General features: G+C 71.7%; 48 protein-coding genes and 1 pseudogene (1 of these 49 cut by a window edge). 25 read left to right on the top strand and 24 right to left on the bottom strand.

The features are described 5' to 3' along the window. The 5 genes from HNR30_RS11500 to HNR30_RS11480 all read left to right on the top strand — a co-directional run. A protein-coding gene (locus HNR30_RS11500; protein WP_312894349.1) for a hypothetical protein crosses the window boundary here: on the top strand, positions 1-265 show its end. 785 nt of this gene lie to the left of the window's left edge; only the last 265 of its 1,050 coding nucleotides appear in the window; its start codon lies beyond the left edge, outside the window; its stop codon occupies positions 263-265. Further along, positions 262-1,698: a hypothetical protein gene (locus HNR30_RS11495; RefSeq protein WP_181609742.1), complete on the top strand. Its 1,437-nt coding sequence runs from the start codon at positions 262-264 to the stop codon at positions 1,696-1,698. Before HNR30_RS11500 ends, HNR30_RS11495 begins: the two co-directional genes overlap by 4 nt. Further along, positions 1,695-3,047 carry an AAA family ATPase gene (locus HNR30_RS11490; protein WP_246378021.1) on the top strand — a complete coding sequence of 451 codons (1,353 nt, stop codon included), beginning with the start codon at positions 1,695-1,697 and terminating at the stop codon, positions 3,045-3,047. Before HNR30_RS11495 ends, HNR30_RS11490 begins: the two co-directional genes overlap by 4 nt. 109 nt (positions 3,048-3,156) lie before the next feature. Continuing rightward, complete coding sequence (locus tag HNR30_RS11485; RefSeq protein ID WP_181609740.1) at positions 3,157-5,151, top strand: glycosyl hydrolase family 28-related protein; 1,995 nt, start codon at positions 3,157-3,159, stop codon at positions 5,149-5,151. A 10-nt stretch (positions 5,152-5,161) separates the two neighbouring features. Continuing rightward, positions 5,162-5,635, top strand: coding sequence for an MmcQ/YjbR family DNA-binding protein (locus tag HNR30_RS11480; protein WP_181609739.1), 474 nt, complete (start codon positions 5,162-5,164; stop codon positions 5,633-5,635). A 6-nt stretch (positions 5,636-5,641) separates the two neighbouring features. On the opposite strand, the gene HNR30_RS11475 is transcribed toward HNR30_RS11480, so the two are convergent. From HNR30_RS11475 to HNR30_RS11420, 12 genes are all read right to left on the bottom strand, one after another. Then, entirely contained in the window at positions 5,642-6,508 is an 867-nt protein-coding gene (locus tag HNR30_RS11475; RefSeq protein ID WP_181609738.1) for an exodeoxyribonuclease III, read from the bottom strand. Between the two features lie 117 nt (positions 6,509-6,625). Further along, complete coding sequence (gene araA / locus HNR30_RS11470) at positions 6,626-8,083, bottom strand: L-arabinose isomerase (protein WP_181609737.1); 1,458 nt, start codon at positions 8,081-8,083, stop codon at positions 6,626-6,628. Beyond that, a complete protein-coding gene (locus tag HNR30_RS11465; protein ID WP_181609736.1) occupies positions 8,080-8,727 on the bottom strand; it encodes an L-ribulose-5-phosphate 4-epimerase in 648 nt (215 codons plus the stop codon). The genes araA and HNR30_RS11465 overlap by 4 nt, the downstream gene beginning before the upstream one ends. Further along, complete coding sequence (gene araB, locus HNR30_RS11460) at positions 8,724-10,325, bottom strand: ribulokinase (protein ID WP_312894347.1); 1,602 nt, start codon at positions 10,323-10,325, stop codon at positions 8,724-8,726. Before araB ends, HNR30_RS11465 begins: the two co-directional genes overlap by 4 nt. A 41-nt stretch (positions 10,326-10,366) precedes the next feature. Beyond that, positions 10,367-11,353 (bottom strand): LacI family DNA-binding transcriptional regulator, encoded by a 987-nt coding sequence (locus HNR30_RS11455; RefSeq protein WP_181610026.1) that lies wholly within the window; start codon positions 11,351-11,353, stop codon positions 10,367-10,369. Positions 11,354-11,440: 87 nt separating this feature from the next. After that, entirely contained in the window at positions 11,441-12,445 is a 1,005-nt protein-coding gene (yjfF, locus tag HNR30_RS11450) for a galactofuranose ABC transporter, permease protein YjfF (RefSeq protein WP_181609734.1), read from the bottom strand. Further along, positions 12,442-13,455 carry an ABC transporter permease gene (locus HNR30_RS11445; protein WP_181609733.1) on the bottom strand — a complete coding sequence of 338 codons (1,014 nt, stop codon included), beginning with the start codon at positions 13,453-13,455 and terminating at the stop codon, positions 12,442-12,444. The genes yjfF and HNR30_RS11445 overlap by 4 nt, the downstream gene beginning before the upstream one ends. Further along, complete coding sequence (locus tag HNR30_RS11440; protein ID WP_312894345.1) at positions 13,452-14,975, bottom strand: sugar ABC transporter ATP-binding protein; 1,524 nt, start codon at positions 14,973-14,975, stop codon at positions 13,452-13,454. The genes HNR30_RS11445 and HNR30_RS11440 overlap by 4 nt, the downstream gene beginning before the upstream one ends. 153 nt (positions 14,976-15,128) lie before the next feature. Continuing rightward, on the bottom strand, positions 15,129-16,103 hold the full coding sequence (locus HNR30_RS11435) for an ABC transporter substrate-binding protein (RefSeq protein ID WP_181609732.1): 975 nt from the start codon (positions 16,101-16,103) through the stop codon (positions 15,129-15,131). 168 nt (positions 16,104-16,271) lie between these two features. Beyond that, positions 16,272-17,105 (bottom strand): DUF72 domain-containing protein, encoded by an 834-nt coding sequence (locus tag HNR30_RS11430; protein ID WP_181609731.1) that lies wholly within the window; start codon positions 17,103-17,105, stop codon positions 16,272-16,274. A gap of 26 nt (positions 17,106-17,131) precedes the next feature. After that, entirely contained in the window at positions 17,132-17,611 is a 480-nt protein-coding gene (locus HNR30_RS11425) for a carboxymuconolactone decarboxylase family protein (protein WP_181609730.1), read from the bottom strand. Next, entirely contained in the window at positions 17,608-18,672 is a 1,065-nt protein-coding gene (locus HNR30_RS11420; RefSeq protein ID WP_181609729.1) for an NAD(P)H-dependent amine dehydrogenase family protein, read from the bottom strand. Before HNR30_RS11420 ends, HNR30_RS11425 begins: the two co-directional genes overlap by 4 nt. A gap of 132 nt (positions 18,673-18,804) precedes the next feature. Here HNR30_RS11420 and HNR30_RS11415 point away from each other — a divergent pair, with 132 nt between their 5' ends. Next, on the top strand, positions 18,805-19,038 hold the full coding sequence (locus HNR30_RS11415; protein WP_312894342.1) for a S26 family signal peptidase: 234 nt from the start codon (positions 18,805-18,807) through the stop codon (positions 19,036-19,038). Positions 19,039-19,052: 14 nt separating this feature from the next. On the opposite strand, the pseudogene HNR30_RS11410 reads toward HNR30_RS11415, so the two are convergent. The 4 genes and pseudogenes from HNR30_RS11410 to HNR30_RS11395 all read right to left on the bottom strand — a co-directional run. Beyond that, positions 19,053-19,550, bottom strand: a pseudogene (locus tag HNR30_RS11410) (MauE/DoxX family redox-associated membrane protein); the annotation flags it as partial. Positions 19,551-19,720: 170 nt separating this feature from the next. Beyond that, complete coding sequence (locus HNR30_RS11405) at positions 19,721-20,509, bottom strand: carbohydrate ABC transporter permease (protein ID WP_181609727.1); 789 nt, start codon at positions 20,507-20,509, stop codon at positions 19,721-19,723. Continuing rightward, positions 20,506-21,459, bottom strand: a complete 954-nt coding sequence (locus HNR30_RS11400) for a carbohydrate ABC transporter permease (RefSeq protein ID WP_181609726.1) — start codon at positions 21,457-21,459, stop codon at positions 20,506-20,508. Before HNR30_RS11400 ends, HNR30_RS11405 begins: the two co-directional genes overlap by 4 nt. A gap of 77 nt (positions 21,460-21,536) precedes the next feature. Further along, complete coding sequence (locus tag HNR30_RS11395) at positions 21,537-22,805, bottom strand: ABC transporter substrate-binding protein (protein ID WP_312894340.1); 1,269 nt, start codon at positions 22,803-22,805, stop codon at positions 21,537-21,539. A gap of 222 nt (positions 22,806-23,027) precedes the next feature. Between HNR30_RS11395 and HNR30_RS11390 the strand changes: the two genes are divergently transcribed. The 3 genes from HNR30_RS11390 to kstD all read left to right on the top strand — a co-directional run bounded on the left by HNR30_RS11390 (position 23,028) and on the right by kstD (position 27,808). Continuing rightward, a complete protein-coding gene (locus HNR30_RS11390; RefSeq protein WP_181609724.1) occupies positions 23,028-24,044 on the top strand; it encodes a LacI family DNA-binding transcriptional regulator in 1,017 nt (338 codons plus the stop codon). 20 nt (positions 24,045-24,064) lie between these two features. Beyond that, positions 24,065-25,972 (top strand): glycoside hydrolase family 127 protein, encoded by a 1,908-nt coding sequence (locus HNR30_RS11385; protein ID WP_181609723.1) that lies wholly within the window; start codon positions 24,065-24,067, stop codon positions 25,970-25,972. Between the two features lie 99 nt (positions 25,973-26,071). After that, positions 26,072-27,808 carry a 3-oxosteroid 1-dehydrogenase gene (kstD, locus tag HNR30_RS11380; RefSeq protein WP_312894338.1) on the top strand — a complete coding sequence of 579 codons (1,737 nt, stop codon included), beginning with the start codon at positions 26,072-26,074 and terminating at the stop codon, positions 27,806-27,808. A 44-nt stretch (positions 27,809-27,852) separates the two neighbouring features. Here the strand turns inward: kstD and HNR30_RS11375 are convergent, their stop codons facing one another. Beyond that, the gene (locus tag HNR30_RS11375; RefSeq protein WP_181609722.1) at positions 27,853-28,212 is read right to left on the bottom strand and encodes a hypothetical protein; all 360 of its coding nucleotides are present in this window, start codon (positions 28,210-28,212) and stop codon (positions 27,853-27,855) included. 120 nt (positions 28,213-28,332) lie between these two features. On the opposite strand from HNR30_RS11375, the gene HNR30_RS11370 reads away from it, so the two are divergent. Next, positions 28,333-29,040 carry an FHA domain-containing protein gene (locus tag HNR30_RS11370; protein ID WP_181609721.1) on the top strand — a complete coding sequence of 236 codons (708 nt, stop codon included), beginning with the start codon at positions 28,333-28,335 and terminating at the stop codon, positions 29,038-29,040. On the opposite strand, the gene HNR30_RS11365 is transcribed toward HNR30_RS11370, so the two are convergent. Further along, on the bottom strand, positions 29,028-30,497 hold the full coding sequence (locus HNR30_RS11365) for a serine/threonine-protein kinase (protein ID WP_181609720.1): 1,470 nt from the start codon (positions 30,495-30,497) through the stop codon (positions 29,028-29,030). The genes HNR30_RS11370 and HNR30_RS11365 overlap by 13 nt on opposite strands. Before the next feature lie 118 nt (positions 30,498-30,615). Further along, entirely contained in the window at positions 30,616-31,005 is a 390-nt protein-coding gene (locus HNR30_RS11360; RefSeq protein WP_181609719.1) for a hypothetical protein, read from the bottom strand. A 72-nt stretch (positions 31,006-31,077) separates the two neighbouring features. Here HNR30_RS11360 and HNR30_RS11355 point away from each other — a divergent pair, with 72 nt between their 5' ends. From HNR30_RS11355 to HNR30_RS11345, 3 genes are read left to right on the top strand one after another with little or no spacing between them, the layout of a single operon-like run. Then, positions 31,078-31,593 (top strand): SigE family RNA polymerase sigma factor, encoded by a 516-nt coding sequence (locus HNR30_RS11355; RefSeq protein ID WP_220133410.1) that lies wholly within the window; start codon positions 31,078-31,080, stop codon positions 31,591-31,593. Then, entirely contained in the window at positions 31,590-32,546 is a 957-nt protein-coding gene (locus HNR30_RS11350; protein ID WP_181609717.1) for a hypothetical protein, read from the top strand. Before HNR30_RS11355 ends, HNR30_RS11350 begins: the two co-directional genes overlap by 4 nt. A gap of 53 nt (positions 32,547-32,599) precedes the next feature. After that, positions 32,600-33,985, top strand: a complete 1,386-nt coding sequence (locus HNR30_RS11345) for a glycoside hydrolase family 6 protein (protein ID WP_181609716.1) — start codon at positions 32,600-32,602, stop codon at positions 33,983-33,985. 237 nt (positions 33,986-34,222) lie between these two features. On the opposite strand, the gene HNR30_RS11340 is transcribed toward HNR30_RS11345, so the two are convergent. Then, the gene (locus tag HNR30_RS11340) at positions 34,223-35,719 is read right to left on the bottom strand and encodes a DUF4434 domain-containing protein (RefSeq protein ID WP_181609715.1); all 1,497 of its coding nucleotides are present in this window, start codon (positions 35,717-35,719) and stop codon (positions 34,223-34,225) included. Positions 35,720-35,790: 71 nt separating this feature from the next. Between HNR30_RS11340 and HNR30_RS11335 the strand changes: the two genes are divergently transcribed. After that, complete coding sequence (locus HNR30_RS11335) at positions 35,791-36,522, top strand: hypothetical protein (protein WP_181609714.1); 732 nt, start codon at positions 35,791-35,793, stop codon at positions 36,520-36,522. On the opposite strand, the gene aztA is transcribed toward HNR30_RS11335, so the two are convergent. Next, complete coding sequence (aztA, locus tag HNR30_RS11330) at positions 36,496-37,158, bottom strand: zinc ABC transporter ATP-binding protein AztA (protein ID WP_181609713.1); 663 nt, start codon at positions 37,156-37,158, stop codon at positions 36,496-36,498. The two genes, HNR30_RS11335 and aztA, sit on opposite strands and share 27 nt — an antisense overlap. 53 nt (positions 37,159-37,211) lie before the next feature. Between aztA and aztB the strand changes: the two genes are divergently transcribed. From aztB to aztD, 4 genes are read left to right on the top strand one after another with little or no spacing between them, the layout of a single operon-like run. Continuing rightward, entirely contained in the window at positions 37,212-38,036 is an 825-nt protein-coding gene (gene aztB / locus HNR30_RS11325) for a zinc ABC transporter permease AztB (RefSeq protein WP_181609712.1), read from the top strand. After that, entirely contained in the window at positions 38,033-39,208 is a 1,176-nt protein-coding gene (locus tag HNR30_RS11320; RefSeq protein ID WP_181609711.1) for a YncE family protein, read from the top strand. Before aztB ends, HNR30_RS11320 begins: the two co-directional genes overlap by 4 nt. Continuing rightward, entirely contained in the window at positions 39,205-40,089 is an 885-nt protein-coding gene (gene aztC / locus HNR30_RS11315) for a zinc ABC transporter substrate-binding protein AztC (RefSeq protein ID WP_181609710.1), read from the top strand. The genes HNR30_RS11320 and aztC overlap by 4 nt, the downstream gene beginning before the upstream one ends. Then, complete coding sequence (gene aztD / locus HNR30_RS11310; RefSeq protein WP_181609709.1) at positions 40,086-41,237, top strand: zinc metallochaperone AztD; 1,152 nt, start codon at positions 40,086-40,088, stop codon at positions 41,235-41,237. The genes aztC and aztD overlap by 4 nt, the downstream gene beginning before the upstream one ends. An 8-nt stretch (positions 41,238-41,245) precedes the next feature. On the opposite strand, the gene HNR30_RS11305 is transcribed toward aztD, so the two are convergent. Beyond that, positions 41,246-41,992: an alpha/beta hydrolase gene (locus HNR30_RS11305; protein ID WP_181609708.1), complete on the bottom strand. Its 747-nt coding sequence runs from the start codon at positions 41,990-41,992 to the stop codon at positions 41,246-41,248. An 83-nt stretch (positions 41,993-42,075) separates the two neighbouring features. Here HNR30_RS11305 and HNR30_RS11300 point away from each other — a divergent pair, with 83 nt between their 5' ends. Both HNR30_RS11300 and HNR30_RS11295 read left to right on the top strand, forming a co-directional pair. Further along, entirely contained in the window at positions 42,076-43,587 is a 1,512-nt protein-coding gene (locus HNR30_RS11300) for an alpha-N-arabinofuranosidase (protein ID WP_181609707.1), read from the top strand. A gap of 39 nt (positions 43,588-43,626) precedes the next feature. Continuing rightward, entirely contained in the window at positions 43,627-44,616 is a 990-nt protein-coding gene (locus HNR30_RS11295; protein ID WP_181609706.1) for a LacI family DNA-binding transcriptional regulator, read from the top strand. A gap of 31 nt (positions 44,617-44,647) precedes the next feature. Here HNR30_RS11295 and HNR30_RS11290 read toward each other — a convergent pair whose 3' ends face one another. Together HNR30_RS11290 and HNR30_RS11285 are read right to left on the bottom strand one after the other, a co-directional pair. Further along, positions 44,648-46,369, bottom strand: a complete 1,722-nt coding sequence (locus HNR30_RS11290) for an ABC transporter ATP-binding protein (RefSeq protein ID WP_181609705.1) — start codon at positions 46,367-46,369, stop codon at positions 44,648-44,650. 29 nt (positions 46,370-46,398) lie between these two features. After that, positions 46,399-48,096: a serine/threonine-protein kinase gene (locus tag HNR30_RS11285; RefSeq protein WP_181609704.1), complete on the bottom strand. Its 1,698-nt coding sequence runs from the start codon at positions 48,094-48,096 to the stop codon at positions 46,399-46,401. Between the two features lie 112 nt (positions 48,097-48,208). On the opposite strand from HNR30_RS11285, the gene HNR30_RS11280 reads away from it, so the two are divergent. The 5 genes from HNR30_RS11280 to HNR30_RS11260 all read left to right on the top strand — a co-directional run bounded on the left by HNR30_RS11280 (position 48,209) and on the right by HNR30_RS11260 (position 57,568). Then, positions 48,209-48,907 carry a TetR/AcrR family transcriptional regulator gene (locus HNR30_RS11280; protein ID WP_181609703.1) on the top strand — a complete coding sequence of 233 codons (699 nt, stop codon included), beginning with the start codon at positions 48,209-48,211 and terminating at the stop codon, positions 48,905-48,907. Beyond that, positions 48,907-51,672: an ABC transporter ATP-binding protein/permease gene (locus HNR30_RS11275; RefSeq protein ID WP_181609702.1), complete on the top strand. Its 2,766-nt coding sequence runs from the start codon at positions 48,907-48,909 to the stop codon at positions 51,670-51,672. The genes HNR30_RS11280 and HNR30_RS11275 overlap by 1 nt, the downstream gene beginning before the upstream one ends. Then, positions 51,669-53,432 carry an ABC transporter ATP-binding protein gene (locus HNR30_RS11270; RefSeq protein WP_181609701.1) on the top strand — a complete coding sequence of 588 codons (1,764 nt, stop codon included), beginning with the start codon at positions 51,669-51,671 and terminating at the stop codon, positions 53,430-53,432. Before HNR30_RS11275 ends, HNR30_RS11270 begins: the two co-directional genes overlap by 4 nt. 57 nt (positions 53,433-53,489) lie before the next feature. Then, positions 53,490-54,674 carry an alpha/beta hydrolase-fold protein gene (locus HNR30_RS11265; protein ID WP_312894332.1) on the top strand — a complete coding sequence of 395 codons (1,185 nt, stop codon included), beginning with the start codon at positions 53,490-53,492 and terminating at the stop codon, positions 54,672-54,674. Between the two features lie 104 nt (positions 54,675-54,778). Then, positions 54,779-57,568: a glycoside hydrolase family 9 protein gene (locus tag HNR30_RS11260; RefSeq protein WP_220133409.1), complete on the top strand. Its 2,790-nt coding sequence runs from the start codon at positions 54,779-54,781 to the stop codon at positions 57,566-57,568. The last annotated feature ends 103 nt before the right edge of the window (positions 57,569-57,671 follow it).

The raw sequence follows: 57,671 nt of genomic DNA, 5'->3' as shown, positions 1-57,671 counted from the left end.
CATCGCCTGCATCGGCGCACGCTACGCGCCCGAATGCATGGCGGCGTGCGAGCTGGCCTTCTTCTGCCGCCACGAGGCACACGGCAGCACCGACCGGCTGGGCCGCACCGTGCGCGACGAGGTGGGCGGCATCGCCGGGATCGAGGCCGTGCTCGCGCTCGCCGACGGCGGCGACCCCGCGGGGCACCCGGAGATCGCCGAGCTGCTCCGCTTCGCCAGGTCCGTGCGCGAGGAGATCCTGATCCCCGCGGGCGGCGACCGGTGAGCGTGCTGACCGCCCTGGCCAGGATCGAGGCGGTACGGCAGGGCCGCGCGCAGCGCGTGGCGACCGTGCGCCACGTGCACCTGGCCGAGCGCCCGATGGTCGTCATCCCGCTCGGCCTCGCCGGTGAGGCCAACGCGCCGCTGGGCGCGCTCGTCGGCGCCGACCGCGAGCATCCGGCGCTGCTGACCGTGCCGCAACCGCGCAACCGTGACCTGCGTTTCGCCTTCGCCGCGGAGCTGGCCGGGCTGCTGGTGCCGTATCTGGAGGGTTTCTCCGGCGCCACGGAGACGGTCGAGCCCAAACGCGGCGAGCCGTACGAACGCAGCCTGGACGCGCCGCAGCTGATCGTCCCCAACCGGCCGGGCGCGGCCTTCCTGAAGCTGCTGGGCCGCTCGACCCGCTTCCGCAGGACCGACGGGCCCTATCCGGTCGATCCGGGCGTGCCGTCGCTGGGCCGGTGGCTGACCTTCCTGGCCGACCGGTCGGAGCATCCCGGCTCGTGCCTGCTGCTGACCGCGACCGAGGCGCTGTCGCTGCACTGGGCGACCGGGCAGAGCTCACTGGAGGACGCCAACCTGGGCGCCCTGCTGGGCTGGATCACCGACGGGCCGCAGGCGGCGCTGCGTGCGGAGGACCCCGCCCACCTGCCGCCCGCCGGGCCCGCCACGGATCCCGGCTTCGACAACGCGGTGCTGGAGCCCCTCATCCGCGCGCACGACGAGGGCACCCCGGTCGAGGAGAAGATCGCCGACGCCCTGCTGACCCAGCTGGAGCCGACGTGGCGGCTGGTGTGGCAGGCCGTCGACCTGCTGCGCGAGCTGCCCGCCGGAGCGAGCGTGGCCTCCCGCTGGGAGGGCGACCGCGCCTCCTACACCGGCTTCGCCGCCTCCTTCGCCGAGTCCCACCCGCAGCCCCGCCGCGACAGCGCCGTCGCCGCCGCGGCCCGGCTCGACAAGCTGGAGCGCGCCCAGGCCGGCTACGAGGTGGCGCGAGCCTTCGACGACCCGCTGCTGATGGCCGAGCACCGGCTGAAAGGGCAGGCGTTCACCGGCGAGGTGGTGGGAGCCGAGCCGGGCAGGATCGTGCTCAGCGACAAGAACCGCAAGCTGCTGCGCCCGCTGGTGACGGTCTCGACCACCGACCCGGTACGGCTCGCGGCCGGCGACGAGGTCACCTGCGTCGAACGCCCCGAGCTGGGCGGCACCGTGCACACCCTCGACGGCGCCCTGATCACCGTCGAGATCTCCAAGGGCATGGGCACGCTCACCAAACCCGCGCCGCTTCCCGAGGGCAGGGTCGCCTTCACGACCCTGAAGAGGGACTTCCAGCAGCCCGCGACCTTCCCCGAGCGGGAGGAGACGCCCTGGACGCACGGCGGGCCGCCGCCCGAGTACGTGCCCGCCGAGGAGGACGCCGTGGAGGAATGGGCATGACGATCGTCGATGAGGTGCTCGCCGACCTGACGAGCCGCCGGCATCGCGGGGTGATCGTCGACTCGCCTCCCGGGGCCGGCAAGTCGACGCTCGTCGTCACCGCCGCCCGCCACCTGGCCGCGCTCGGCGAACGCCTGATGATCATCGCGCAGGTGAACGAGCAGGTCGACGACCTGATCGACCGCCTGTCGTCCAAGGAACCCACGCTCGCCATCGGCCGCCTGTCGGCCACCTCCTACAAGCCCAGCGAGCGGGTGCTGCGGCCCAACGTGACGATCGCCGGCAAGGTCGGCGAGCTGGGCGAGCCCGCGGTGACCATCGCCACCTCCGCCAAGTGGGCGACGCTGAGCGACGGGCGGTGGGACTGGGCGATCGTCGACGAGGCCTACCAGATGCGCTCCGACATGCTGCTGCGCGTGGCCGGGCGGTTCGAGCGGGCGCTGTTCGTGGGCGATCCCGGGCAGCTCGACCCGTTCTCGCCGGTGGAGGGCGAGCGGTGGACGGGGTTGTCGTGGGATCCGGTGCAGAGCGCGGTGTCGGTGCTGCGGCGGCACAACCCGGAGCTGCCGGTGCACCGGCTGCCGGTGTCGTGGCGGCTGCCCGCCTCGGCGGCGCCGGTCGTGTCCGACGCGTTCTACCCGTTCACCGGCTTCACCTCGGGAACCGGGTTCGGTGACCGGCGGCTCGAGTTCCCCGCCCTTGAGGCTGCCATGGGGTCCGCGACGGGCTCCGGCACGGGGTCCGCCAGCGGGTCCGCCACCGGGTCCGCGGTCGACCTCGCCATGGGGTCCGCCGTCGACCTCGCCATCGACGAGGCCGCGTCGTCGGGGTGGGCCCTGCTGGAGCTGCCCGCCCGTCACACCATGCGCACCGACGCCGAGGCCGTCGAGGCCATCGTCCGCCTCGTCGCCCGGCTGCTGGAGCGCGGCGGCACGACGCACGACGAGCACGGCTCCCGGCCGCTGACCGCCGACCGGGTCGCGGTCGGCGCCGCCCACCGCGACCAGGTCGCCGCCATCAGGGCGGCCGGTCTGCCCGCCGGGGTCACCGTCGACACCGCCAACCGGCTGCAGGGCCGCGAGTACGACGTGACGGTCGTCCTGCACCCCATGTCGGGCCGCCGCGACGTCACCGACTTCCACCTCGCCCCCGGACGGCTCTGCGTGCTGACCTCACGGCACCGCCACGCGTGCGTCGTCGTCGCCCGCGCCGGCATTCCCGACGTGCTCGACGCCCACCCGTCGACCGAGCCCGTGCACCTGGACGTGCCGGTCGCCTTCCCTGACGGCTGGGAGGCCAACCAGGCGCTGCTCGCCCATCTCGCCAAGCATCGGATCTCATGTCCATGACCGTTGATTGCAAATACATAGCAACCATCTGAAAAATACTGCGCATCTCTTGTGAGATGTCTGCGCGTCGCCTACTGTCGGCTCACCCCCCGACAGAAACGAGTGTGCGATGCGCGCTTTAGCGACAGTTCTGACGGCCGCGGCGGTCCTGGTGGCCGGAACTCCCCCGGCCGTCGCCCAGGCTCGGGCGCAGGCTCCGGTGGTGACCAGGGCGGCGCTCGACCCCGCTCTGGTGGCCGGGCGAGGCGCCGGCGTGGCCTTCGCCGAGCAGGAGGCGGAGAACGCCGCGACCAGCGGGACGGTCATCGGGCCGGACCGCACGGCCTACACGCTGCCGTCGGAGGCCTCGGGGCGGAAGGCGGTCAGGCTCGCGCCGGGCCAGCACGTCGAGTTCACGCTGCCGAGCGCGGCCAACGCGATCACCGTGCGCTACAGCATCCCCGACTCCCCCGGCGGCGGGGGCATCACCGCGCCGCTGGAGGTGAGCGTCAACGGGCGCGACAAGCGCATCATGACGCTGACCTCGCAGTACTCCTGGCTGTACAACCAGTACCCGTTCAGCAATGACCCCCAGGGCGACCTGCTGCACCCCGACTGGTGGGTGACCGAGTGTGCGTGCGTGCCCGCCGCGACCGACCCCAGGCCGGTCTTCGCCAAGCCGTTCCGTCCCTCGCACTTCTACGACGAGCAGCGGCTGCTGCTGGGCAGGAAGTACCAGGCCGGTGACCGGGTGCGGCTGACCGCGGCGGCGGGCGCCGAGTGGACGGTGATCGACCTGCTCGACAGCGAGCTCGTCGGCCTGCCGTACGTGAACCTGAAGGCGGCGAACGTGCTGCTGTTCGGGGCCGACCCGAGCGGGCGGCGCGAGTCGGCCGACGCCTTCGACAAGGCGATCGCCTTCGCCAAGCGCAAGGGGCTGAAGGTGTACGTCCCGCCGGGCGTCTACCAGGTCAACCGGCACATCGTCGTCGACGACGTGACCATCGAGGGCGCGGGCAACTGGTACACGATCATCAGGGGCAAGCAGGTCACCCTCGACGAGCCGCTGCCCGACGGTTCCGTGCACACCGGCGTCGGCTTCTACGGCAAGCCCGCCTCCGAGGGCGGCAGCCGCAACGTGCACCTGAAGGGCTTCGCGATCGAGGGCGACGTGCGCGAGCGCATCGACACCGACCAGGTCAACGGCATCGGCGGCGCGATGAGCGACTCCAGCGTCACCGGCCTGCACATCCGCCACACCAAGGTCGGCCTCTGGTTCGACGGGCCGATGTCGAAGGTCAGGATCAGCGGCAACATCATCGTCGACCAGATCGCCGACGCCCTGAACTTCCATACCGGCGTCACCGACTCGGTCGTGTCGAACAACTTCGTCCGCAACACCGGCGACGACGGCCTCGCGATGTGGTCGGAGAAGTCCGCCAACGCCCGCAACGTCTTCGACCGCAACACGATCCAGACGCCCGTGCTCGCCAACGGCATCGCGATCTACGGAGGAACGGACAACACGATCTCCAACAACCTCGTCGCCGACCCGATCCGTGAGGGCAGCGCCATCCAGGTCGGCTCCCGCTTCGGCGCCGAGCCCTTCACCGGCTCGATGTGGATCACGAACAACACGACCGTGCGCTCCGGCACCTTCGAGCTGAACTGGAAGATCGGGCTGGGCGCGATCTGGTTCTACGCGCTGGAGAAGAACATCGAGGCCGACATCCAGGTCGTGGGCAACCACTTCCTCGACAACACCTACAACGCGATCATGCTGGTCAGCGAGTGGTCGGTGAAGGACCTCTACTCGATCAGCAACGTGCACTTCAAGGACATCCGCGTCGACGGCACCGGCACGTCGGTCGTCAGCGCCCGTGTGAAGGGCTCGGCCACCTTCGAAAACGTCGACGCCCGCAACGTCGGGGCGGTCGGGGTGAACAACTGCGGCTCGTTCAACTTCCCGCCGACCGGCTCGGAGTTCTCCCTGAACGACCGGGGCGGCAACGACGGCGGATGGCTGGCGCCGTGGATGCTGCCCAACACCATCACCTGCGACGACCGCCCGCCCGTGGTCGCCCCGCCGGCGCCGTCCCCGTGGATTGTCGGAGGCGGCTCCTAAGCTGAGTGGCATGGTCGCCACGTGGACGGACGCCGACGTCTCCCGCGTGCACGCGCGGCTTCTCGACCTCGTCTCCGGGCTTCCGGGGGTCGAGGTCGAGGAGTCGTTCGGGCACGTCTCCCTCATGGCCGGGCGGCGCAGGATCGCCTGGTTGCTGCTCGACCACCACGGTGACGGGCGGCTGGCGCTGGTGGTGAAGGCGCCGCCCGGGGAGCTGGAGACGCTGATGGCCGGCGACGGGGAGAGGTATTTCCGCCCCGCGTACGTCAGGCATTGGGTGGGGGTGGAGATGCACGCCGTCACGCCCGACTGGGCGGAGGTCGGGGCGCTGCTGGAGCAGGCGTGGCGCATGGTGGCGGGTAAGCGCGCGGTGGCCGCCTACGACGCGGCCAAGGGCGAGACCGAGCGCAAGGGTGAGACCGAGCGCGAGACCGAGGACGGAGGCGAGGGCGCAGGCGAGGGCGCAGGCGGAGGCGCCGTCTGACGGTCGTCAGTCCGGAGACTGGGGCAGTTTCACCGTGCCGCGGCGCTTCGAGGGTGCGGAGGGCGGGGGGACGACGGGGCCGATGTCGCCGTCAGGGGCCTCGTCGAGGTCGACGATCACCGGGGCGTGGTCGCTGGGCCCCGTGCCCTTGCGTGCCTGGCGGTCGACCCACGCCGCGCGCACCCGCTCGGCGACGGGCGTGGAGGCGAGCACCAGGTCGATGCGCATGCCGAGGTCCTTGTGGAACATGCCCGCCCGATAGTCCCAGTAGGTGAAGATCCGGTTGTCGGGCCACCTGTCGCGGACGACGTCGTGCAGCCCGAGCGCCTGCAGGTCGGCGAGGGCGGCGCGTTCGGGGGCGGTGACGTGCGTCGAGCCCACGTAGGCCGCGGGGTCGAAGACGTCGGCGTCGGCGGGGGCGATGTTGACGTCGCCGCACACCATCGCCTCCCTCGGCCCCGTCTTGACCACCTCACGCAGCGCCGCCAGCCAGGCGAGCTTGTAGTGGTAATGGTCGGAGCCGGGCGTGCGGCCGTTGGGCACGTAGACCGAGTGCACGCGCACCCCGCCGCAGGTGGCGGCGACGACTCTGGCCTCCTGATGAGGGAAGCCCGGCCCGCCGGGCAGGCCGGTGACGACGTCGTCGAGGCCGACGCGCGACAGCACGGCCACGCCGTTCCACTGCGGCTGGCCGTGCGCGGCGATCTCGTAGCCGCGGGCGGCCAGCTCGCCGCCGAGCAGCTCGGTGAAGGCCGCGTCGGAGAGTTTGGTCTCCTGCAGGCAGACGACGTCGGGCTTGCGCTGGTCGAGCCACGGCAGCAGGCGTGGCACGCGCTGCTTGACGGAGTTGACGTTCCAGGTCGCTACACGCACCTGTCCCACGATAGACCGCGGGGGTGACAGGGAGATGTGGCGGCGCTCCAGAACCTGGTGGCCGTACGGCGGGCGGCTCCCTCTCCTCCGGGCGGCGGGAGAAGAGGGAGGATGACCTCAGAACCCCTGGGCGAGGCGGTAGTAGGCCTGGTTCCAGCGCAGCTCCTTGGCGAACTGGCGCGGCGTGGTGTCGCGGTCGATGACGACGAGTTCGACGCCGAGCATGTCGGCCAGGTCCGTCAGTTCCTCGGCGCCCACGGAGGTCGAGAGCACGGTGTGGTGCGGGGCTCCGGCGGTGAGCCAGGCCTCGGCGGAGGTACGCAGGTCGGGGCGGGGGCGCCAGATCGCTCGGGCGACGGGCAGGTTCGGCAGCGGCCGCAGCGGCGCCACCAGATCGACCTCGTTGGCCACCAGCCGGAACCGGTCGCCCAGATCGGCCAGCCCGACCACCACGCCAGGACCCTGGGCGGCGTCGAAGACCAGACGGACCGGGTCCTCACGGTTGCCGATGCCCAGCGGGTGGATCTCGCACGACGGAGTGCCGGCCGCGATCGACGGGCAGACCTCCAGCATGTGCGCGCCCAGGATCAGCTGCTCGCCGGGCACCAGATGGTAGGTGTAGTCCTCCATGAAGCTGGTCGCGCCGCCCGGGGCCATCGCCTTGAGGGTGCGCACCAGGACCGAGGTCTTCCAGTCGCCCTCGCCACCGAAGCCGTAACCGTCGGCCATCAGCCGCTGCACGGCCAGGCCCGGCAACTGGCGCAGACCGCCGAGGTCCTCGAAGTTGGTGGTGAACGCCTTGAACCCGCCTGATTCGAGGAAGCCGCGCAGGCCGATCTCGATACGGGCGGCGTAGCGCAGCGACTCGCGCCGGTCGCCGAGCAGCTCCGGGGCCACCCGGTAGAGCTCTGCGTACTCCTTGACCAGCGCCGAGACGTCCGCGTCCGCCACGGCGTCGACGGCTTCGACCAGGTCGTTGACGCCGTAGGTGTTGACCGAGACCCCGAACCGCAGCTGCGCCTCGACCTTGTCGCCCTCGGTGACGGCCACGTCGCGCATGTTGTCGCCGAAGCGGGCGAGTTTCAGAGTTCTGAGCTCGTTGAAGCCTCTGGCCGCCGCGACCCAGGCGTTGACGCGTTCCGCGACGGCGGGGTCGCTGACGTGTCCGGCGACCGTCTTACGCGCCACCCCCAACCGCGTCTGAATGAACCCGAACTCACGATCACCATGCGCGGCCTGGTTCAAATTCATGAAATCCATGTCGATCGACGCCCACGGCAACTCGACATTGGCCTGCGTATGCAGATGCAGCAACGGCTTACGCAACGCATCCAACCCCGCGATCCACATCTTCGCCGGCGAGAAGGTGTGCATCCACGCGATCACCCCCGTACACGCGTCATCGGCGTTGGCCTCCAGCATCACCCGCCGGATCGCCGCCGCATCCGTCAGCACCGGCCTCCACTCCACCGCCACCGGTAGCGCAGAGGCGATCGCCTGCGACTGCTCAGCCACCTGCGCGAGAGTCTCCTCGCCATACAGATGCTGGCTGCCGGTCAGGAACCAGATGCTCATCGGGGGCTCCTTTGTCCATACACGTTCTGGTAACGGTCATACAGCCGGTCGACATCGGCCCGCGCGATCGGCACCGGCTCACCCAGCTGACGGGAGATGTGCACGGTGCGGGCCACGTCCTCACACATCACCGCCGCCTTCACCGCCGCCCGCGGAGTGGCGCCGATGGTGAACACGCCGTGATTCCTCATCAACACCGCAGGCGAACGATGACCCTTCAGCGTGGCCACGATGCCCTGCCCGATCGAGTCGTCACCGATCAACGCGAACGGCCCCACCGGGATCTCCCCGCCGAACTCATCGGCCATCGCGGTCAGCACACACGGAATCGCCTCATCCCGGGCCGCCCACGCCGAAGCGTAGGTGGAATGGGTGTGCACCACCCCACCCACCTGCGGCATGTGCCGGTAAACGTAGGCGTGCGCGGCGGTGTCACTGGACGGGGCATGCTCACCCTCCACCAGGTTGCCGTCCAAGTCGCAGACGACCATCGCCTCCGGGGTGAGCTCGTCGTAGGACACCCCGGACGGCTTGATCACGAACAGGTCCTCGCCCGGAATCCGGCCCGACACATTCCCCGCCGTCCACGCCACCAGATGGTTACGCACCAGCTCGGCGTGCAAGTCACAGACGATCTTCCTCATGCGCGGTCCCTCAACGCCCGCAACCCGTGCAACACCCTGCCATCGGCGAAGGTGTCATGCAGCTCGCGGTAGACGGCATACAACTGGTCATAGGCATCCGCCCGCTCCGCATCCGGCTCGTAAGCCTTCTCGACCCGCTTGCCCATCGCCTTGGAGGCCTGCTGAATGTCCGGATACGCCCCCGCCGCCACCGCGGCGTGAATCGCCGAACCCAGCGCCGGGCCCTGATCGGAACCGATCACCGACAACGGACGACGCAGCACATCGGCGTAGATCTGCATCAAGAACGCGTTCTTCAACAACCCGCCGGCCACGATGAACTCCTCCACCGCCACCCCGGCCGCCTCGAACGCCTCCACGATCACCCGAGCACCGAACGCGGTCGCCTCGACCAACGCCCGATACACCTCCTCCGGCCGGGTCGCCAGCGTCTGACCCACGATCACCCCGGACAGGTGATGGTCGACCAGCACCGAACGGTTACCGTTGTGCCAGTCCAGCGCCACCAGCCCGTGCTCACCCACCCGCTGCCCAGCCGCCAGTTCGGTCAGCTCCTCGTGGGTACGGCCGACCTGCTCAACCCACCAGCCGAAGATGTCACCCACCCCCGACTGGCCCGCCTCATAACCCCACAGGCCCGGCACGATCCCATCGGCCACCACCCCGCACATGCCCGGCACCTCGGCCAGCCGATCCGACGGCATCACATGACAGGTCGACGTCCCCATGATCGCCACCATCTGCCCCGGCCGCACCGCATCGGCCGCCGCCGAGGTCACATGCGCATCCACATTGCCGACCGCGACCGCGATCCCCTCCGGCAGCCCCGTCCACGCCGCCGCCCGAGCACTCAGCCGCCCGGCCAGCCCGCCCAGCGGCGCGAGCGGCGCGGTGGCCAGCTTGTCCACGAACCCCTCGAAACCGGGGTTGAGCGCCGCCAGGAACTCCCGCGACGGGTAGCGGCCGTCCTGAAAGATCTCCTTGTAACCGGCGGTGCACACATTGCGTGACTCCACCCCCGTCAGCTGCCAGACGATCCAGTCGGCCGCCTCGATCCACCGCTCAGCCCTGCCATACAGCTCAGGATCCTCTTCGAGCAGCTGCAGGCCCTTGGCGAACGCCCACTCCGCCGAGATCTTCCCGCCATAGCGCGGCAACCACGCCTCACCCCGGGCAGCGGCCAGCGCGTTGATCCGGTCGGCATGCGCCTGAGCGGCGTGATGCTTCCACAACTTCGGCCACGCGTGCGGCCGATCCGGCTCGGCGACACACAACGGCTCACCCTCGGCGGTCGTGGGCAAGATGGTGCACGCGGTGAAATCGGTGCCGATCCCGATCACGGAGGCCGGATCCACGCCCGCGGCGGCGATCGCCTCCGGCACGGCGGTCTTGAGCACCTCGATCCAGTCGTGGGGCGACTGCAACGCCCAGTCAGGTCCGAGCCGTACGCCGGAGCCGGGCAGGTGCTCCTCGATCACCGCGTCGCCGTACTCGTGCACGGCGCTCGCGAGCTCCGCGCCGTCGGCGGCGCGGACTACGACGGCGCGGCCGGACAGCGTGCCGAAGTCGACGCCGATGACATGGCTGTTAGCGTTCACATCCTGCTCCAACTCTCACTCTCGTCCGAGGTGTCTCACGGTCAGCGCGCGGGTGACGTGCTGGATCTGACGACGAAGCCCGGCCGTACGACCAGCCGCTCGTAGGTGCCGGGGCCGCTGGAGTCGATCTGGCGCAGCAGCACGTCGATGCAGTGGCGGCCGACGATGTCGAAGTCCTGCCTGACGGTGGTCAGCGGCGGCGAGAAGAACGCCGACTCGGGGATGTCGTCGAAGCCGACCAGGCTGATCCGCTCGGGGACCTTGACGCCTTCCTCCGTGAAGGCCCGCAGCGCGCCGAGCGCCATCTGATCGTTGGCGACGAAGACCGCCGTCACCTCGTCCATGCCCGCCAGGCGCTTGCCCGCCTCGTAGCCGGCGCGCGGGCTCCAGTCGCCGGGCAGCGGCTCGGGCACCTGGCGGCCGGCCGCCTCCAGGGCGCTGCGCCAGCCTTCGAGCCGGCCCTCGGCCTCCAGCCAGTCGGGCGGTCCCGCGATGTGCCAGACGGTCTCGTGACCCAGGTCGAGGAGGTGCTGGGTGGCGAGCCTGGCGCCCTCGATCTGGTCGATGCAGACGACCGAGACGTTGGCCCGGTGGGTGCCCTCGACCGCGACGGCGGGCAGGCCCTGCGGCAGCTTCTCCAGCGCGCGGGCGGCCGAGCGTTGCGGGGCGACGACGATGACGCCGTCGACGCCCTGCTCGGTGAGGTAGTCGATGGCGTCGCGCACGTTGGCGGCGTCGAGCGACTTCAGGCTGACGATGCTGATGAAGTAGCCCGCCGTGCGGGCGGCCTGCTCGATGCCGTAGATGGTGCTGGCCGGGCCGTACAGGGTGGTGTCGAAGCTGACGACGCCGAGGGTGCGCGAGCGGTTGGTGACCAGCGCGCGGGCCACCAGGTTGCGCCGGTAGCCGAGCTGGTCGATCGCCTCGAGCACCCTGGCCTTGGTGTCGGAGCGCACGTTGGGATGGTCGTTCAGGACGCGCGAGACCGTCTGGTGGGACACCCCCGCGAGCCTGGCGACGTCGGACATCACCGGCGGGCGGCGCCTGTCAGTCGATCCCACGGATGTTCCTTTCGCTGGACTGCCCCAATTCTGCCGCAGAAAGGATGCGCTCGGTCATGGCGAGCGCCGGGGGCGGCGCATGGAGAAGACCCGCTGCAGCAGGATGAAGACGAACAGCAGCAGACCGATGAAGATCTTCGTCCACCAGGAGCTCAGCGTTCCCTCGAAGCTGATGATGGTCTGGATGAGATGGAGCACCAGCACGCCGAGCACGGTGCCGATGAGCAGTCCCGACCCTCCGGTCAGCAGGGTGCCGCCGATGACGACGGCGGCGATCGCGTCGAGTTCCATGCCCACCGCGTGCAGGCCGTACCCGGACAGCATGTAGAACGACAGCAGGACCCCGCCCAGCGCCGAGCAGAACCCGCTGATCGTGTAGACCGCGATCTTGGTCCGGCCTACGGACAGGCCCATGAGCAGCGCCGACTGCTCGCTGCCGCCGACCGCGTAGACGCTGCGCCCGAGCCGCGTGTAGTGCAGGACGTAGGCTCCGACGGCCACCACGGCCAGGGCGATCAGCACGCTCGGCGAGATCCACAGTCCGGCGAACAGGTCGATCTGCGTCTGGGCGAAGGCGGTGAAGGTCGGGTCGTCGATCTTGATGGAGTCGGTGCCGATCGTGTAGCACAGGCCGCGGGCCAGGAACATGCCGGCGAGGGTGACGATGAACGGCTGGATCTCGAAGACGTGGATGATGAAGCCCATCACCGCGCCGAGCGTCGCGCCGATCAGCAGGACCAGGGGCACCACCACGTACGGCGGCCAGCCGGGGCCGGCCATCAGGCTCGCCGCGATCATCGTCGACAGCGCCACCACCGAGCCGACCGACAGGTCGATGCCGCCGGTAAGGATGACGAAGGTCATGCCGACCGCGACGACCAGGAGGAAGGCGTTGTCGATGAAGGCGTTCAGGATGATCTGGCCGCTGAAGAATCCCTCGTAGCGCAGCCCGCCGGCGACGAACATGGCCAGGAACAGCCCGAACGTCACCAGGACCGGCACGTAGCGCGGGTTGGTGAGGGTGGCCGCGGTGGCCTTGGGCAAGGTGGCGATGCTCATGCCGACACCCGCACCTTCTCCCCCGGCACCGGGCCGGGCGCTGGGGGCCGTCTGCGGCGGCCGAGGACCTTGGCCCGGAAGGCCGGCGACTGGATCAGGCAGACCACGGTGACCACGAGCGCCTTGAACAGCAGCGTCGTCTCCGGTGGCACACCGATGGAGTAGATGGTGGTCGTGAGCGTCTGGATGATCAGCGCCCCCAGGATCGTGCCGCCGAGCGAGAACCGCCCGCCCAGCAGCGAGGTCCCGCCGATGACGACCGCGAGGATGGCGTCCAGCTCGATCCAGAGCCCGGCGTTGTTGCCGTCGGCGCTGGAGACGTTGGAGCTGATCATCAGGCCGGCCAGTCCCGCGCACAGCGCGGCGAAGGCGTAGACGACGATGATGATGCCCTTCGAGCGCACCCCGGCGAGCCTGCTGGCCTCGGCGTTGCCGCCGACCGCCTCGATGAGCAGGCCGAGCGCCAGCCGCCTGACGAGGAAGGCGGTGACCGCCAGCACCGCCAGGACCAGCAGGATCCCGAACGGCACGGCGAGCAGGTAGCCGCCGCCGATGAGCTTGTAGGCGGGGTTGACGATCGTGATGATCTGCCCGTCGGTGATGAGCTGGGCCAGGCCGCGCCCGGCGACCATGAGGATGAGGGTGGCGATGATCGGCTGGATGCCGACGGTCGCGACCAGGAAGCCGTTCCAGGCTCCGAGCAGCACCGACAGGCCGAGGGCGAGGGCGACCGCCCAGGCGACGCCGGCGTCCTGGCTGATCTGCAGGCACGCCAGCGCGCCCGAGATGGCCACGACCGAGCCGACCGACAGGTCGATGCCGCCGGTGGCGATGACGAGGGTCATGCCGAGCGAGACCAGCATGAGCGGGGCGCCGAAGCGCAGGATGTCGATCAGGCTGCCGTACAGGTGGCCGTCGCGCATCTGGATCGACAGGAAGTTCGGGGTGAAGACCACGTTCACCAGGAGCAGCAGCGCCAGGATCACCAGCGGCCAGAGCAGGCGCCTCATCGCGCGCCTCCCCGGGCGATCGTCTCCATGAGCGCCTCCGTGGTCAGCTCGTCGTCGTTGGGCAGGACCGCCACCAGCCGCCGGTCGCGCAGCACGCCCACCTTGTGGCTGAGCCGCAGCACCTCTTCGAGCTCGGCGGAGATGAACAGCACCGCGACCCCGCCGTCGGACAGCTCGACGACGAGCCGCTGGATCTCGGCCTTGGCCCCGACGTCGATGCCGCGCGTGGGCTCGTCGAGGATGAGCAGCCGGGGTTCGAGGATGAGCCACCGGGCCAGCAGGACCTTCTGCTGGTTGCCGCCCGACAGGTTGCGCACGGGAATCTCGGGATGGGCCGGGCTGATCTTCAGCGCGGCGATGTACTTGGCGACGAGCTTGTCCTGCTGCTCTCTCGGCACGGGCCTGGTCCAGCCGCGGGTGGCCTGCAGCGCCAGGATGATGTTCTCGCGCACGGTGAGCTCGGGGACCAGGCCGTCGCGTTTGCGGTCCTCCGACAGGAACGCGATCTTCCGTTGCATCGCGGCGCGCGGCGAGCGCAGCGCCGCGGGTTCGCCGCCGTAGACGACCTGGCCGCCGGTCGCGTGGTCGGCGCCGAACAACAACCGCGCCGCCTCCGTACGGCCGGAGCCGAGCAGCCCGGCCAGCCCCACCACCTCGCCTTCGTGGATGGTGAGGGTGAACGGCTCGACGGCCCCGGCTCGGCCCAGCGCCTGCGCCTGCACCAGGGGCTCGTCGAAGGCCCTGGCCTCGCCGTGGAGCTTTTCGAGGTCGGCCAGCACCTGGCCGATCATCTTGGCGACCAGCTCGACCTGCGGCAGCTCGCGGGTCAGGTACTCACCCACGAGCCGGCCGTTGCGCAGGATCGTCATCCGGTCGGCGATCTCGTAGATCTGGTCGAGGAAGTGCGAGACGAACAGGATCGCGATGCCCTGCGCCTTCAGGGCGCGCATCACGTCGAACAGCTGCTCCACCTCCCCCGCGTCGAGGCTGGAGGTGGGCTCGTCCAGGATCAGCACGCGCGCCTCGATGTCGACCGCGCGGGCGATGGCGACCATCTGCTGCACGGCCAGCGAGTGGCTCGACAGCGGCGTCGACACGTCCAGGTCGATGCCGAGCCCGGCCAGTAGTTCGCTCGCCCTGGCGCGCATGCGTTTCCAGTCGATGCGGCCCCTGCGGCGCGGCTCGCGGCCGATGAAGATGTTCTCGGCCACCGACAGGTTCGTGCAGAGGTTGACCTCCTGGTAGACCGTGCTGATCCCGGCCTGCTGGGCGGCCAGGGGGCTGGAGAAGGCCACCTGCTGCCCGGACAGCTCGATCGTGCCCGCGTCGATCTCGTACACCCCGGTCAGGACCTTGATCAGGGTGGATTTGCCGGCGCCGTTCTCTCCCATCAGGGCGTGCACCTCGCCGGGCAGCAGCCGGAAGTCGACGCCGTCGAGCGCCACCACTCCGGGGAACTGCTTGCCGATGCCCCGCATCAGCAGGATCGGCCCCGTCAAGGACTCCGTCTTGCCACTCACCGCATTCCTCTTCTTCTTCCTCGATCCGCGTCGCGGCGCCCCACCCGCGCGCCGGCCGGCCGTCTCCCTGGACAGACGCCGGCCGGGCGCGGCGGGTGGGGGTGACCCATGCGTGCCGTACGGACCACGGGGGTCCGTGTACGGCGGGGCGGATCAGTACTGGCGGGTGGACAGGACTTCCTTGGCCTGCTCCTGCGTGAAGGTGGTCTCCTCGGTGACGACGCGCGGCGGCACCTGCTCACCCTTGAGCACCTTCTTGGCGAGGTCCATCAGCTGCGGGCCGAGCAGCGGCGAGCACTCGACGATGAAGTTGATCTTCCCGTCGGCGAGCGCCTGCATGCCGTCCTTCACCGCGTCGACGGTGATGATCTTGATGTCCTTGCCGGGCACCTTGCCCGCGCCCTCGATCGCCTCGATCGCGCCGAGCCCCATGTCGTCGTTGTGCGCGTAGAGCACGTCGATGTCGGGGTTAGACTTGAGGAAGGCCTCCATGACCTCCTTGCCCTTGGCGCGGGTGAAGTCACCGGTCTGCGTGGCGATGATCTTGAACTTGGGATCGGCGCCGACGACCTCGAGGAAGCCCGCCTTGCGGTCGTTGGCCGGGGCCGAGCCGGTGGTGCCCTGGAGCTCGACGATGTTGACCGGGTCGGTGGAGCTCTTATACTCCTCGACCAGCCACTGGCCGGCCTTCTTGCCCTCCTCGACGAAGTCGGATCCGAGGAAGGTCTTGTAGAGGGTGGTGTCCTTGGAGTCGACGGCCCGGTCGGTGAGGATGACCGGGATGTTGGCCCGCTTGGCCTCCTGGAGCACGGTGTCCCAGCCCGACTCCACGACCGGCGAGAAGGCGATGATGTCGACCTTCTGCTGGATGAAGGAGCGCAGGGCCTTGATCTGGTTCTCCTGCTTCTGCTGGGCGTCGGAGAACTTCAGGGTCACGCCGGCGTTCTTGGCGGAGTCCTGGACGGACTTGGTGTTGGCGGTGCGCCAGCCGCTTTCGGCGCCGACCTGGGAGAAGCCCATCGTGATGGTGTCATCGCCCGAGCTGGTGGCGCTGGTGGCGCCACCCCCGCTGCCACAGGAGGCCGTCAGGACGGCGGCGAGTACCAGTGCCGAGATCCTCTTTAACACGCGAGGAACTCCCTTCGTGTGTGAGCGCTAACAGACATCAGGCCGAAGCCTGGCATTGATCGGCTAGCTCTTTCTGGCTTGGGTCGACTGTGAGCGTTAACAACACATCACGTCAAGGTTTCCGCGCATCACGGTCCGGTCACGTGAGCGCCACCTGCCCGTTCGCGACTAGAACAGCGTGGGCGGCTCGACCTCGACCGGTTCCGGCAGCGGATCGAGTCCGGGCACGCGCGCCCGCACCTCGTCGTGGAAGCGGCGAGCCAGCGTGAGGGCCTGGGCGTTGTCGGGCGTGTGAATGAAGATCGTCGGCGTGCGGCCCTCGTTCAGCCACGCCACGGCGACCTCCACCCAGAACCGCCAGCCCTCGACGGTCAGTCCGGTGTCGTCGCGTCCGAGGTAGCGCACGATCGGCCGGTCGGTGAGAGCCGCGCTGCGGCGCGGCACACGCGGCTTCTTGGTCCACGCGTCGCGCTCGGCGTCGCTCGTCGGCGGCGACGCGAAGAGCGTGGTGGTGTCGAACGGCACCCACTCGGCGCCGTTCAGCGCCCGCGCCAGCCGCCGCTCCTCCCCCGCGTCGGCGAAGAAGGCCCGGTGGCGCACCTCGACGGCCGAGCGGTAGGCCCGGGGGACGCGGCGCAGGAACCTCTCCAGCACCGCGACGTCACCGGGCCCGAAGGAGCCGGGCAGTTGCACCCACAGCGCCTCGACCCGCTCGCCCAGGGGCTCGATCGCGTCGAGGAAGGTGCGCATCTCGACGTCGACGCCGGTCAGGCGCCGCTCGTGGGTGACGATCTTGGGCAGCTTGACCACGAAACGGAAGCCGGGATCCGTCTGGCCCGCCCAGGTCTCGACCGTGGCGCGGGAGGGGATGGCGTAGAACGTGGTGTTGCCCTCGACGGCGGTGCACCGGGAGGCGTAGGAGCGCAGCCGCTCGCCGGGCGGCAGCGTGTGCCCCGGCCAGGCCGCGTGCGTCCACATCGCGCATCCCACATGAAGCCGCATGAACGCCACGCTATCGGCACATCCGGCTAGCGGCGCGGCAGCATGCACATGGTGTCGAGGCCGAGGATGCGGTTGAGGCGGCCGAAGGCCAGCCACGAGCCCAGGCACATCGACAGCTCCACCACCTCCCGCTGGTCGTAGTGCGCGCCCATCCTGGCCCAGAACTCCTCGTCGAGCCCGTGATGGTCGAGCGCGTAGCGCTCGGCGAACTCGGCGGCCAGGCGCGTACGCTCGTCGAACAGCGTGGTGGTGCGCCACTCCGACACCGCGTCGAGGAAGCCCTCCTCGACCTTCTCGCCGTCGCGCTCGGTGCGCCAGTCGAGGCAGAAGACGCAGCCGTTGATCTGCGCGATGCGCAGCCTGGCCGCCTCGAACTCGCGCAGCCCCAGCGTGGTGTGCGCGTAGACGGCCAGCGAGAAACCGGCCGCGGCCGGGCCGATGCCGGGGACCATCTCGCCCCAGACGTACTCGATGGGGTCGCGGCCCTGCGGGATGTCGACGTTCACGAGAGCCTTCCGGGTCGCAGGGGCACGTCCAGGCCGTCGTAGAGGCCCGGTTCCGCTTCGATCAGCCACGCGATGGCGTGGACCAGCCTGCCGACGGCGGTCGCGTTGCCGCCCGCCGCGCAGTTGCCTTCCTCGTCCACCGCCTGGACGGAGACCTCGATGTGCGGGTCGCCCTCGATGATGACCCGGTGGGCGCCGTCCAGCCCGCCCGGCGGGCTGGGCCAGGAGGGCATGCACGAGGGATGGATGCGGGTGACGTGCTCGACGACGATCCTGGGCCGGCCGTCGACGATGCCCTGCACCTCGAAGCGCACGGCGCCCTGGGTCCCGGCCTCGAAGTCGCCCATGCGCTTGGTGCTGACCGTGGACTCCAGGGGCTGCCGGTCGACCGTCTCGCGGATCTCCTCGACCGACGCGCCCAGCGCTCGGGCGATCAGCCGTACCTGCCCTCCCCAGACCATGGAGGGGATGGTCGGCGCGAGCATCGGGGCGTCGTAGTCCAGGGGCTGGCCCATGCCGACCAGGTAGCGGACCGAGTCCTCCTGGTCGTAGGCGGTGTAGTCGAAGATCTCCTGGCAGCGCACGACGTCCACGGTGCTGCCCAGGCCGCTGATGAGGGCGGGCAGGACGTCGTTGCCCCAGCCGGGGTCGACGCCGGAGACGAACAGGGAGCCGCCGCCCTCGGCGATCGCGGTCAGGACCGTCTCGCGCATCTCGGGCGGGGCGTTGCGCTGGTCGTACAGGGCGTAGAGCGAGGGGGTGACGACCACCGCGCCGGCCCTGATCGCCCTGGTGACGTCGGCGAGCGCCTCGTCGGGACGGATGTCGCCGGAGGCGGCGTAGACGACCGCGCCGGGCCGCCGTTCGAGCGCCGCCCCGATGTCGGCAGTGGCGGCCACGCCGAGGTGGGTGCCGAGCCCCGCCAGGTCGCCGGCGTCCCTGCCGACCTTGGCGGGGTCGTGTACCAGGACCGCCGTCAGCTCCAGTTCCGGATGGGCCGCGACGGCGCGGATCGCCGCCCTGCCGACGTTGCCCGTGCCCCAGACCAGCGTCGAGATCATGTCTCGGAGCGTAGCAAGCGCTTGGTTGACACACAAGCGTGTACCGTTCCCCGCATGACCCCCTCTGTGGTCGCCCTCGCCGCCGCCGTGGCGCTCGCCGCGCTCTGGTAGGCCAGGCGTCAGTGGACCGTCGTGACGATCAGCGGGGAGAGCATGGCGCCGACGTACCTGCCGGGAGACCGGGTCCTGGTACACCGCCGTCGCCCCGGCAGGGTCGGGCGCGGCCAGGTGGTGGTCGTGCGTCATCCGGACCTCGAGCGGCTGGCGGTGTTCGGCGACGGCGTCAGGAGCGCCGACTCGCGCCACTGGGGTTACGTCTCGGCCGACCGGCTACTCGGCGTGGTGGCCCGCCGGATGAGCACCTGACAGGGCCGCCGCGCTCATCGACCCCTCGACCACGACGCCTCCCTCGTCGACGAGGTAGAAGCACGGGAGCGGAAGAGATCGGCGATGTCGACGAGGAAGATCAGGAGAACGGCGATCACGAGCGCCACCCCGGCGGCGAGCGCGACGCCCGCCGGATGCGCGGGTTCGTGCGCGTGCCGTACGGCCAGGCCCGCGGCGACCAGCGCGGCCAGGAGCGTGTTGCGGACCAGGTGCGCGGCGCCGAGCGGGACGGCGGAGGCGCCGAAGCACCGGCAGGGCGCCCGCACGGGACGGCGGAGTTCGACGAGGATGACGACGGAGAAGGCCGCCAGGCATCCGGCGGCGAGCACGTACCCGGCCAGGGCCGTGCCGGGGATCAGCAGCAGGACCGCGGCCGCGGCTTCGGCCGCCACGACCCCGGCGGCCGCCGCGACCGCGATCGGCGGGTCTCCCGCGAAAGGCAGGATCCGGCGAATCGATTCCGCGAATTCCCGAATACCGGCCGTTTTACCGAAAGCGGCCGCCGTAGCAGGAACCGCAGTGGGTGTAGGAGCAGTAACCTGCGCCGGGACAGCACCAGGCCGCTGCCTTCGCCTTGGGCAGGAACCGGTTCAGTAACCGGTCGCCCCACGTGTTCGGCATTCGCATTCCCGATCTCACCTCCATTCTCCGGGTTGACCGCTCATCCGCGCAGCGCCCCCGACATGAAGCCGCGCACGTAGTAGCGCTGCAGGATGAGGAAGAGCAGCAGGCATGGCAGCGCCATGAAGACGACGCCGGCCTGCATGGTCGGGTAGTCGACGGCGCCGAAGTTGTGCAGGCGCATGTTGACCACGGCGACCGGAAGGGTGAACCGGTCGTTGGAGCTGATCAGGATCAGCGGCGCCACGTAGTCGTTCCACGAGGCCAGGAAGGCGAACAGGCCGACCGTGACCAGGCCGGGCACCACCGCGGGCAGCAGGATCCTGAGCAGCACGCGCAGGCTCCCCGCCCCGTCGATCATGGCGGCCTCGTCCAGGGTGCGGGGCACGGACTCGAAGGCGTTGCGCATCATGAACACCGCGAACGGCAGCTGGAACATGATCATGACGAGCGCGAGGCCGACGAGCGAGTCCTGCAGGCCCAGCCAGCCCAGCAGCACGTACAGCGGGATCAGGATCGTGGGGTAGGGCACCATGAGGATGGCCAGCGTCAGCACGAACAGCACGCCCCTGCCCGGGAAGGGGAAACGCGCGAACGCGTAGCCGGCCAGGGTGGCCACGGTCAGCGTGCCCGCGACCGTCAGCACGACCAGGATCACGGTGTTCGTCACGTAGACGCCCAGGCCCTCGCCGTAGGTCGCCAGCCGCCGGTAGCTGTCGAGGCTGAAGGCGTCGCCCGGCCTGATCGACGACCAGCCGCTCCACAGCAGCGGGAAGACGAACAGCACCGCGAAGGCGGCCGCGGTGACGTAGTAGGCGGCCCTGTTCACTGTGTCCTCTTCCGGATGAAGGCCAGTTGCAGCGCGTTGAGCACGACCAGGGCGATGAGCACCAGCACCGACATGGCCGCCGCCGATCCCAGGTTGAACCGGACGAACGCCTCCCTGACGATGACCATCACCACGGAGGTCGTGCTGTTGCCCGGGCCTCCCCTGGTGAGGATGTAGAACTGCTCGAAGCCGAGCATCGAGCCGGTCACCATGAGGCAGAGCACCAGCGCGATGGTCGGGCGCATCAGCGGCAGGGTGATCCGGCGGAAGGCCTGGACGGCGGACGCGCCGTCGACCCTGGCCGCCTCGTAGATCTCCGTGGGGATCGTCTGCAGGCCGGTGAGCAGGATGAGCATGTTGAAGCCCGCCCACCGCCAGATGACGAGGGTGACGGTGGAGCCGAAGGCGACCTCGGGGTCTCCCGCCGTCCACGAGACCGGCTCGTCGATGAGGCCGACGGCGACGAGCATGTCGTTCAGCGGCCCGATCTGGTCGCTGAGCAGGCCGAAGAAGAGCAGGGTCGCCGTCGCCCAGCCGACCGCGGCGGGCAGGAAGAAGGCGCCGCGGAAGAGCCCCACGCCGGGCCGCCTGCGCTGGACCAGCAGGGCCAGGCCGAAGGAGATCGTGAAGAGCAGGACGGTCACCACGGCGGTGTACTTCAGGGTGAACACGACCGCGTCCAGGACGAGATCGTTGTCGGCGATGCGGGTGTAGTTGGCGGGCGCGTTGAACGTCGGCGCCGCCAGCAGGGGCCAGTTGTTCAGGGACATCCACACCACGAGGGCCAGCGGGACCACGAAGAACAGGCCCACGATGAGCGCGGCGGGGCTCGCGTAGGCCAGGCCGACCAGCCCGGACGAGCGCCGCCGCGGGCGGCGGGCGCGAGCGTGCGAGCGGTGCGTGGCCGCCGCCACGGGCGCCCGGTCACGGACTCGCTGCGAATTCGACATTCTTTCTCCAGCCGGCGACTGCACGGAGGGTGTCGGAAGCGGCGGGCCACCGCGAGGGGCGACCGGCCGCTTCCGTGCTACTGCTGGTTGAGCGACTGCGTGATGGGCTCGACGCCCGCGGGGAGCGCGCTGGCCGGACCGGCTCCGAACAGGGCGTCGCGGAGGGTCTTGGTCCAGGGGCTCTGGCCGTCGTTGTAGGACTCGTTGAACTTCAGGGCGTACGGCGTGCGCCCGATGGCCATGAGCTCGTTCATCGTCTGGACGCGCGGATCGGTGGCGGCGATGTCGGTGCGCGCCACCGTGGACTTGCTCTTGGCCTGCAGATCGGCCTGGACCTTGTCCGACAGGGTGAAGGCCAGGAAGTCCCAGGCGGCCTCGGCCTTCTCGCTGGTCGCGCTGATGCCGATGACGTCACCGCCGACGAAGGTCATCTTGCCGCCGTTGACGCCAGGGATGGGGGCGACGCCGACGTCGATGCCCTTCTCCTCCAGCAGCCCGAGCCACGCCGACGGTCCCGGTGCGATGGCGATGTTGCCCTTCTGCAGCGCGCCGAGCCAGGTCGTGCCGTTCTCGTCCTTGGAGGCGGGAGCGGCCACGCCGTCGGTGAAGAGCTTGCGGTAGGCGTCGAACACCGCGGTCATCTGGGGCGTGTTGATCGTGCTCTGGGTGCCCTCGGGGTTCATCACCTCGGCGCCGTCGGCCCAGACGGAGGGCCACAGCGTGAAGACGTTGCACCCGCCGCAGTTGCCGCCGAAGTAGGTGCCGTAGGTGTCGCCACCCAGCTTCTCGCGAACGGCGGTGGCCTGCTGGGCGAACTCGGCGAGGGTGGTGGGCGGCTTGTCGGGGTCGAGGCCGGCCTTGGTGTACAGGCCCTTGTTGACGAACATCACCGAGATGTCGACGGTGTGCGGCATCGCGAAGAGCTTGCCGTCCTGGGTGGCGGCCTTGACGTGCGCGGGGGCGACCTTGTCCTTGAACGGGAGCGTCGCGAAGCTGGCGCTGACATCCTGCCACAGGCCCTGCGAGATGTAGTTGGGCGCGAACACCACGTCCGAGGCGAACAGGTCGGGCAGGTTCTTGCCGCCCGCCGCGGTCGCGATCTTGGCCGGGTACTCCTCGTTCGGGTAGGCGGTCACCTCCACCTTGTTGTCATGGCCGGCGTTGTAGGCCTCCGCCAGCGCCTTGGTGTGCGACTCGGTGGCCGCTCTGGTCCACACGGTGATGGTGACCGGCTCCGGCTTGGCGGCAGGGGCCCCAGCAGATGACGCGGCAGGCTGGGCTGTCTCGCCGGACTGGCTGGAACCGCATGCCGTCGCCACCAGGGCAACGCACAGGAAAGCGAGCACGCCGCCAGTCCTGCGGCGTCGGGGCGATCGACTCTTCATGATCCTCTCCTCGCATCCCCCGATATGTCCCTAAAAGGTTTTCGGAAACGTAAACGCCCAGCGTCGGGGCTGTCAATGCCCCTCCACAGTTGCGTTTCCGCCTCGTGGCAGCTACGGTCTGCAAAAATGGACATCAGCAGATCAACGTAACAGTTGCGTTGCGACAGAAAGGTTTTCGGCACGATGAGCTCTGAGCGACCGAGGCGCCCGGCCACGATCTCCGACGTGGCCGCGCTCGCGGGCGTGTCGATCGCCACGGCGTCCAAGGCGCTCAACGGCCGCGACCAGGTGCGCCAGGAGACGAGGAACCGCGTGCTGCAGGCCGCCAAGGACCTCTCCTTCCAGCCCAACGCCCTGGCCAAGGGCCTGCTGTCGGGCCAGACCAGAACCGTCGGCCTGCTCACCAGTGACAGCGTCGGCCGTTTCGGGATCCCGGTGCTGCTCGGCGCGGAAGACGCCTTCGGCGCGGGCGAGATGGCCGTCCTGCTCTGCGACGCCCGCGGCGACGCCATCCGCGAGCAGCACCACCTGCGCACCCTGCTGTCGCGCCGCGTCGACGGACTCATCGTGGTCGGCCAGAGCACCGATCCGCGCCCCTCGATCAGCCGCGACCTGCCGATACCGGTCGTCTACGCGTACGCGCCCTCGGAGGACCCGCAGGACGTCTCGTTCGTCCCCGACGACGTGGAGGGCGCCCGCACCGCCGTCCAGCACCTGATCACCCTGGGCCGCCGGCGCGTCGCCCACATCACCGGCCCCGCCGACTACCAGGCCGCCAGGGACCGGGCGGCCGGGGTGCGATCCGCGCTGGAGGAGGCCGGGCTGGGGCTGTCAGGCGAGGTGCTGTACGGCAGCTGGTCGCAGCGCTGGGGCCGCCAGGCCACCGACATCGTGCTCCGCACCGACCCCGAGGTCGACGCGGTGGTGTGCGGCAGCGACCAGATCGCCGCGGGCTTCGTCGAGGCCGCCAGGGAACGCGGGCGACGGGTCCCCGACGACCTGGCCGTCGTCGGCTACGACAACTGGGAGGTTCTGTCCGCCGAGTCGCGGCCTCCGCTGACCACGATCGACATGAACCTCGAGGTGCTCGGACGCACGGCCGCCCAGCACCTGTTCGCCGCCATCGACGGCAGAGCCACGCCCGGCGTGCACCGCATGCCCTGCCGCCTGGTCATCCGCGAATCCACGCTGCCTTCGTGACCCCTTTACCAGGAGCCCCTGTGACCAGTCCCGTGCTGCCCTCCTCCGGCGTGCTCTCCCCGCTCTTCGTACGGCTGGAGCCCGGGTTCTGGGGTGACCGCGTCCGGCTCGACAACGAGGTGATCATCCCCCACTGCCTGGAGTGGATGGAGAAGGAGGGCTGGGTCGGCAACTTTCGTGGCGAGCTGCCCAGACGTGGACGGGAGTTCTCCGATTCGGAGATCTACAAGCTGCTGGAGGCCATGGCCTGGGCCGGCCATCCCGGATTCGAGGAACTGGCCGGATTCGTGGTGCGGGCCCAGGAGCCCGACGGCTACCTGAACACCCGGTGGTCGAAGGCCCGCTACACCGACCTGGAATGGGGGCACGAGCTCTACTGCTACGGGCACCTGCTCCAGGCGGGCGTGGCCAGGCTGCGCACCCACGGTCCCGACGAGTTCACCGAGGCGGTGCTGCGCGCGGCCGACCACGTGTGCGAGGTGTTCATGGAGGGCACCCGCACCGACGGCCACCCCTGCCTGGAGATGGCCCTGGTCGAGCTGTACCGCAGCACCGGCGCCGAGCGCTACCTGGAGCTGGCCCGGCGCCTGGTCGAGCGGCGCGGCCTGCCCGCCCTGGGCACGATCCACTTCGGCCCCGCCTACTTCCAGGACGACATCCCGGTACGGCGGGCGCGCGTGCTGCGCGGCCACGCCGTGCGGGCGCTCTACCTGGCGAGCGGCGCGGTGGACGTGGCGGTCGAGACGGGCGACGCCGACCTGCTGGCGACGGTCGAGGCGCAGTGGGAGCGCACCGTGGCCCGCCGCACCCACCTGACCGGCGGCATGGGATCGCGCCACGCCGACGAGGCCTTCGGCGACGACTTCGAACTGCCGCCCGACCGGGCCTACGCCGAGACTTGCGCCGGGATCGCCTCGATCATGCTCAGCCACCGGCTGCTGCTGGCCACCGGCCGGGCGCGTTACGCCGACCTGGCGGAGCGGACCATGTACAACGTGCTGGCCACGGCGGTCGCGCTCGACGGGCACTCGTTCTTCTACAGCAATCCGCTGCAGGTCAGGGTGGCCGCGCCCGCCGCCGACGGGATGGTCAGCCACGCGGCCGCCGCGAGCCTGCGCTCGGCGTGGTTCGACGTGTCGTGCTGCCCGAGCAACATCTCGCGCACGCTGGCGGCGCTGCCCGCCTACCTCGCCACCACCGACGCCGGCGGGGTGCGGGTGCACCACTACACGCCAGCCGAGATCCGGGGCGCGGGGATGGCGCTGCGGGTGGAGACCGGGTATCCGTGGTCGGGCGGCGTGCGGGTGCGGGTGCTGGAGGGCGGCGAGGGCGCCGTGTCGCTGCGGGTGCCCGCCTGGGCGGGGGGCGCGGGCTACAGCGTGCACCGCGCGGCCCCGGAAGCGGGCCCCCGATCGCACGCCGGGCCCGACGCCGGACCGCACGACGCCGGACCACACGACGCCGGATCGCGCCGCTCCGGGCCGCACGACGCTGCCGGTGGCGCGCGCGGCCTGGCCGGTGCCGGTTACCTCACCTTGCCGGGGCCGTGGCGGCCCGGCGACGAGATCAGCCTCGACCTTCCGATGGCGCCGCGCTGGACCCGCCCCGACCATCGTGCCGACGCCCTGCGCGGCACCGTCGCGGTCGAGCGCGGCCCCCTGGTGTACTGCGCCGAATCGCCTGGCGACCGGCCGCCCCTGGCCGAGATCGCCGTCCGCCAGGCACCACCGGCCGAGCACGAGGCCGGCGGCGTGGTCGAGCTGGAGGTCGAGGCGGAGCTGCTGACCTCGAAACCGGACGCCTGGCCGTACATGAGCTCACCCGCCTCGGCGCCGGGCGAGAGCACTCCCCTGCGCCTGATCCCCTACCACCGGTGGGGCAACCGCGGCCCGGCCACCATGCGGATCTGGTTGCCCGCCGCCGATTGACAGCCCCGATTGACAGCACTCCCAACCAAGCGCATGCTCAAGTGCGGCGCCAGGCGCGAGGTGCCTCCCCTGACTCAGCAGTCACCGGAAGGAGCCGTCGTGTCCGTGAAACGCACCCGCCGTGAGGTCCTGCGAGGCGCCGCCGGAGCCACAGCCCTGATCGCCACGGGCGGCCTCACCGCGGGCCGTGCCCACGCGAGCGTCGCCGAGTACGACGTGGTGGTGGCCGGCTCGGGCGCGGCGGGCATGACGGCGGCGCTGCGCGCGGCCAAGCTCGGCCTGTCGGCGGTCGTGGTCGAGAAGGCCGCGACGTTCGGCGGCTCGGCCGCACGCTCGGGAGCGGGCATCTGGATCCCCAACAACGAGGTGATCCTGCGGGCGGGCGTGCCGGACACGCCCGCCAAGGCCGCGCAGTACCTCGCCGCGGTCGTCGGCTCGGAGGTTCCCGCCTCGCGCCAGCAGGCCTTCCTGGCCGCGGGCCCCGCGATGATCAGCTTCGTGACGGCGAACAGCCCGCTGCGCTTCCGCTGGATGGAGGGCTACTCCGACTACTATCCCGAGCTCCCCGGCGGCATGCCGGGAGGCCGCTCGATCGAGCCCGACCTGCTCGACGGCAGGGTGCTGGGCGCAGAACTGGCCCGGCTCAACCCCGCCTACATCCCGGTGCCCGAGGGCACGGTGGTCTTCAGCGCCGACTACCGCTGGCTCAACCTGGCCCTGGTCAACGCCAGGGGTACGGCGGTGGCCGCCGAGGTCGTCACCCGCTGGGTGGCCGCCAGGGCACGCGGGGAGATCCCGCTGACGATGGGGCAGGCGCTGGCCGGCGGCCTGCGCGCCGGGCTTGCGGCAGCGGGCGTCCCCGTCCTGCTCAACACGCCTCTGACCGGGCTGCACTTCGAGAACGGCAGGGCGGCGGGAGTCGTGCTCGGCGACGGCACGCTGATGCGCGCCCGCCGCGGCGTGATCGTCGGCTCGGGCGGGTTCGAGCACAACCTGACGATGCGCACCGAATACCAGCGCCAGCCGATCGGCACCGACTGGACCGTGGGCGCCGACTCCAACACCGGCGACGGCATCAGGGCGGGACGGACGGCGGGCGCCGCCCTCGACCTCATGGACGACGCCTGGTGGGGCCCGGCCATCCCGCTGCCGGACGAGCCGTACTTCTGCCTGGCCGAGCGCACCCTGCCCGGCTGCATCCTGGTCAACGGCCAGGGCGTGCGCTACGTCAACGAGGCCGCCCCCTACAGCGACGTCGTGCACGTGATGTACGACCGCAACAGCACGGGCCCGCACATCCCGTCGTGGCTGATCGTCGACCAGAACTACCGCAACCGCTACCTGTTCAAGGACATCGCGCCCACGCTGCCCTTCCCCGACTCCTGGTACGCCTCTGGCGCGGTGCACAAGGCCTGGAGCATCGGAGAGCTGGCCTCCAGGATCGGCGTGCCGTCGTCGGCGCTGCGCCAGACGGTCACCCGCTTCAACGGCTTCGCGCTGGCGGGCAGGGACGCCGACTTCCACCGGGGCGACAGCGTCTACGACCGCTACTACGCCGATCCCGGGGTCAGGCCCAACCCGTGCCTGGCGCCGCTCTGGCTGCCGCCGTTCTACGCCTTCAAGATCGTGCCGGGCGACCTGGGGACGAAGGGCGGCATGCGGACCGACGCCAGGGCCCGCGTGCTGCGCCCGGACGGCACCGTGATCCCCGGCCTGTACGCGGCGGGCAACGCCAGCGGCGCGGTCATGGGGCGCAGCTACGCCGGCGCGGGCTCGACACTCGGGCCCGCGATGACGTTCGGCTACATCGCCGCGGGCGACCTGGCCGCGATGTAGGCCCCCGCGAGCCCCGGGCCGGCCCGGCCCGGGGCGCGTACACGCTACGGCTGCAGCGTGATGGAGTTGATCGGCGACAGGTCCTTGTCGATGTACCAGCCAGGCCCCATGTAGCCCTGGCAGCCGGTGCCGTTGTATCCGGTGCAGGTGCGGACCGTCGCCCCGTCGGTCTGGTTGTTGTAGACGCGGTGCACGCCGTACATGTCCCGCAGGTTGTGCGCCCCGTAGCTGTAGTAGAAGTGCGTCGGCCGGTCGCCGTTCCAGCCTGCCCCCGGGTAGATGCACACCGCGCCCGACGGGCACCCGTGACTGGCCGCCGCCGCCTGGGCGGCCGGTGCCGCGAACCCGGCGAGTCCCCCGATCGCGAGCGCCGCCACGGCCGCCGTCGTGAGAACCTTGCGCATTGTTGCCCCCTTCGGTGAGGTACTGCCTTGACGTGCTCAAGCTTGCGGCGGCGGGCACGGCAGCGGTACCTCGAACGTTCCAGGGACGCCCGGCGGGGTGCGCGGGGTAACGTGCGGGACATGGGATCCGTGATCGTCCAGGTGGAGGGCACCGGCCAGGTCTGGGACCTGGAGGCGGGCCGGCAGGTCGTGTTCGGCAGGGGCGCGGGCGTGGACATCGTGCTGCCGGTGCAGGCGGTCTCCCGCGCGGCCGGCGTGATCAGGGCGGTGCGCGACCACTGGACGTTGTCCAACCTCTCCAGGCGGGCGACCTACGTGGTGGAGAACCCCGAAGGGGGCGGCGAGTTCGTCAAGGTGGCGCCGGGGCGGGCCGAGGCGCCGATCCCGTTCGAGTTCGGCCGCATCTGCCTGCCGGGAGTCAAGGACGGGCCCGCGCTACTGGTCTTCGCGCCCGAGCACAGCTACAGCGAACTGCCCGCCGACGGCGGCGGCGGCTCGACCGTCGTCGCCTACTCGCTCGACACGACGGCCACCTACTTCCCGGTGCTGGTCGCGCTCTGCGAGCCCCGGCTACGCGACCCCGCCTCCGTGCTCATCCCCACCACCGCGCAGATCGCCGACCGGATCGGGCTCAGCGCCACCGCGGTCGCCTGGCACATCACCTACCTGGCGACCACGAAACTGCGGGTCAAGCGGCCGGCCGAGGAACAGGACGGACGGCAGGGCAAGGCCGACTGGCAGCGGGCCGCGCTCGTCTCGCTGGCGCTGCGCTTCGACCTCGTACGGCTGGAGCACCTCGAGGCGCTGCCGCCCGATCAGGGACGGTAGTCGGCCAGGTAGCGGGCGACCTTCGAGATGTAGCCGGTCAGCCGCTCGGGGATGCCCTTCTCCTCGATGAGGGTGTCGGCGCTGGTGCGGTAGACGGCGGCGAGCTTGAGCGACGGGTCGCCGGGGACCTGCTCGACCTGGCCGCCCCAGGCGCACATGAGGGCGCCCATCGCGGTGATCGCCCGGTCGGGGTCGAAGGCGACCTCCTTGGCGGCGCTCTCGTGCTGCTCCTCCGGCGGCAGGTAGGCCATCAGGACACGCGGGGTCCAGCGGGCGATGCCGTACTCGGTCATGGCGTCGTCGACGAGGGCGGGGTCGAAGCCGCTCTCGGCCTTCAGCATGGCGGCGACGAGGGCGGGCGACAGGCCCTCGACCTGGCACCAGGTGCCTGCGGTGACGATGGCCTGGTGGTACTGCCGGGGGATGTCGGTGCCGGCGCGCAGGTACGCGGTGGCGGGGTCGGGGGTGGCGGAGCGGGTGACGAGGATGATCGCGGCGGCGATCACGGCGAGCAGCACCGCGCCGGCCCCGCCGTACAGCCACACCCGCTTCCGGCCGGAGCCGCCCGCTCCGGCGACGGCCGCCCCCATGTCCTCGCCCACGTCCGCCGCGCCGGCCCCTCCCACCGGGCCCGCGCTTGCACGATCGCCGGTGATCGCGGCGGTCAAGGCCGCGGAGAAGGCGGGCGCCGACGGCCAGCGGCGCTCGCGCTCCTGCTCCAGCGCCCGCAGCACCACCTCGTCCGCCGCCCGCGGCAGCCCCGGGCGCAGGCGGCTGGGCGCGAGCCGCTCGTACTCGTCGGGCGCCTGCCCCGTCAGCATGTGAAAGGTGATCGCCCCCAGCCCGTAGACGTCCGTGCGCGCGTCGATGTCCTTGGCCTCGTGCCGCCGCTGCTCCGGCGACCGGTAGCCGGGAGTGCCCGCCGACACCGTGAACCCCGAACTCTCCGCCCACTCCTTGGCCAGCCCCAGGTCCGACACCAGGTACCGGTCGCTGCCGTCCCGTTCGTGGTGGACCAGGACGTTGGCGGGCTTGAGGTCGCGGTGCACCGCCATGACGCGGTGCAGCGCCTGCACCCCCTTGGCCACCTGGTCGACCACCTCGACGACCCGCTCGACCGGGAGCGGCGTGCCGTCGGCGAGCAGGTTCTGCAGGGTGCCGCCGTTGGCCAGGGTCATGGCGTAGTACGGCCGATCGGCGTCGAGGTCGGCGTCGACGACCTTCACCAGGTGGCGTGAGTCGGCCGTGCGCAGGATGCGGACCTCCTCGGCGAAGCGCCTGCGCAGGTCGTGGCGCTCGGCCACGTGCTCGGCCAGGACTTTGACCGCGACCAGGTCTTCGCGCCCGGCGCCACCCAGGGTGTCGCTCGCCTCGTAGACGGTGGCGAACGCCCCCGCTCCGAGCCTGCGCAGCAGGGCGAAGCGACCTGCTGACTCTCGTTCTTCACGGGAGGTCACGGCTGGGAGTATAGATCGCGCCGGTCGGCCCGGTCAGCGGGTTTCCGCCTCGTCGTCCTCCTTGGCGTCGTCCTGCTGGGAACGGTCCTCGAGCGTGAGCGCCGCGACGTTGTGTCCGTTAGGGCGTGTAGACCTGCTCGACCTTGACGATCTCGCCCTTGCGGAGCCAGACGTGGAAGCCGAGGTTCTTGGTGGAGGCGGGCTTGAGGTGGCCGTTCAGCCAGGAGTAGGAGACCCGCTTGAGGCGTGCCTGGCCGGCCAGGATGTTGACGTAGAGCTTGGCGCCGTCGGCCACCCGGTGGCGCTTCCACTTCCCCGTGCGCTTCCACTGCCAGGCTTCGTACTCCGGGTGCGGCCAGAGCTTGCCCTTGGCGAACCACAGCCGGCCCTGGCTGGAGGCGTGCAGGAAGCCGAAGACCTTGGTCGTGGCCGCGGCGTGGGCGGGCGCCTGGAGGAGCAGGGCCGAGCCGAGGACGAGCGTCATCAGTAACGCGAATCGAGCCTTCATACGACCAACCTAAACCGGATTTTTCATGACTTCCGCCCCATGCGTATCTCCGGTGCTAGGCTCTGGCACCCGATGGCCGCCGATCACCGTGCCCGCGAGGAGTTCCGGCTCTTCTTCGAACGGCACCACCGCGATCTGTCCCGCTTCGCGTACCTGCTGAGCGGAGACCCGGACGTCGCCGACGACCTGGCCGCCGACGCCTTCGCCGCCGCGTGGAGCCAGTGGGAGCGGGTGACGGCCACCGCCAGCCCTCTGGCGTACGTGCGCGGGATCGTCACCAACCTCGCCAACAACCGGCTGCGGCGCGTGATCAGGGAGCGGGTACGGCTCAGCGGCGCGGGGATGCTCGACCAGGCCGACGGCCCCGACGTTCCCGCCGTGGTCGACGTGCGCAGCGCCCTGCTGCGCCTGCCGGTGCGCAAGCGGGCGTGCGTGGTGTTGCGGTACGCCTTCGACCTGTCGGAGGAGGACACGGCGCAGGCTCTGGGCATCTCGGTGGGTACGGTCAAGAGCCAGACGTCGAAGGCTTCGGCGGAACTGGTGGCGATGTTGCGGCCGGCGCCGGTGGCGGAGGGGAGGCAGCCGTGAACGACGACGATCGCCGGCTGCGCGACGCCCTGCGCGAGGAGGCCGCCCGCCACGAGCCCCGGCGCGAGCGCATGCTGGTGCGGCTGGAGGCGGAGTTCGGCTCCTTCGAGACGGCCTCGCCTGAGGGGGCCGCGCGTTCCGGCGGCGCCGTCCGCGCGAACGGCCTCGGGCGTGGGGTGGGAGACGAGTCCGGTCATCGGCTCGGCGACGGGCCTGGCCGGGTGAACGGAGGTGGGCCTGGGCACGGGCTCGAAGGGCGACTCGGGCACAGGCTTGAAGGCGGGCCTGGTGATACGGGGGTCCGTGGGTCTGGCGCGGGTGGGGGGCGCGGGGCGCGGCGGTGGCGTGTGCTGGTGCTGCCCGCTGCGGCCGTGGCCGCCGTCGCGGCGGGTGCATGGTGGCTGACCGGGACGGGGCCCGACACCGGACCGCCCGCTGTGGCCGTACCTGGGACGAGCGCGAGCACCGCGGCCGCTTCGCCCGCCGCCGAGGGGCGGCCCGACCCGCGCAGCACCGCGCGGTCGGCGCAGGAGCAGGCCTCCCCCGCGCCGACCGCCCAGCCCAGCCCGACCCAGCGGGCAAGCGCCCCCGGGGTGAAGGCGCAGGCGCTGGTCGACCCGAACAGCAACCCCTACTGGGCCCAGAACAACCTGGTGCTGACCTTCGACAAGCAGGCCGCCGGGCTCGCGGTGACGATGCGCGTCAAGCGCACCCCAGGCGTGGCGCCGGCCGGCCTGTGGTCCTCCCTTCCCGGCGACGACTACACCTCGAGCGTGCGCGAGGAGCCGGGCGCCGTCGTCTACCGATGGGCGCTCAAGGACGGCCGGGCGGTGCGCCCCGGCACCTACACCTTCGCCGCGCAGTACAACCGCCGCCCGCAGCCGGAAGAAGGCCGGGCGGGCGACACCTACCTGGTCGTGGTGCCCGGGGGACGCCTCTCGGGACATCTCTAGAAATTTCTTGATTCGGGCGGCAACCTTTCCGCGTCCCCGGACCACACAGGTGCATGAGCTTGACAGCACGCGTCTCCCTGCTGGCGCTGGCGGCCGCCGTGGCCGTACCTCTGGCCACCTCCCAGGCCGCCGCGCACGCAGCCGAGTCGCCCTTCTACGTGGACCCGCAGACGCAGGCGGCCAGGTGGGTGGCGGCCAACGCCGGCGACCCGCGCGCGGCCGTGATCAAGAGCCGCATCGCCGCCGTGCCGCAGGCCCGCTGGTTCACCCAGCACAACCCCTCCGCCGTCCGGTCCCAGATCGACTCGTTCGCCGGTGACGCCGACGCCGCGGGCAAGATCCCGATCATCGTCCTGTACAACGTGCCGAACCGCGACTGCGGCGGCGCCAGCGGCGGCGGCGCGCCCAGCCATGCCGCCTACCGGCAGTGGATCGACGAGGTGGCCGCCGGCCTGCGGGGACGCCCCGCGACGATCATCCTGGAGCCGGACGTGCTCGCGCTGATGTCGAACTGCCAGAGCGCGGCGCAGCAGGCCGAGACCAAGCAGTCGATGGCCTACGCGGGCAGCAAGCTCAAGGCCGCCTCCGGCCAGGCGAAGGTCTATCTCGACGCCGCCCACTCCAACTGGCACGCGCCCGCCGAGATGGCGGCGCGCCTGAAGGACGCTGGCGTGGCCGGCCTCGACGGCATCTCGACCAACGTCTCCAACTACCGTTCGAGCGCCGACGAGATCGCCTACGCCAAGAAGGTCATCGCGGCGACCGGGGTGCCGGGGCTGAAGGCGGTCATCGACACCAGCCGCAACGGCAACGGGCCGCTCGGCAGCGAGTGGTGCGACCCGGCCGGCCGGGCGATCGGCACGCCCAGCACCGACCAGACGGGCGACGCGTCGATCGCGGCGTTCCTGTGGGTGAAGCTGCCGGGCGAGTCCGACGGGTGCATCGCGGGGGCCGGGCAGTTCGTGCCGCAGCGGGCCTACGACCTGGCGGTCGCGGCCGGTCCCGCGCCGACCCCGACGGGTACGGCCAAGCCGACCGTGAGCCCGACCGCCACCACCACGCCCAAGCCGACGGTGACGCCGACGAGCACGCCCAAGCCGACCGTGACTCCCACCGCCACCGCGACACCGGGCGCCAGGAGCTGCACGGCTCGCTACCGGGTCATGGACTCCTGGCAGGGCGGTTTCCGCGCCGACGTGACGATCACCAACACCTCCTCCACCGCCCTGTCCGACTGGGGCGTGCGGTGGGACTTCGCCAAGGGCGAGAAGGTGACCCAGCTGTGGAGCGCGGTCCACGTCGTGGACGGCGACACGGTCACGGCACGCAACACCGGATGGAACGGCACCGTCAAGGCGGGTGACACGGTCGCCTTCGGCTTCATCGGCTCGGTCTCCGGCACGGCGGGCGCTCCCGACCTGCTGTGCGTGGCCCGTTGATCGACGTGGCCCGTTGAGACGAGCTCGCCGGATGCGGGCCAGGTGTAGTCGGAGCGCGCTCACCAGAGCCCCTGCGCCTGCACCCGGCGAGCCCGCCGGTCGGCGGTCATCGGTCGGCACGTGGCCCGGTTAACGAGTGGCCGGGTTCACGAACGCACGACCGCGCATGACCGCCGACCGGTCGCCCGCGGCGGGATCATCCCTGACCGATGATCCCGCCGCAGGCCCGGTCGGGCGCTACAGCCGCTCGTCCCAGCGCAGCGAGAACGTGGCGTTGCCCGCGCTCACCCTGATCCACGGCCAGCGGGGGTCCACGTCGGCGGGGGCGAACGGCACCCAGGCCGCGCCGACGGCCTCGACGGTCGTGAACGGCCCGCCCGCGGCGCGGTAGGAGATCGTGATCCGGGCGCCGTCGAGGCGGTGGCCGCGCAGGGCCAGGCCGTCGCCCGAGCGGGCGGCGGAGTAGACGATCGGCTCGCTCCAGCGGGCGGCGATCTCCTCGCCGAGCGGTTGCCTGGAGTCCTCCGCGCAGGTCAGGTAGGGGTCCCAGGCGTAGGAGACGACCTTGGCGACCAGTCCCGCGGCGGCCGAGAGCTGGCGGTCCACCCGGTCCTTGACGGTGCGGCCGCGTTGCGGCTGGACCGGCCGCGTGCAGGCGCCCGACTGCGGTGACGGCTCGAAGACCTCCAGGTTCATCCAGAGTTCGACGCCGTCGAGCCGGGTGCGGGAGGCGGCGAGGAAGTAGTCGCGCGTGGAGCCGTGGTAGGCCTGCTCGTTCGTGCCGGGCCCGACGATCGGCTCCAGGTTCGGGTCGAGCGCGGCCGCGGCCTCGTCGGGGGTGAAGACGCCGACCTTGCCCGTGCCGCGGCTGTCCTGCGCGGCGATCACCATCGGCAGGCCGGAGCGGGTGGAGGCCAGGTCGCGCATGCCCTGGGCGACGAGCTTGGGCGCGTATCCACGCCCGCGCCGGGCGTCGAGATAGGGGCTGAGCAGCAGCGTGGCGCCCGGCATGGTCTGGGCGACCACCCGGTGCTGGGCCCGGTAGAGGTCGATGATCGGATCGTTGTCGTGGCGCTCACGCAGGGCCAGCTCGAACGTCTGGTAGAGGCCGGGCGGCGTGCCGTACCGGGCCTGGTAGTCCTTGAGGATCAGCTCGGTCAGCACGCTCAGGGGCCGCAGCGCCGACAGGTCGGGCAGCCACGGCTTGGCCGTGTCCTGCGGCGCGGCGGGCAGGCCGGAGTAGAGCTTCATCCCGAACGCGGCGGCCTCGCGCGCGAGGTGGCCGACGCCGTCGCCGAGCGACCGCACGACGATCAGGTCGTACCGGCCCGACTCGCACGTGCCCTCGACCGGGACGAACAGCAGGCGGGCGCCGTCCTCCACCCGGTCACGGCCGGGACAGGAGGTCAGGGCGGGGCCGAACTCCTCCTGCGCGTCGTAGGTGAAGACCCGCTCGACCTCGGGACCGGCCTGCGCGTGGGCGCCGGGCACGAGCCGGGGCCCGGAGACGATCACGGTGTCGGCGCCGAGCCGGTGCATGGCCTCGACGGTCCTTCTCGTACGGCATGCGTCCGGATCGGGCGTCACCCAGTAGCCGGAGATCGGATAGGGCGCCACGACGCGGGTGTCGCGCGGGGCGCACTCGGCTCTCGGCGGAGGTAACCGCTCGGCCGGAGCCTGCTGGCAGGCGGCGATGACCAGCATCGTGGTGATCACCGTGAGAAGTCGTCGCACACCCACCCCTTCGGGATGGATCCTACCCGGGGCTCGATCGCGTCGGCCGCGCGCCGCTAGGGTGGGCGCTCGTGCGTCCCCCTCGCCCTCTCGCCCTGATTTTGGCGGTCACCGCCCTCGCGCTCGTGTGGCCGGGTGCGGTGGTGACCATGGTGTCCCAGCCGTCGGACAACCCTCCCTTCGCGATCTTCGTCGCCTGCTTCTGGACGCTGGTCTGGTACTTCTGGCTGTTCCGGATCTGGGTGGGCGGTGTGATGGCGATCGGGCTGATGGTCAAGGCCGCGATCGCCATCCCGGCGGTCCTGCTGCTCGGCCAGGTCGCGCTGGTGGTCTGGTCGGGGTTCGCGGTGGGGCCCGCGCAGTGGGCGGCGACGGGGTGCGCGGTGCTGGCGCTGCTGTCGGGGCTGGCGCTGACGCGTCGCGAGGTGCGGCGCTTCAGCGAGGCGGCGGCGGAGGCTCCCGCCGCTCCGCCCGGCCTGCTGGGCGCTTCGCCCTCCGGGCAGGAGACGTCGTTGTTCGGGTGCGCGATGCTCGTGGTCGCGGTGGTGGCGCTCATCGTGGTCGGGGTGATCAGCAACCTCGCCGCCACCGAGGCGACCGGGGAGTACGCGCTGATGGTGGCGGTGGGCGTGGTGGTGGTGATCGGGATCGGCGGCTACCTGTGGCTGCGCTTCCGCGCCGCCCGCGCGGCCCGCGCCAGGACGGCCGCCATCCGGCTGGCGGCGGCACGCCAGGCCGCCCCGAGGTCGGCCCCGCCGAGCCCGGACGCCGGCCGGTCAGAGGCGGGCGGGGACGACGGCTGACGGGGGGCCTTCGGCGATCAGACGTCCCTCGGACAGCAGCAGGCAGTGGTCGGCGCGGGAGACCGCGTCCGGGTCGTGCGTGGCGTGCACGACGGTGACCCCGTGGGCGGCGATCTCGGCCATGAGCCCCTCCACCTCCCCCCGTGACGCCTCGTCCAGCCCTGTGACGGGCTCGTCGAGCAGGAGCACGCCGGGCTCCTGAGCGAGCCCCTGGGCGATGAGCGCACGCTGCCGCTGCCCGCCGGAGAGCGTGGCGAGCGGCAGCCCGGCCAGCCCCGTCAGGCCGAGCCTGGCCAGGCACTCCTCGACGACGTCCCGGTCCGCCGCGGTCAGCCGCCGCCACGGCCCGCGCCGTCCCCAGCGCCCCATCGCGACGGTCTCGCGCACGGTGATCGGCAGCGAGTCGGGCACGGCGCTGCGCTGGAGCACCAGTCCGGGCCGGTCGCCGCCGGGCAGTTCCACCGTGCCCGCCATCGGGGCGAGGACTCCGGCGAGCACGCCGAGCAGCGTCGACTTGCCCGACCCGTTGGGCCCCACGACGGCGGTGACGGCGCCGCCCGGCATCCGGGCGCTCACCCGGTGCAGGACGGCGCGTTTCCGGTATCCGGCGGTCAGTTCTCGCACCGTGACGGACATCGCACTCCCTTGAAGTGAAAATGACAATGATTTTCATTGTAGAGTGCTCTGCCATGGAACACGTGCTCGGCCCGTTCGAGGTCTCTTTCGTCCGGCAGGCGTTGTGGGCGGGCATCCTCGTCTCCCTGGTCTGCGCGCTCGCCGGAACCTGGGTGGTGGTGCGCGGCCTGGCCTTCCTGGGCGACGCGATGTCGCACGGCATGCTGCCGGGCGTGGCGCTCGCCTCCCTGACCGGCGGCAACCTGCTCGTCGGCGCGGCGCTCAGCGCGGGCGCGATGGCCCTGGGCGTGACGGCGCTCGGCAGGTCGGCGAGGATGTCGCAGGACACCGCCATCGGGCTGCTGTTCGCCGGCATGCTCGCGCTCGGCGTGATCATCGTCTCCCGCGCCAGGTCGTTCGCCGTCGACCTGACGGGGTTCCTGTTCGGCGACGTGCTCGCGGTGCGCGGGCAGGACCTGGTCACCCTGGCGGCGGCCGTGGCGGTCGCCGGGCTGGTGGCGCTCCTGGGCCACCGGGCGTTCGTGGCGCTGGCCTTCGACCCGCGCAAGGCGCACACCCTGGGGCTGCGTCCCCGGCTGGCGAACGGGCTGATGCTCGGCCTGGTGACGCTGGCGATCGTGGCGTCGTTCCACGTGGTCGGCACGCTGCTGGTCTTCGGGCTGCTGGTGGCCCCGCCCGCGGCGATGGTGTTGTGGGCGCGCCGCATCCCGATGATCATGCTGGGCTCGGCGGTCATCGGGAGCGTCTCCACGATGGCCGGGTTGCTGCTGTCATGGCATCTCGGCACGGCGGCGGGGGCGACGATCGCCGCCGTGGCCGTGGGCACCTTCTTCGCCTCGGCGCTGCTGGCCCGCCTGTGTCACGGGCGCGCGGCATGAGGGCGCTGGCCTGCCTGCCGGCGCGCGGCACGAGGGCGCTGGCCTGTCTGCTGGTCGTGCTCGGCCTGGCGGCGTGCGGCGCGCAGGATCCGCCGCCGCCCGCCGTCCCGCACGGGTACGTCGAGGGCGCGCAGGAGACCGCGGAGCCGCAGGCGCGGCTGGTGCTGGCCGACGACGCCACCGGCGAGGTCCACCTCCTGGACCTGGCCACCGGGCAGGTCGGCCCGCTGGGCTCGGTCTCCGGTCCCGTCGCGGTCACCGGCGACGGGCGCTTCGCCTTCGTCTCCTCCCCCACCGGGACCCACGTGTTCGACAGCGGCGGCTGGACCGTCGACCACGGCGACCACGTGCACTACTACAGGGCCGCGCCCCGCCACCTGGGGCAGATCCCGGGTACGGCTGTCGCGGCGGCCGGAGACGCGACGCTCACCGCGCTGTCCCTGTCCGGCGGCACCACCGTCATGCTCGACCGTTCGCGCCTCGCGCAGGGTGCCGTCGCCGGGCAGCCCGCTGACGGCCCCGCTGACGGCATGGTCGTGCCGTACGCGGAGCACCTGGTGGTGCCGGTGGCGGGCCGGGTGGAGGTGCGCGGCAGGGACGGCGCGGTCGTCACCAGGCTCGGCGAACCCTGCGACGGCCCGGCCGGTCAGGCCGTCACCCGGCGCGGGGCGGTCATCGGCTGCGAGGACGGCGCGCTCCTGGTCACGGCGTCGGGCGCCGGCTTCACCGCCACCAAGATCCGCTACCGGCCCGGCAGCGACGCGCCGCGCGCCACCGCCTTCTCCCACCGTCCGGGCGGCGACGCCCTCACCGCCCTCGCGGGCGAGCAGGGCGTGTGGCTCCTGGACACCGGCGCGCGCTCGTGGAAGCTGCTGCGCACCCCGCCCCCGATCGCCGTCAACACCGCGGGCGCCGGGTCGCCGGTGCTGGTCCTGGACTCCAGCGGTGTCCTGCACGGCTACGACCCCGGGACCGGCCGGCGCGTGGCCAGGACCGCCCTGCTCAGCGAGCCCCGTCCCGGCGCGACCATCCAGCTCGACGCCGCGCGCGCCTACGTCAACGACCCGGCGGCGCGTGCCGTCCACGAGATCGACTACGCCGACCGCCTGCGCACGGCCAGGACCTTCCGGCTGGGCTTCACCCCGGCCCACATGGTGGAGACAGGACGATGACGATCAGACTCACCCTGCTGGCCCTCCTGGCCGGGTTCCTGACCGCGTGCGGCGCGGGCCCGCGCGCCGAGGTCGTGGTCACCACGAACATCCTCGGCGACCTGACCCGCGCCGTGGTCGGCGACCAGGCCGAGGTCGAGGTCATCATGGGCCGCAACGCCGATCCGCACTCCTTCGGCGTCTCCGCGCAGCAGGCGGCGTCGATGGAGCGTGCGCGCCTCATCGTCTCCAACGGCCTGGGCCTGGAGGAGGGCGTGCTGCGCCACGTCGAGGCCGCGCGGGAGCGGGGCGTGGCCGTGCTGGCCGTCGGCGAGGGCGTCGGCCCGATCCGCTACCGCGACGGCGGGCTCGACCCGCACTTCTGGACCGACCCCGCCAGAGCGGCCAAGGCGGTCGACCTGATCGCCTCCGCCGTCATCGACGAGGTCGACGGCGTGGACCCGGCACGTGTCCTGGCCAACGCCGCCGCCTACCGCGCGCAGCTCGGCGAGCTCGACGCGTGGATGACCCGTCGGTTCGCCGCCCTGGAGCGACGCGCGCTGGTCACCAACCATCACGTCTTCGGCTACCTGGCGGAGCGCTACGACTTCGAGGTGATCGGCGCGGTGATCCCCAGCGGGACCACCCTCGCGTCGCCGAGCGCCTCGGATCTGAAGGAGCTGGCCGACGCGGTCCGCAGGGCAGGGGTGCCCGCGGTCTTCGCCGACTCCTCGCAGCCCGACCGCCTGGCGCGCGTGATGGCCGAGGAGGCGGGGCTGGACGTGACGATCGTCAGCCTCGACTCCGAGTCCCTCACCGACCGGGCGCCCACCTACGTGCAGATGATGCGCGCCAACACCACGGCCATCGTCGATGGCCTGTCAGAGAAAGTCAGAAAATGAGAACCAGACTCCCCCTCCTGATCTCCGCCGCCTTCCTCCTGGCCGCCTGCGGCAGCACCCAGCCGCAGGCCGGAGCGGCCCCGCCCGCACCGGTCACCGTCGAGGACCCCATCGTGACCACGTTCGACGGCGGCCTGCACGTCCTCGACGGCACCACGCTCAAGATCGCCCGCACGATCGCGCTGCCCGGCTTCAACCGGGTCAACCCGGCCGGTGACGCCAGGCACGTGCTGGTCTCCACCGCGACCGGTTTCCGCGTGCTCGACGCCGCCTCGGCGACCTTGAAGGCCGACGAGTTCAAGGGCGCCAAGCCGGGTCACGTCGTACGGCACGCGGGCCGTACCGTGCTCTTCTCGGACGGAACCGGCCAGGTCACCAGCTTCGACCCGGCGGCCCTGGCCGAGGGACTGCCGCAGGGCGAGACCTACACCGCGGCCGCACCGCACCACGGCGTGGCCATCGAGCTGGCCAACGGCGAGCTCGTCGTGACGGTGGGCACCGAGGAGTCGCGCACCGGCATCCTCGTGCTCGACCGGGCGCGCAAGGAGATCGCCCGCAGCGAGCAGTGCCCCGGCGTGCACGGCGAGGCGACCGCGCGCGGCGAGGCGGTGGTGATCGGCTGCGAGGACGGCGTGCTGCTCTACAAGGGCGGTACGATCACCAAGATCGCCAGTCCTGACCCGTACGGCCGCATCGGCAACCAGGCGGGCTCGGAGGGCTCGCCGATCGTGCTGGGCGACTACAAGAAGGACAAGGACGCCGAGCTGGAGCGGCCCGAGCGGTTCTCGCTGATCAACACCGAGACCGGGAAGCTGACCGTGGTGCCGGTCGGGCACAGCTACACCTTCCGCTCGCTGGGCCGCGGCCCCGGCGGCGAGGCGCTGATCCTGGGCACGGACGGCGCTCTGCACGTCTACGACGAGGAGAGCGGCAAGGAGCTGAGCTCGGTCAAGGTGATGGAGGCGTGGACCGAGCCGCTGGAGTGGCAGCAGCCCCGCCCGGCGCTGTTCGTGCGCGGAGGCACCGCCTACGTGTCGGAGCCCGCGGGCAGGAAGCTGCACGCGGTCGACCTGGCCACGGGCAAGGTCACCGCGTCGGTGGCGCTGCCCGAGGCCCCGAACGAGATCAGCGGCGTGAGCGGCCACTGACCCCCGGGTCATCCAAGGTGGCCGGCCAGGAAGGCCGCGCACCCGGCCGTCCAGCCGGCCACCCGCGGCTCCTGTTCCGCCAGGCCCAGGCCGTGGCGTCCGTGCGGGTAGACGTGCAGTTCGACGGGGACGCCGTGCCTGGCCAGGGCTGCGGCCAGGTGCAGCGAGTTCGACACCGGCACGGCGGCGTCGTCGGCGGTGTGCCACAGGAACATCGGCGGGGTGTGCGCGCTCACCCGCCGGTCCACCGAGAGCTCCCCGATCGGCTCCGCGTCACCGAGGAGGCTCCGCACCGAGCCTCGATGCGTGTCGGGAGAGTCGTCGAAACGCACCACCGGGTAGCACAGCACCGCCAGGTCGGGGCGCGCGGCGGCGGCGTCGACGTCGTCGTGCGGCCCTTCCGCGAGCATCGGGCCGCTCTCCGTCGACAGCAGCCCGGCCAGGTGCCCTCCGGCGGAGAAGCCCAGCACGCCCACCTTCGCAGCCGCCGTGTGGTGCCTGACCCAGCGCACCGCCCTGGCCGCGTCGAGCAGCGGCAGCGGGAAGCGGTGCGGGGCGACGCGGTAGCGGGCCACGTAGGCGGCGACGCCCAGGGTGTTCAGCCAGCGGGCGACCGGCTCGCCCTCGTGGTCGGCCAGGTGGGTGTAGCCGCCGCCGGGCAGCACCACGACCGCGGGGGCCGCCGGGTCGCCGACGGGATAGGCGGTGATCGTCGCACCTTCGGGGAGGGCAGGCCAGAGGGGTTCGCGCGTCATGGAGCGTCACGATATCTCTCTTGACAGAGCTTTGTGTATCGATAAAGTTGCGCTGCTTTATCGATACACAAGGAGGCTTCCCCATGAGTTCCGTCGCCGCCGTCCTCAACCTCGACGTCGAGGGCCCCCGCATCAGCCGCCACCTGTACGGCCACTTCGCCGAGCACCTGGGCCGCTGCATCTACGGCGGCTTCTACGTCGGCGAGGACAGCGACATCCCCAACGCCGGCGGGATCCGGCTGGACGTCGTGGAGGCCCTGCGCGCGCTGAACATCCCCAACCTGCGCTGGCCGGGCGGCTGCTTCGCCGACGAGTACCACTGGATGGACGGCATCGGCCCCAAGGAGCGCCGGCCCAAGATGGTCAACACCCACTGGGGCAACGTGGAGGAGAACAACCACTTCGGCACCCACGAGTTCATGGCGCTGTGCGAGCTGCTCGGCGCCGAGCCGTACATCAGCGGCAACGTCGGCTCCGGCACGGTCAAGGAGATGAGCGACTGGGTGGAGTACCTGACGCGCGACGGCGACTCGCCGATGGTACGGCTGCGCAAGGCCAACGGGCGCGAGGAGCCGTGGCGGGTGACGTACTGGGGGCTGGGCAACGAGGCGTGGGGCTGCGGCGGGAACATGAACGCCGGGCAGTACACCGCAGAGGCGCGCAAGTACGGCACCTACGCCCGCGACCACGGCGACAACCGGCTCTACCGCATCGCCGCGGGCGCCAACTCCGACGACTACACCTGGACCGAGACGCTCATGAAGTCGCTGGGCACGCTCGGGTGCGCCTACCGGCCGCAGCCGTACGTCCAGGCGCTGTCGCTGCACTACTACACGATCGCCGGGACCTGGCAGGACAAGGGCGACGCGACCGTGTTCGACACCGGCGACCACTACGCCACCATGGCCGCGGCGGCGCGCGTCGAGGAGCTGATCACCCGGCACTCCACCCTCATGGACTGCTACGACCCCGGCAGGACGGTCGGGCTGGTGCTCGACGAGTGGGGCACCTGGTGGAACGTCGAGCCCGGCACCAACCCCGGCTTCCTGTACCAGCAGAACACCATGCGCGACGCGCTCGTGGCGAGCCTGCACTTCGACGTCTTCCACCGCCACGCCGAGCGCCTGGTCATGGCGAACATCGCCCAGACCGTCAACGTGCTCCAGGCCATGATCCTGACCGACCCCGAGTCGGGCGCGCTCGTGCTCACCCCGACCTACCACGTGTTCGAGATGAACAAGGGGCACCAGGACGCCGCCTCGCTGCGCGTCGACACCCCCGGCGGCCTGCCCACGCGCGACGGGCTGGCGACCGTGTCGATGTCGGCCAGCCGCAAGGACGGCCGCGTGCTGGTGTCGTTGTCGAACCTGCACGCCGACCAGGACGCCGACGTCGAACTCGACCTGCGCGGCGGCGTCCTGGCCGATGTCACCGCCCGGATCCTCACGGCGGGCAAGCTCCAGGAGCACAACACCCCCGAGGCGCCCGAGGCGGTCGCGCCGCGCCCGCACACGCAGGTCACCGCGACGCCCGCCGGGCTGCGGGTGCACCTGCCCGCGCACTCCTTCGTCACCGTGGAAGGCCGCCTGGCCTAGTAGTCTGCTGACGGATCGGAGGGCGGGGACATGGTGACCATGAGTGACGTCGCCCGGCTGGCCGGGGTCTCCACGATGACGGTCTCCAACGTCGTCAACAACCGCCCCGGCGTCAGCGGCCCCGTCCGGACGCGCGTGCAGGAGGCCATCCGGCAGTCGGGCTACCGCGTCAACACCTCCGCCCGCACCCTGCGCTCCGGCCGCACCGGCGTCATCGGGCTGGCCGTGCCCGAGATCGGCCGCTCCTACTTCGGGCTGCTGGCCGCCCACGTGATCGAGCAGGCCGGACGGCTGGGCTTCCACGTGGCGGTCGAGCAGACCGGGGCTGCCGCCGACGGCGAGCTCGACGCGATCGCCCACTCGCACACCCTGCACTTCGACGGCCTCATCCTCAGCGCCGTCGGCCTCGACAGCCGCGACCGGCGGCTGGCCGAGGCCGACTACCCCATCGTCATGCTCGGCGAGCAGGACTACGGCGGGCGCCTCGACCACGTCGCCATGCCCAACGAGGAGGGCACGAGGGCGGCGACCGCCCACCTGATCGAGCGCGGCTGCCGGCGCGTCGCCGTCGTGACCGGCGGCGCGCTCGAAGGCGTGAACGTGGTGACCCGCCGGTACCAGGGCTACCTGGCGGCCCACGCCGACCGGGGGCTGACGCCCGACCCCGCGCTGCGCTTCGCGGTGACCGCCATGAGCCCGGAGGGAGGCAGGGACGCCGCCCACCGCCTCGCCGACAGCGGGCTCGCGATCGACGGCGTGGTGTGCGTGACCGACACCGTCGCGCAGGGAGTGCTGCGCGGGCTGGCCGACCGCGGGCTGCGGGTACCCGACGACATCCGGCTCGTCGGGTACGACGACATCCCCGAGGCCGCCATGATGGTGCCGTCGCTGTCGACGGTGGCGCCCGACCACCGGTGGATGGCCGCCACGGCGGTCGAGCTGGTGGTGGGGCGCATCCACGACGGCGGGCGGCCGGCGAGCGAGCACGTGGCGCCGTTCGAGCTCATGGCCAGGGAGTCGACCCGCTGAACCCGGCCGGGGCCGGGGGTCAGCGTGGGGGTCAGGCCAGGGCGGCGTAGACGCCGTCGCGGCTCATGAGCTCCTCGTGGGTGCCGATCTCCTCGATGCGGCCCTCGCGCATGACCACGATGCGGTCGGCGTTGCGGATCGTCGACAGGCGGTGGGCCACGACGAACACCGTACGGCCCCGCACCAGGCGGGCCAGCGCCTCCTGGATCAACCGCTCCGAGCGGGTGTCCAGCGCGGAGGTGGCCTCGTCGAGGATGAGCACACGGGGATCGCGGATGAGCGCGCGGGCGATGGCCAGGCGCTGCCGCTGGCCGCCCGACAACCGGGCGCCGCGCTCCCCCACCACCGTGTCGAGTCCCTCCGGCAGCCGCTCGATGAACTCCATGGCGTTGGCGTCACGCAGCGCCTGCCGTACGGCCTGCTCGCCCACGCCGGCCAGGCCGTAGGTGACGTTCTCCCGGATGCTGCCCTCGAACAGGATCGACTCCTGCGGCACCACCGAGACGAACCGGCGGTAGGTGCGCAGGTCCAGGGTCTCCATGTCGCGCCCGTCGAGCAGGATGCGGCCCGACGTGGGGCGCAGGAAGCCGATGACCAGGTTGAGGATCGTGGACTTGCCCGCCCCCGAGGGGCCGACCAGGGCGATCATCTCGCCCTGGCGCACGCGCAGGGAGAAGTCGCGGGCGCCGTAGGTGAAGCCGACGTCCTGGAACTCCACCTCGCCGCGGACCTCGGTCACCTCGGCCTTGCCGGCGTTGTGCTCCAGGTCGGGCGCCTGGAGCACCTCACCGATGGAGCGCACGGAGGCCAGCCCCTTGCTGATCACGGGGGTGAGGCTGAGCAGCGACGACAACGACGAGGTCAGGCCGCCGAAGAAGGTCGTCAGCATCACGACGTCACCGGCGGTGATCGGGATGACCCGGTAGTAGGCGACCAGGGCGGAGCCCGCCAGGAAGGCGACGCCGAGCGCCTGCAGCAGGATCCAGGCCAGCGCGCCGAACCTGCCGTTGGCCAGGTCCAGCTTGAGCCCCTTGCGCAGCACCCGGTCCAGGGTGCCGTCGACGCGGTGCAGGGCGTCGCGCTCCAGGCCGTGGGCGCGGGTGATGGGGATGAGCGTGGTCATCTCGCTGACCCTGCTCGACAGCCGCTCCACCTCGCGACGGAAGATCTCGTTGTCCTCGCGCAGGCGGTGACGCAGCCGCATGACCAGCCAGGCGGCGGCGGGCACGGCCACGAGGAAGACCGGCAGCGCCATCGGCACCCGCACGGCGATCACGATCAGCCCGCCCGCGAGCGTGCACAACGCCGCCAGGCCGGTGTCGGCGGTCTGCTGGGAGCTCTGCTCGACGTTCTCGACGTCGCGGATGACCTTGGTCTGCAGGACGGCCGCGCTGACCTTGGAGTGGTAGCCGATCGAGAGCTGCTGCATGCGGCGGCACAGATCCGAGCGCAGGCCGGTGCCGAGGCGGCGGATGGAACCGTGCACGGTGCGCACGTAGAGCAGGTGGAAGGGGTAGTTGAGGATCAGTACGGCCAGCAGGGCGATGACGCCTGACCACAACCAGGCCACGTTCCCGTGGTTGACCACCACGTCGATCACGATCGCGGTGACGAGCGGCAGCAGCCAGGTGGCGCTGTGCTTGACCAGGAAGGCCAGCACGCCGAGGGCGAGCTTGCCGCGATCGCGGGTGAAGAGGTAGGCGAGGGTCCGGACGGGGTGTTCACCGCGATAGCGATGATCAAGAGCGCTCATATCGCCTCAGATCATCTCTTATCCCGATTTCACGGGTGTTGCCGAGGGGGGTGCTCGGCCGCCCGCCTGACGAGCATGACGCCGAGCGCCACCAGCCACGCCGTGAGCGTCACCCGGGCGGCCACGGTCGCCAGCAGGCGCATCAGGCGGAACGTGTGGTCGGCGGCGCCCGGCATCATGTCGATCGCGTGGAAGGCGATCTCGACGGTGAGCAGCACGCCGCCCATGATGCCGAGCACCGCCGCGACCCTGCTCACGCGCACGGCCATGAAGGCGACCGCGACCAGCACGGGGCCGAGCAGGCCGGGCGGGAGCAGGCCGACCAGGATGGCGGGGAAGTCGTCCTCGAACCCCAGCACCAGGGCCCAGACGAGGAACAGCACGCCCAGCGGGGGCAGGATCCAGGTGGCGATGGTGGCGCCCTTGTGGTAACGCCAGAGGGCGGGGCCGGCGGCGGGGATGAGGAGGATGACCCCGGCCATGCAGGCGACGTTCCAGACCAGCCAGGTGTCGCGGTCGAAGGAGTGCTCGTAGAGGGAGATCCAGCGGAGGGTCTCGAAGGTGACGCCGGCCAGGGGGATCGTCACGAGCAGGAGGCAGATCAGGGCGGCCACCGCGCCTGCCACGCCGGGGGCGGCTTCCGGGCTCCGGAAGGCCTGCGCCGGGAGCTGCGGCCCGCCATGGCCCATGCCGCCGTGACCCGGGGAGCCGTGACCCGGGGAGCCGTGACCCGGGGAGCCGTGACCCGGGGAGCCGTGACCCGGCCCGCTGCGACCCGGGCCGCCGTGACCCGGGCCGCGCAGATCTGGGGCGCCGCGACCCGCGCCGCGCAGATCTGGGGCGCCATGACCCGCGCCGCGCAGATCTGGGGCGCCGTGACCTGGCGTGCCTCCTCCCAGGTCACCTGTCAGCAGCCGTGTCCCCTGGGGGCCGGCCACTCGCTCGGGGGCCTGGCCGGTCAGCCGGGCCAGCAGCACCTCGGCGCGCGGCCGGGCCGAGGGCTCCTTGGCCAGGCATGCCGCGATGAGCGGCCGCAACCCCTCGGGCACCCGCGACAGGTCCGGCTCCTGCTGCAGGATCGCCGCCATCAGCGCGGGCATCGTCTCGCCCTGGAAGGCCGGCTGCCCGGTCGCCGCGTAGATCATCGTGCTCGCCCAGCTGAACATGTCACACGCCGGCCCGACCACCCCGCCGAACTGCTCGGGCGCCATGAAGGCGGGCGTGCCCACGACGCTGCCCGTGGCGGTCTGCTCCAGCGCCCTGGCGATCCCGAAGTCGATCACCACGGGCCCTTCCTGCCCCATGATCACGTTGCTCGGCTTGAGATCCCGGTGAACGATCCCCGCGCGGTGGATCGCCGCCAGCGCGGTCAAGGTCGCCACCGCCAGCCGTTCGAGCCCGCTGCCCGACCTGGGCCCCTCCGCCTTGATCAGCTCGTCGAGCGAGGGCCCGGGAATGAACTCGCTGACGATGTACGGCCGCCCGTCGGCGACGCCCACGTCCAGGACGCGTGCCGTACTGAAGGGCGCGACCCGCCGCGCCGCCTCGGCCTCGCGCAGGAAGCGCCGGTGGGAGGCCTCGTCCTCGGCGTGCAGCATCTTGATCGCGACGCGCGACCCGCCGGCGTCCTCGGCCAGGTAGACCGAGCCCTGCCCGCCCCTGCCGAGCACGTTCTTCAGCTGGTAGTCGCCGAGCTGCCGGGGATCCGCCGTCACGAGTGGTTGCACGGCAAACGACCATAAAGGTCATTTAGGCGGTACGGCTACCGCAAAACGCACATTGACACCCTCTAAGTTATGGGGCATAACTATGGTTTGCCTAACCTAACTGGAGGCCGTGGTGGTGAAAACCGGCGGCAGGACCGCCTCGTTCACGCTCGACGACGTCGTCGCCGCAGGGGTGCGCATCGGCCTGGCCGACCTGTCGCTGCAGCGGGTCGCCGACGCGCTAGGTGTCACCCCCACCGCCCTCTACCGGCACGTGCCCAGCCGCGCCGCACTGGAAGGCCTGGTGGGCGAGGCGATCCTGGCCGGACTCACCCTCGTCGACGACCCCGGCGACTCCACCGAGGACCACCTGGTGAGCTTCGCCGCCCAGATGCGCGCCTTCACCCTCGCCCACCCGGGCACCGCCGCCTACCTGCAGCGGCTGTTCCCGCGCGGGCGCTCAGGCATCCGGCTGCTGGAGACGCAGATCACCACGCTGGGCCGCCGCGGCTACGACCCCGCCGCCGCGACCGCGCTCAGCTCGGCGATCGCCACCGTCACCCTCGGGATCACCGCCGCCGACGAAGCCCGTGCGGCACACGCCAGCGTCGACCCGGCCGGCGCCGAAGAGGCCACCCGCGACGCGCTCAGCGCCATGGCGGGCTCACCCCTCGTCCAGGCGGCCACCGCCGGCATCCCCGCGCACACCGCCGAGGACTACTTCCTGCTCCTGGTGCGCTCGACCGCGCGCGGCCTGGTGGCCCAGCTGCCGCCGGGACGCCCGGTCTCCGCGCTCATCGCCACGCTCACCGATCGACGAGAGGACCGCTGATGCCCGCCCGCGGATACGCCGGGGCGGTGATGAGGACCCTGGGGGCGCGCGAGCAGACGCTCACCGTCGTCTCCTTCCAGGACATCACCCCGCACTACCGGCGCATCACCTTCCACGCGCCGTCCCTCTTCGACGGCCAGCCCATCCACCCGGCCGCCTGGGTGCGGATCTGGGCGCCCGACCCCGACCGTCCGGGCCGCGAGCACCAGCGCGGGTACACGCTCCTGGATCCCGACCCGGTGCTGCGGCAGGTCAGCATGGAGTTCGTCTTGCACGAACCGGCCGGGCCCGCCTCCACGTGGGCCGGACGGGTGCGGGTGGGAGACACGCTGCAGATGACGCGGTGGGGGTCCAAGCACTTCGCCGCCCCCGACCCGGCGCCCGACGGATACCTGCTGGTGGGAGATGCGGCCTCGCTGCCGGGGATCAACTCCATCCTGGCCGCCGTACCGCCCACCACGCCCGTGGTGGTGCTGCTGGAACGGCATCATCCCGATGATGTCATCATCCCGATGACCTCCCACCCCCTCGCGACCATCACCTGGGTGCCCGAGGGCCCCGGTGCGCTGGCCGAGGCGATCGAGGACCGCGACTGGTCGAACTGGTTCGCCTGGGTGACCCCGGAGTCGGGCGCCGGCAAGCGGGTGCGGGCCCGCCTGAAGCAGCTCGGCTTCCCGGCGTCGGAGGTGAAGGCCCAGGCGTACTGGGTCAAGGGCAAGGCCATGGGCGTCGACCGCGACGACCGGCCGGGCGGGGAAGGAGCCGAGGGAGCCGAGGGAGCCAAGGGCACCCCGGCCGTCGAGGCGGCGACGGACGCGGCCGTGACGGAGGAGGCCCGCGAAGCGGCGGGGTCCGCCACGCCACCGGCGGACGGCGCGACGAACGGCCAGGCCGGCCCCTCGGGCGACGGCTCCACGAACGGGGCCACGCGCCGCACAACAACGAGCGGCCCGGTCGCAACCGAGACGACCACGAGCGAGACGACCACGAGCGAGACGACCGCGAGCGAGACGACCGGTGCGAGTGGTGCCGGCGCGAGGCAGCGCCAGTGGCGCTCCACCGCCGGTTCCCGCCTCCTGGCCCCCGTGCGCGGCAAGCTCGTCCTGGCCGCCGCCGTCCAGGCCGTCGTCTCCCTCCTCCAGCTGGCCCCCTACCTCCTGCTCATCGAGCTCTGCCGCCGCATCCTGGCCGACGGCATGGGCGCCGCGGGCCTGACCGAGCTGGGCGTCTGGGCCCTCATCCTGCTCGGCGCAGGCACCACGCTCGCCGGTGCGCTGGTCGCGGTGATGCACGTGGTCGATGCCCGCTTCGGTCACGAGGTCCGGCGCCGGGTGGTCGGGAAGCTCGCCCGCCTCCCCCTGGGCTGGTTCACCGACCGCTCCTCCGGACGGGTGAAGCAGGCCGTCCAGGGTGACGCCGCGAGCGTGCACTACCTGGTGACGCATGCCGCGCTCGACGTGGTGGCCGCGCTGGTCACACCGCTGGCCGTACTGACCTATCTCTTCACCGTCGATGCCGCGATGGCGGCGATCCTGCTGGTGCCGATCCTGGCCTACGTGATCCTGACGGCGCGCATGATGCAGGCGTCCACCTCGCAGATCGCGCAGTTCCCGACGTGGGAGGGGCGGGTCTCGTCGGAGGCGATCGCCTACGTCGACGGGCTCTCCGTGGTCAGGACGTACGACGCGGGCCCGGCGGGCGGGTTCCGCGCCACGCTGGCCGAGCGTGCCCGGTTCCTGGACGGCTGGCAGCGCCCGCTGACCAGCAGGAAGGTCCTGATCGACCTGGTGACGCGCCCGATGACGATCCTGCTGCTGATCGTGGTCGTGGGCGGCGCCGCCGGGCTGGTGCGCGGTCCCGATCTGCTGCCGTTCCTGGTGCTCGGGGTGACCTTCGGCGGCCGGCTGCTGGCCGTGGCGTACGGCATGGGCTCGGTGCGCGAGTCGATGGACGCCGCCCGCCGCATCGGGCTGCTGCTGGCGGAGCCGGAGCTCACGGCCCCCGCGCCGGCGACGTCCGTCGGGCAGGGTTCGCCCGGCAGGACCGTGCGGTTCGAGAACGTCTCCTTCGCCTACACCGCCGACCACGACGTGCTGTCGGGCATCGATCTGGAGCTGGCTCCCGGCACGGTCACCGCGCTGGTCGGCCCCAGCGGCGCGGGCAAGTCCACCCTGGCCACCCTCCTGGCCCGCTTCCACGACGTCACGACGGGCCGGATCACGATCGGCGGCACGGACCTGCGCGACCTGACCCAGGAGGAGCTGTACCGGACGGTCGGCTTCGTCTTCCAGGACGTCTCGCTCATCCGCGCCGGCGTGCACGACAACATCGCGCTGGCGCGCCCCGGCGCGACGCGCGAGGAGGTGGTGCGCGCGGCCGAGGCGGCGCAGATCCACGACCGCATCACCCGGCTGCCCGCCGGTTACGACACCGTGCTGGGCGAGCAGGGGCGCCTGTCCGGCGGTGAGGCGCAGCGGCTGACCATCGCCAGGGCGCTGCTGGCCGACCCGCCCGTCCTGGTGCTGGACGAGGCGACCGCGTTCGCCGACCCCGAGTCCGAGCACCGGGTGCAGGAGGCGCTCAGCACGCTGGCCGCCGGCCGTGCGGTGCTGGTCATCGCCCACCGCCTGCACACGATCGCGGGCGCGGACTGCATCGTCGTCCTCGACCACGGCCGGATCGCCGAGCGCGGCACGCACGCCGAGCTGCTGGACCGCCCCGGCCTCTACCGCGACCTCTGGCACCCGCAGGAGCTGCCCGTATGATCCGCCGTACTCTCCTCCTGGCGGGCGACCGCCGTCTGGCCTTCCGTTATCTCGCGCTGCTGGGCCTGGGCTCGGTCGTGCGCGCGGGCGCGGTGCTGACGCTGGTGCCGCTGCTGTCGGCGCTGCTGTCCGCCGATCCCGGTACGGCCATGCCGTGGATCGGGGCGCTGGCGGGCCTCGTCGCCCTGGGCTGGCTGGTCGACTACCGGGCCGCGGGCGCCGGTTTCGCGATCGGGTTCGTGCTGCTGTCGAGCGTGGAGTCGAAGATCGTCGACCGCCTCCAGGGTGTGCCTCTCGGCTGGCTCACCGCCGACCGGCGGGCGGCCGCGCACCGCTCCTTGACCTCGACGGGCAGGGAGATGGTGCAGGGCATCGCCTACCTGCTCACCCCGTCGGTCAACGCACTGACCACGCCGGCCTTCATCGGGGTGGGGCTGGTGTTCGTCGCCTGGCCGCTCGGCGTGGTCGCGCTGGCGGCGGTGCCGGTGGTGATGGCCGCGCTGTGGGCGAGCGGGCGGTGCGTGCGCGCGGCGGACGCCGCCTACGACGCGGCGGGCGAGGAGGTCGGCGAGCGTATCGTCGAGCTGGCCCAGGCCCAGCCCGCGCTGCGGGCAGCCGGGCGCGCGGGCGCGGACGGCTCGCTGGTGGGCGGCGCGCTGAATCGCCAGCGCAGCGCGGCGATGCGCCTGATCGGGTTCGGCCTGCCGGGGCAGCTGCTGTTCGGGTTCGCGACCCAGGCGGCGCTCCTCGGGCTGGTCGCCACGGCGGTCGCGCTCGGGCTCAGCCCGTCCCTGGCGACGGCGGCGGGCCTGGACGGCACGCTCGGCGCCGCCGAGGTGGTCGCGCTGATCATCGTGGCGGTGCGTTTCGTCGAGCCGTTCACGACGCTGGCCGAGATCGCGCCCGCGGTGGAGACGGCGCGCGGCACCCTGGCCAGGCTGCACACCCTGCTCCAGGCCCCCGTGCTCGGCCGCGCCGGCGCGGCTGCGGTGCCCGACGAGCACGCTCCCGCCTTGGAGCTGCGCGAGGTGAGCTTCGGCTACGAGCCCGGCCAGGAGGTCCTGTCCGGGGTCAGCCTCACCGTCGCCCGCGGCACCACGACGGCGATCGTCGGCCCGTCCGGGTCGGGCAAGAGCACCCTGCTCTCCCTCGTCGCGCGTTTCCACGAGGTGTCGGGCGGGAGCGTGCTCGTCGCCGGGCACGACGTGCGCGACTACGACCCCGGCGCGCTGATGGCGCGGCTGGGCATCGTCTTCCAGGACGTCTACCTGTTCGACGCGACCCTGCGGGAGAACGTGCTGCTCGGCGACCCGGGCGCCGGCGACGACCGGCTCGCGGCCGCCGCCGCGGCGGCGCAACTGGACGAGGTGGTACGGCGGCTGCCGGACGGCTGGGCGACGCGAGTGGGCGAGCGTGGCGCCGCGCTGTCGGGCGGGGAGCGCCAGCGGGTCAGCATCGCCAGGGCCCTGCTGAAGGACGCGCCCCTGCTGTTGCTCGACGAGGCGACGGCCGCGCTCGACACCGGCAACGAGCGGGCCATCGTGGCGGCGCTGGAGTCGTCGGGCCGTGAGCGGGCGACGGTGATCGTGGCGCACCGGCTCAGCACCATCGCCAGGGCGGACCGGATCGTCTTCCTGGAGGGCGGCAGGATCGCCGAGTCGGGGACGCTGGAGGAGCTGCTGGCGCTCGACGGCCGGTTCGCGGCCTACTGGCGCCGGCGTGAGCGGGCTGCCGGGTGGACGCTGACGGCCTCCGCCTGAGAGGTGAAAGTTAGCTTAGGCTAAGCTAATTTTCACCTGTAATTGAGTGGAGTCATCGTGCGCATCCCCACCCCCGACCTCGAGCGTCTCACCGGGGACGAGCTCTTCTGGGCCCGGGTACGGCGCGGCGGCACGCCCCTGGTCGAGGACCTGGGCGACGGGACGTGCGCGGTCACGTTCCTGTGGCGCGGGGAGCAGGCGCCCACGCTGGCCGTCAACCGGCTGGGCGAGGCGGCCATGGAGCGGGTGCCGGGGACGGACGTCTGGCATGCGACCTACCGCCTGACCGCTACCCACCGAGCGTCGTACAGGCTCGGCACCGGCGGGCCGACGCCCGGCGCGGCAGGTGGTGACGGGCGTCGCGGCGACTTGACCGGTGGAGTGCCTCGCGGCAACGTGACCGGTGGAGTACCTCGCGGCGACGTGGCCGGGGGTGGTCCGTTCGGCGGGCTGGGCCCCGATCCGCTCAACGCCCGGCGCCTGCCCGGCCGGTGGGGCGGGCAGGACGCTTCGGTGTTCGCCCTCCCCCAGGCCCCCGCCGAGCGGTGGCCACGCCGGGAGGGGGTGGTCAGGGGCACCGTCGTCCACCACGACGGGGTCCGCGTCTACCTGCCCGCGACCGACCTCACCGGGCTTCTCCCCGTCCTGGTGCTGCTGGACGGCGACATGTGGTTCGGCGGGCTCGGCTTCCACCACACCCTGGACACCATGATCGCCGAGGGCGCGCTGCCCGCGATGGCGGTGCTGGCGCCGGAGGCGGCCGACAACGCGACCCGGTGGCGGGATCTGACCGCCGACGACGCCTACCTCTCCTACCTGGCCGACGATCTGCTGGGCCGGTCCCGGTGGCCGATCACCTCCGACCCGGGGCGCACGATCATCGCCGGGCAGAGCCTGGGCGGCCTGACCGCGCTGTACGCGGGGCTGCGGCGGCCCGATCGGTTCGGCAGGGTCGTGGCGCAGTCGCCGTCGTTGTGGTGGCGGCCGGGCATGGCGCACACGGTGCCGAAGACGCCGGTCGGCGGGGTGCCGTGGATGGTGGAGCAGTACGCGACGGCCAGGCGGGGGCCCATCTCCGTCCATCTCGACGTGGGTTCGCACGAGGGGCCGATGGTGGGGTACAGCCGGGAGCTTCGTGACGTCCTGCGTGCCCGCGGGCGGGCGGTGTCGCTCAACGAGTTCACCGGCGGGCACGACTACGCGTGCTGGCGGGTGGCGCTGGCCGACGCCCTCGCTCGTTGACGCACCGTCACACGCCGAGGGCACGCGGATGAAACTTTCAGCACCGCCGCACGGGATGACCTGTGAGCCGGGACTCCCGGCCTTGACACCGCCTCGGCCACTCCATGACTGTGGGAGCGCTCCCACCCTGCACCCCCCATGGAGTCCACGGAATGCGAAGAGCACTGCTCGCAGCGGTCGCGCTGCTGATGCCGTACCTGGTTCTGGCCTTACCCGCCGCACCCGCACACGCCGCCGCGTTCGCCTACGGCGAGGCGCTGCAGAAGTCGATCTGGTTCTACGAGGCGCAGCAGGCGGGCAAGAAGCCGAGCTGGAGCCGCGTCTCCTGGCGCGGCGACTCCGCCCTCGACGACGGCAAGGACGCCGGGCTCGACCTGACCGGCGGCTGGTTCGACGCCGGCGACCACGTCAAGTTCGGCCTGCCGATGGCCTTCTCCGCGACCATGCTCGCCTGGGGCGCGGTGGAGTACCCCGACGCGTACGGCTCGCAGAAGGCGCACCTGCTCAACAACCTGCGCTGGGTCAACGACTACTTCATCAAGGCCCACCCGTCGGCCAACGTGCTCTACGGCCAGATCGGCCACGGCGGCCAGGACCACGCGTGGTGGGGTCCGGCCGAGGTGATGCCGATGGCGCGCCCGGCGTTCAAGATCGACGCCACCTGCGGCGGTTCGGACCTGGCGGCGGAGACGGCCGCGGCCATGGCCGCCGCCTCCATCGTCTTCCGTCCCACCGACGCCGCCTACGCCAACACGCTGGTGACGCACGCCCGCCAGCTGTACACCTTCGCCGACACGGTGCGCAAGAAGTACAGCGAGTGCATCACCGACGCCCAGGGCTACTACAACTCCTGGAGCGGTTTCAACGACGAGCTGGTGTGGGGCGCGATCTGGCTGCACCGCGCCACCAACGAGGCCTCCTACCTGGCCAAGGCCGAGAGCTACTACGCCAACCTCGGCACCGAGCCGCAGTCGAGCACCCGATCGTACAAGTGGACGATCGCCTGGGACGACAAGTCCTACGGCGCCTACGTGCTGCTGCACAAGCTCACCGGCAAGCAGGTCTACCTCGACGACGCCAACCGCTGGCTCGACTACTGGACCGTGGGCGTCAACGGCCAGCGCGTGCCGTACTCCCCCGGCGGCCAGGCCGTGCTGGACCGGTGGGGCTCGCTGCGCTACGCGGCCAACACCTCCTTCGCCGCGCTGGTGCACAGCGACGCCATCAGCGACGCCACCCGCAAGGCGCGCTACCACGACTTCGCCAAGCGGCAGATCGACTACGCGCTCGGCGACAACCCGCGCAACAGCTCGTACGTGATCGGCTTCGGCGCCAACCCGCCGAAGAACCCGCACCACCGCACCGCGCACGGCTCGTGGACCGACCAGCTCACCAACCCGGTGGCGACCCGGCACGCGCTGTACGGCGCGCTGGTCGGCGGCCCGCCCGCGCCCGACGACGTCTACAGCGACAAGCGCGACGACTACGTGATGAACGAGGTCGCCACCGACTACAACGCGGGCTTCACCAGCGCCGTGGCCAGGCTCTACCAGGAATACGGCGGGGCCCCCGCCACGAACTTCCCCGCCGCGGAGACGCCCGACGGCCCGGAGATCTTCGTCGAGGCCGGGGTGAACGCCACCGGCCAGAACTTCACCGAGATCAAGGCGATCGTGCGCAACCAGTCGGCCTGGCCCGCCCGCGCGCTGGCCGACGGCTCCTTCCGCTACTACTTCACCCTCGACGGCGACACCACAGCCTCGCAGATCACCGTGTCGTCGGCCTACACGCAGTGCAAGGCGCCGACGGGGCCCGCCCTGCACTCGGGCAGGATCTACTACGTCACGATCGACTGCTCGGGCACGAGGATCTCCCCCGCCGGGCAGTCGGCGCACCGGGCCGAGGTGCAGTTCCGCATCGCCTCGTCGGGCACCTGGGACGCCTCGAACGACTGGTCGTACACCGGGGTGGCCACCACGCCCGGCGCCACGCCGGTGCTGGTGCAGAACATCCCGCTCTACAGCGGTACCTCCAAGATCTGGGGCAACACCCCCGGCGCGGGTGACACCGAGGACCCGACCAAGCCGGGCAAGCCGGCCGTCTCGGCGATCACCGCCACGGGCGCGAGCGTGAGCTGGACTGCCTCCACCGACAACGTTGGCGTCACCGGCTACGACGTCTTCAACGGCACCACCAAACTGGCGAGCGTCACCACCACCACCGCCACCCTCACCGGCCTGACCCCCGCCACCGCCCACACCCTGACGGTCGTCGCCCGCGACGCCGCCGGGAACACCTCCGACCCCTCCGACGCCACCGCGTTCACCACGCTCCAGGCACCGGTGGACAATGAGGATCCCACCAAGCCGGGCAAGCCGGCCGTCTCGGCGATCACCGCCACGGGCGCGAGCGTGAGCTGGACTGCCTCCACCGACAACGTTGGCGTCACCGGCTACGACGTCTTCAACGGCACCACCAAACTGGCGAGCGTCACCACCACCACCGCCACCCTCACCGGCCTGACCCCCGCCACCACCTACACCCTGACGGTCGTCGCCCGCGACGCCGCCGGGAACACCTCCGACCCCTCCGACGCCACCGCGTTCACCACGTCGGCCGCCGGTGGCTGCACGGCCGCCTACAAGCTGGTCAACAGCTGGCCGGGCGGCTTCCAGGCCGAGGTGACCGTCTCCGGCGCGAGCTCGGGCTGGACGGTCGCGTGGACCTGGCCGGGCAGCCAGGCGATCACGCAGCTCTGGAACGGCACGCTCACCCAGACGGGCGCCGCCGTGTCGGTGAAGAACCTGCCCTACAACGCCTCGGGCGGCACGTTCGGCTTCACCGCCACGGGCGCCGGAGTAACCCCCTCACCCATCACCTGCTCCGCGTCCTGACCCTCTGACTCCGAACGCCCTCGCCGCTCTGGGTGCGACGGGGGCGTTCGGCATTCCCCGAAACTTTTCAGCATCGCATCGCTGCACGGACCGCGAGGTGAAG

The organism is Nonomuraea soli (assembly GCF_013761175.1).
GTDB classification, from domain to species: domain Bacteria; phylum Actinomycetota; class Actinomycetes; order Streptosporangiales; family Streptosporangiaceae; genus Nonomuraea; species Nonomuraea soli.
Note: the sequence above shows the minus strand (reverse complement) of the source record. Positions and strands in the feature narration are given on the sequence as shown.

Coding starts and splice junctions, on each gene's coding strand:
- HNR30_RS11490 (WP_246378021.1), top strand. CDS start 1,695: ATGACGATCGTCGATGAGGTGCTCGCCGACCTGACGAGCCGCCGGCAT.
- HNR30_RS11485 (WP_181609740.1), top strand. CDS start 3,157: ATGCGCGCTTTAGCGACAGTTCTGACGGCCGCGGCGGTCCTGGTGGCC.
- HNR30_RS11480 (WP_181609739.1), top strand. CDS start 5,162: ATGGTCGCCACGTGGACGGACGCCGACGTCTCCCGCGTGCACGCGCGG.
- araA (WP_181609737.1), bottom strand. CDS start 8,083: ATGAGCATCTGGTTCCTGACCGGCAGCCAGCATCTGTATGGCGAGGAG.
- HNR30_RS11465 (WP_181609736.1), bottom strand. CDS start 8,727: ATGAGGAAGATCGTCTGTGACTTGCACGCCGAGCTGGTGCGTAACCAT.
- HNR30_RS11455 (WP_181610026.1), bottom strand. CDS start 11,353: ATGTCCGACGTCGCCAGGCTCGCGGGGGTGTCCCACCAGACGGTCTCG.
- yjfF (WP_181609734.1), bottom strand. CDS start 12,445: ATGAGCATCGCCACCTTGCCCAAGGCCACCGCGGCCACCCTCACCAAC.
- HNR30_RS11445 (WP_181609733.1), bottom strand. CDS start 13,455: ATGAGGCGCCTGCTCTGGCCGCTGGTGATCCTGGCGCTGCTGCTCCTG.
- HNR30_RS11430 (WP_181609731.1), bottom strand. CDS start 17,105: ATGCGGCTTCATGTGGGATGCGCGATGTGGACGCACGCGGCCTGGCCG.
- HNR30_RS11420 (WP_181609729.1), bottom strand. CDS start 18,672: ATGATCTCGACGCTGGTCTGGGGCACGGGCAACGTCGGCAGGGCGGCG.
- HNR30_RS11400 (WP_181609726.1), bottom strand. CDS start 21,459: ATGTCGAATTCGCAGCGAGTCCGTGACCGGGCGCCCGTGGCGGCGGCC.
- HNR30_RS11390 (WP_181609724.1), top strand. CDS start 23,028: ATGAGCTCTGAGCGACCGAGGCGCCCGGCCACGATCTCCGACGTGGCC.
- HNR30_RS11375 (WP_181609722.1), bottom strand. CDS start 28,212: ATGCGCAAGGTTCTCACGACGGCGGCCGTGGCGGCGCTCGCGATCGGG.
- HNR30_RS11370 (WP_181609721.1), top strand. CDS start 28,333: ATGGGATCCGTGATCGTCCAGGTGGAGGGCACCGGCCAGGTCTGGGAC.
- HNR30_RS11360 (WP_181609719.1), bottom strand. CDS start 31,005: ATGAAGGCTCGATTCGCGTTACTGATGACGCTCGTCCTCGGCTCGGCC.
- HNR30_RS11355 (WP_220133410.1), top strand. CDS start 31,078: ATGGCCGCCGATCACCGTGCCCGCGAGGAGTTCCGGCTCTTCTTCGAA.
- HNR30_RS11345 (WP_181609716.1), top strand. CDS start 32,600: ATGAGCTTGACAGCACGCGTCTCCCTGCTGGCGCTGGCGGCCGCCGTG.
- aztA (WP_181609713.1), bottom strand. CDS start 37,158: ATGTCCGTCACGGTGCGAGAACTGACCGCCGGATACCGGAAACGCGCC.
- aztB (WP_181609712.1), top strand. CDS start 37,212: ATGGAACACGTGCTCGGCCCGTTCGAGGTCTCTTTCGTCCGGCAGGCG.
- HNR30_RS11320 (WP_181609711.1), top strand. CDS start 38,033: ATGAGGGCGCTGGCCTGCCTGCCGGCGCGCGGCACGAGGGCGCTGGCC.
- aztC (WP_181609710.1), top strand. CDS start 39,205: ATGACGATCAGACTCACCCTGCTGGCCCTCCTGGCCGGGTTCCTGACC.
- aztD (WP_181609709.1), top strand. CDS start 40,086: ATGAGAACCAGACTCCCCCTCCTGATCTCCGCCGCCTTCCTCCTGGCC.
- HNR30_RS11305 (WP_181609708.1), bottom strand. CDS start 41,992: ATGACGCGCGAACCCCTCTGGCCTGCCCTCCCCGAAGGTGCGACGATC.
- HNR30_RS11300 (WP_181609707.1), top strand. CDS start 42,076: ATGAGTTCCGTCGCCGCCGTCCTCAACCTCGACGTCGAGGGCCCCCGC.
- HNR30_RS11295 (WP_181609706.1), top strand. CDS start 43,627: ATGAGTGACGTCGCCCGGCTGGCCGGGGTCTCCACGATGACGGTCTCC.
- HNR30_RS11290 (WP_181609705.1), bottom strand. CDS start 46,369: ATGAGCGCTCTTGATCATCGCTATCGCGGTGAACACCCCGTCCGGACC.
- HNR30_RS11275 (WP_181609702.1), top strand. CDS start 48,907: ATGCCCGCCCGCGGATACGCCGGGGCGGTGATGAGGACCCTGGGGGCG.
- HNR30_RS11270 (WP_181609701.1), top strand. CDS start 51,669: ATGATCCGCCGTACTCTCCTCCTGGCGGGCGACCGCCGTCTGGCCTTC.
- HNR30_RS11260 (WP_220133409.1), top strand. CDS start 54,779: ATGACTGTGGGAGCGCTCCCACCCTGCACCCCCCATGGAGTCCACGGA.